The sequence below is a fragment of the uncultured Azonexus sp. genome, from assembly GCF_937982035.1.
Classification (GTDB): Bacteria; Pseudomonadota; Gammaproteobacteria; order Burkholderiales; family Rhodocyclaceae; genus Azonexus.
This window is the reverse complement of sequence record NZ_CALJNI010000019.1, coordinates 1-55,201: the sequence shown is the minus strand read 5'-3', so window position 1 is coordinate 55,201 and position 55,201 is coordinate 1. Positions and strand designations below refer to the sequence as shown.

56 protein-coding genes (1 of these 56 cut by a window edge) are annotated in these 55,201 nt (G+C 62.9%); 28 read left to right on the top strand and 28 right to left on the bottom strand.

What is annotated here, in order from left to right; genetic code table 11:
* Window positions 1-272, bottom strand: partial view of a DNA repair protein RadC gene (gene radC / locus Q0799_RS13220; RefSeq protein WP_298399128.1) — the start only. It extends 409 nt beyond the left edge of the window; 272 of the gene's 681 nt are visible here — the first part of the coding sequence; its start codon is at window positions 270-272; the stop codon falls past the left edge of the window.
* A 50-nt stretch (window positions 273-322) separates the two neighbouring features.
* On the opposite strand from radC, the gene coaBC reads away from it, so the two are divergent.
* From coaBC to Q0799_RS13205, 3 genes are all read left to right on the top strand, one after another.
* Complete coding sequence (gene coaBC, locus Q0799_RS13215; protein WP_298399125.1) at window positions 323-1,513, top strand: bifunctional phosphopantothenoylcysteine decarboxylase/phosphopantothenate--cysteine ligase CoaBC; 1,191 nt, start codon at window positions 323-325, stop codon at window positions 1,511-1,513.
* Window positions 1,513-1,962: a dUTP diphosphatase gene (dut, locus tag Q0799_RS13210; protein ID WP_298399123.1), complete on the top strand. Its 450-nt coding sequence runs from the start codon at window positions 1,513-1,515 to the stop codon at window positions 1,960-1,962. Before coaBC ends, dut begins: the two co-directional genes overlap by 1 nt.
* 72 nt (window positions 1,963-2,034) lie before the next feature.
* Window positions 2,035-2,631, top strand: coding sequence for a c-type cytochrome (locus Q0799_RS13205; RefSeq protein ID WP_298399121.1), 597 nt, complete (start codon window positions 2,035-2,037; stop codon window positions 2,629-2,631).
* Between the two features lie 65 nt (window positions 2,632-2,696).
* On the opposite strand, the gene Q0799_RS13200 is transcribed toward Q0799_RS13205, so the two are convergent.
* Together Q0799_RS13200 and Q0799_RS13195 are read right to left on the bottom strand one after the other, a co-directional pair.
* Window positions 2,697-3,974 (bottom strand): NAD(P)/FAD-dependent oxidoreductase, encoded by a 1,278-nt coding sequence (locus Q0799_RS13200; protein WP_298399119.1) that lies wholly within the window; start codon window positions 3,972-3,974, stop codon window positions 2,697-2,699.
* A 13-nt stretch (window positions 3,975-3,987) separates the two neighbouring features.
* Window positions 3,988-4,290: a c-type cytochrome gene (locus Q0799_RS13195; protein WP_298399116.1), complete on the bottom strand. Its 303-nt coding sequence runs from the start codon at window positions 4,288-4,290 to the stop codon at window positions 3,988-3,990.
* 192 nt (window positions 4,291-4,482) lie between these two features.
* On the opposite strand from Q0799_RS13195, the gene Q0799_RS13190 reads away from it, so the two are divergent.
* From Q0799_RS13190 to Q0799_RS13140, 11 genes are all read left to right on the top strand, one after another.
* On the top strand, window positions 4,483-4,818 hold the full coding sequence (locus tag Q0799_RS13190; RefSeq protein WP_298399114.1) for a metalloregulator ArsR/SmtB family transcription factor: 336 nt from the start codon (window positions 4,483-4,485) through the stop codon (window positions 4,816-4,818).
* A 29-nt stretch (window positions 4,819-4,847) separates the two neighbouring features.
* Window positions 4,848-6,194, top strand: coding sequence for a sulfite dehydrogenase (gene soxC, locus Q0799_RS13185; protein WP_298399112.1), 1,347 nt, complete (start codon window positions 4,848-4,850; stop codon window positions 6,192-6,194).
* On the top strand, window positions 6,178-6,969 hold the full coding sequence (locus Q0799_RS13180; protein ID WP_157272454.1) for a cytochrome c: 792 nt from the start codon (window positions 6,178-6,180) through the stop codon (window positions 6,967-6,969). Before soxC ends, Q0799_RS13180 begins: the two co-directional genes overlap by 17 nt.
* 26 nt (window positions 6,970-6,995) lie before the next feature.
* Complete coding sequence (gene soxY, locus Q0799_RS13175) at window positions 6,996-7,460, top strand: thiosulfate oxidation carrier protein SoxY (RefSeq protein ID WP_028994610.1); 465 nt, start codon at window positions 6,996-6,998, stop codon at window positions 7,458-7,460.
* Between the two features lie 30 nt (window positions 7,461-7,490).
* Window positions 7,491-7,805, top strand: coding sequence for a thiosulfate oxidation carrier complex protein SoxZ (gene soxZ, locus Q0799_RS13170; RefSeq protein ID WP_245580512.1), 315 nt, complete (start codon window positions 7,491-7,493; stop codon window positions 7,803-7,805).
* Between the two features lie 110 nt (window positions 7,806-7,915).
* Window positions 7,916-8,728 (top strand): sulfur oxidation c-type cytochrome SoxA, encoded by an 813-nt coding sequence (soxA, locus tag Q0799_RS13165; protein ID WP_298399108.1) that lies wholly within the window; start codon window positions 7,916-7,918, stop codon window positions 8,726-8,728.
* A gap of 10 nt (window positions 8,729-8,738) precedes the next feature.
* A complete protein-coding gene (gene soxX, locus Q0799_RS13160; protein ID WP_298399106.1) occupies window positions 8,739-9,344 on the top strand; it encodes a sulfur oxidation c-type cytochrome SoxX in 606 nt (201 codons plus the stop codon).
* A gap of 58 nt (window positions 9,345-9,402) precedes the next feature.
* Window positions 9,403-11,124 (top strand): thiosulfohydrolase SoxB, encoded by a 1,722-nt coding sequence (gene soxB, locus Q0799_RS13155; RefSeq protein ID WP_298399104.1) that lies wholly within the window; start codon window positions 9,403-9,405, stop codon window positions 11,122-11,124.
* The gene (locus Q0799_RS13150) at window positions 11,124-11,735 is read left to right on the top strand and encodes a rhodanese-like domain-containing protein (protein ID WP_298399101.1); all 612 of its coding nucleotides are present in this window, start codon (window positions 11,124-11,126) and stop codon (window positions 11,733-11,735) included. The genes soxB and Q0799_RS13150 overlap by 1 nt, the downstream gene beginning before the upstream one ends.
* Window positions 11,736-11,876: 141 nt before the next feature.
* Window positions 11,877-13,229 carry an FAD/NAD(P)-binding oxidoreductase gene (locus Q0799_RS13145; RefSeq protein WP_298399099.1) on the top strand — a complete coding sequence of 451 codons (1,353 nt, stop codon included), beginning with the start codon at window positions 11,877-11,879 and terminating at the stop codon, window positions 13,227-13,229.
* Between the two features lie 19 nt (window positions 13,230-13,248).
* On the top strand, window positions 13,249-13,596 hold the full coding sequence (locus Q0799_RS13140; protein ID WP_298399096.1) for a DUF5368 domain-containing protein: 348 nt from the start codon (window positions 13,249-13,251) through the stop codon (window positions 13,594-13,596).
* Between the two features lie 4 nt (window positions 13,597-13,600).
* Here Q0799_RS13140 and Q0799_RS13135 read toward each other — a convergent pair whose 3' ends face one another.
* The 6 genes from Q0799_RS13135 to aceK all read right to left on the bottom strand — a co-directional run bounded on the left by Q0799_RS13135 (window position 13,601) and on the right by aceK (window position 20,659).
* On the bottom strand, window positions 13,601-14,653 hold the full coding sequence (locus Q0799_RS13135; RefSeq protein WP_298399094.1) for a YeeE/YedE family protein: 1,053 nt from the start codon (window positions 14,651-14,653) through the stop codon (window positions 13,601-13,603).
* Window positions 14,654-14,661: 8 nt separating this feature from the next.
* Window positions 14,662-15,885 (bottom strand): methyl-accepting chemotaxis protein, encoded by a 1,224-nt coding sequence (locus Q0799_RS13130; protein WP_298399092.1) that lies wholly within the window; start codon window positions 15,883-15,885, stop codon window positions 14,662-14,664.
* 77 nt (window positions 15,886-15,962) lie between these two features.
* Complete coding sequence (locus tag Q0799_RS13125; protein WP_298399090.1) at window positions 15,963-17,333, bottom strand: NAD(P)(+) transhydrogenase (Re/Si-specific) subunit beta; 1,371 nt, start codon at window positions 17,331-17,333, stop codon at window positions 15,963-15,965.
* Window positions 17,330-17,617 (bottom strand): NAD(P) transhydrogenase subunit alpha, encoded by a 288-nt coding sequence (locus Q0799_RS13120; RefSeq protein WP_028994620.1) that lies wholly within the window; start codon window positions 17,615-17,617, stop codon window positions 17,330-17,332. Before Q0799_RS13120 ends, Q0799_RS13125 begins: the two co-directional genes overlap by 4 nt.
* Complete coding sequence (locus Q0799_RS13115; protein WP_298399087.1) at window positions 17,617-18,744, bottom strand: NAD(P) transhydrogenase subunit alpha; 1,128 nt, start codon at window positions 18,742-18,744, stop codon at window positions 17,617-17,619. The genes Q0799_RS13120 and Q0799_RS13115 overlap by 1 nt, the downstream gene beginning before the upstream one ends.
* 133 nt (window positions 18,745-18,877) lie before the next feature.
* On the bottom strand, window positions 18,878-20,659 hold the full coding sequence (aceK, locus tag Q0799_RS13110; RefSeq protein ID WP_298399085.1) for a bifunctional isocitrate dehydrogenase kinase/phosphatase: 1,782 nt from the start codon (window positions 20,657-20,659) through the stop codon (window positions 18,878-18,880).
* Window positions 20,660-20,856: 197 nt separating this feature from the next.
* On the opposite strand from aceK, the gene Q0799_RS13105 reads away from it, so the two are divergent.
* From Q0799_RS13105 to Q0799_RS13085, 5 genes are all read left to right on the top strand, one after another.
* The gene (locus Q0799_RS13105) at window positions 20,857-23,097 is read left to right on the top strand and encodes an NADP-dependent isocitrate dehydrogenase (protein ID WP_298399083.1); all 2,241 of its coding nucleotides are present in this window, start codon (window positions 20,857-20,859) and stop codon (window positions 23,095-23,097) included.
* A gap of 180 nt (window positions 23,098-23,277) precedes the next feature.
* A complete protein-coding gene (gene icd, locus Q0799_RS13100; protein WP_298399081.1) occupies window positions 23,278-24,519 on the top strand; it encodes an NADP-dependent isocitrate dehydrogenase in 1,242 nt (413 codons plus the stop codon).
* A gap of 26 nt (window positions 24,520-24,545) precedes the next feature.
* A complete protein-coding gene (locus Q0799_RS13095; RefSeq protein ID WP_298399080.1) occupies window positions 24,546-24,806 on the top strand; it encodes a hypothetical protein in 261 nt (86 codons plus the stop codon).
* Between the two features lie 19 nt (window positions 24,807-24,825).
* Complete coding sequence (murI, locus tag Q0799_RS13090; protein ID WP_298399078.1) at window positions 24,826-25,623, top strand: glutamate racemase; 798 nt, start codon at window positions 24,826-24,828, stop codon at window positions 25,621-25,623.
* A complete protein-coding gene (locus tag Q0799_RS13085; protein WP_298399076.1) occupies window positions 25,616-26,815 on the top strand; it encodes a CaiB/BaiF CoA-transferase family protein in 1,200 nt (399 codons plus the stop codon). Before murI ends, Q0799_RS13085 begins: the two co-directional genes overlap by 8 nt.
* On the opposite strand, the gene Q0799_RS13080 is transcribed toward Q0799_RS13085, so the two are convergent.
* Together Q0799_RS13080 and Q0799_RS13075 are read right to left on the bottom strand one after the other, a co-directional pair.
* Window positions 26,812-28,440, bottom strand: a complete 1,629-nt coding sequence (locus tag Q0799_RS13080) for a methyl-accepting chemotaxis protein (protein WP_298399073.1) — start codon at window positions 28,438-28,440, stop codon at window positions 26,812-26,814. The two genes, Q0799_RS13085 and Q0799_RS13080, sit on opposite strands and share 4 nt — an antisense overlap.
* Before the next feature lie 96 nt (window positions 28,441-28,536).
* Entirely contained in the window at window positions 28,537-29,073 is a 537-nt protein-coding gene (locus Q0799_RS13075) for an energy transducer TonB (RefSeq protein ID WP_298399070.1), read from the bottom strand.
* 83 nt (window positions 29,074-29,156) lie between these two features.
* On the opposite strand from Q0799_RS13075, the gene Q0799_RS13070 reads away from it, so the two are divergent.
* Complete coding sequence (locus Q0799_RS13070) at window positions 29,157-30,158, top strand: ankyrin repeat domain-containing protein (protein ID WP_298399068.1); 1,002 nt, start codon at window positions 29,157-29,159, stop codon at window positions 30,156-30,158.
* Between the two features lie 83 nt (window positions 30,159-30,241).
* Window positions 30,242-30,574: a hypothetical protein gene (locus Q0799_RS13065; RefSeq protein ID WP_298399066.1), complete on the top strand. Its 333-nt coding sequence runs from the start codon at window positions 30,242-30,244 to the stop codon at window positions 30,572-30,574.
* Here Q0799_RS13065 and Q0799_RS13060 read toward each other — a convergent pair.
* The 6 genes from Q0799_RS13060 to aceB form a co-directional block, all read right to left on the bottom strand.
* Window positions 30,561-31,181, bottom strand: coding sequence for a response regulator transcription factor (locus tag Q0799_RS13060; RefSeq protein ID WP_298399064.1), 621 nt, complete (start codon window positions 31,179-31,181; stop codon window positions 30,561-30,563). The two genes, Q0799_RS13065 and Q0799_RS13060, sit on opposite strands and share 14 nt — an antisense overlap.
* Window positions 31,171-33,567: a PAS domain S-box protein gene (locus Q0799_RS13055; RefSeq protein ID WP_298399062.1), complete on the bottom strand. Its 2,397-nt coding sequence runs from the start codon at window positions 33,565-33,567 to the stop codon at window positions 31,171-31,173. The genes Q0799_RS13060 and Q0799_RS13055 overlap by 11 nt, the downstream gene beginning before the upstream one ends.
* A gap of 12 nt (window positions 33,568-33,579) precedes the next feature.
* On the bottom strand, window positions 33,580-34,302 hold the full coding sequence (locus Q0799_RS13050) for an LrgB family protein (RefSeq protein ID WP_298399059.1): 723 nt from the start codon (window positions 34,300-34,302) through the stop codon (window positions 33,580-33,582).
* Entirely contained in the window at window positions 34,299-34,640 is a 342-nt protein-coding gene (locus Q0799_RS13045; RefSeq protein WP_298399057.1) for a CidA/LrgA family protein, read from the bottom strand. Before Q0799_RS13045 ends, Q0799_RS13050 begins: the two co-directional genes overlap by 4 nt.
* 94 nt (window positions 34,641-34,734) lie before the next feature.
* Window positions 34,735-36,597 carry a diguanylate cyclase gene (locus Q0799_RS13040; RefSeq protein ID WP_298399055.1) on the bottom strand — a complete coding sequence of 621 codons (1,863 nt, stop codon included), beginning with the start codon at window positions 36,595-36,597 and terminating at the stop codon, window positions 34,735-34,737.
* 199 nt (window positions 36,598-36,796) lie between these two features.
* A complete protein-coding gene (aceB, locus tag Q0799_RS13035) occupies window positions 36,797-38,395 on the bottom strand; it encodes a malate synthase A (RefSeq protein WP_298399053.1) in 1,599 nt (532 codons plus the stop codon).
* A gap of 114 nt (window positions 38,396-38,509) precedes the next feature.
* Between aceB and Q0799_RS13030 the strand changes: the two genes are divergently transcribed.
* Window positions 38,510-39,412, top strand: a complete 903-nt coding sequence (locus Q0799_RS13030; protein WP_298399051.1) for a LysR family transcriptional regulator — start codon at window positions 38,510-38,512, stop codon at window positions 39,410-39,412.
* Window positions 39,409-39,762 carry a YbaN family protein gene (locus tag Q0799_RS13025; RefSeq protein ID WP_298399048.1) on the top strand — a complete coding sequence of 118 codons (354 nt, stop codon included), beginning with the start codon at window positions 39,409-39,411 and terminating at the stop codon, window positions 39,760-39,762. Before Q0799_RS13030 ends, Q0799_RS13025 begins: the two co-directional genes overlap by 4 nt.
* Here the strand turns inward: Q0799_RS13025 and Q0799_RS13020 are convergent.
* The 3 genes from Q0799_RS13020 to aceA all read right to left on the bottom strand — a co-directional run bounded on the left by Q0799_RS13020 (window position 39,725) and on the right by aceA (window position 42,745).
* Window positions 39,725-40,930 carry a diguanylate cyclase gene (locus Q0799_RS13020; protein WP_298399046.1) on the bottom strand — a complete coding sequence of 402 codons (1,206 nt, stop codon included), beginning with the start codon at window positions 40,928-40,930 and terminating at the stop codon, window positions 39,725-39,727. The genes Q0799_RS13025 and Q0799_RS13020 overlap by 38 nt on opposite strands.
* Before the next feature lie 152 nt (window positions 40,931-41,082).
* Window positions 41,083-41,298 (bottom strand): YdcH family protein, encoded by a 216-nt coding sequence (locus tag Q0799_RS13015; RefSeq protein WP_298399044.1) that lies wholly within the window; start codon window positions 41,296-41,298, stop codon window positions 41,083-41,085.
* A gap of 136 nt (window positions 41,299-41,434) precedes the next feature.
* On the bottom strand, window positions 41,435-42,745 hold the full coding sequence (gene aceA / locus Q0799_RS13010) for an isocitrate lyase (RefSeq protein WP_298399041.1): 1,311 nt from the start codon (window positions 42,743-42,745) through the stop codon (window positions 41,435-41,437).
* Between the two features lie 301 nt (window positions 42,746-43,046).
* Here aceA and Q0799_RS13005 point away from each other — a divergent pair, with 301 nt between their 5' ends.
* Complete coding sequence (locus Q0799_RS13005) at window positions 43,047-44,843, top strand: methyl-accepting chemotaxis protein (protein ID WP_298399037.1); 1,797 nt, start codon at window positions 43,047-43,049, stop codon at window positions 44,841-44,843.
* 8 nt (window positions 44,844-44,851) lie between these two features.
* On the opposite strand, the gene Q0799_RS13000 is transcribed toward Q0799_RS13005, so the two are convergent.
* The 4 genes from Q0799_RS13000 to clpS form a co-directional block, all read right to left on the bottom strand.
* Complete coding sequence (locus Q0799_RS13000; protein ID WP_298399035.1) at window positions 44,852-45,475, bottom strand: DUF922 domain-containing protein; 624 nt, start codon at window positions 45,473-45,475, stop codon at window positions 44,852-44,854.
* Entirely contained in the window at window positions 45,421-45,912 is a 492-nt protein-coding gene (rraA, locus tag Q0799_RS12995) for a ribonuclease E activity regulator RraA (RefSeq protein ID WP_298399033.1), read from the bottom strand. Before rraA ends, Q0799_RS13000 begins: the two co-directional genes overlap by 55 nt.
* A gap of 63 nt (window positions 45,913-45,975) precedes the next feature.
* Window positions 45,976-48,234, bottom strand: a complete 2,259-nt coding sequence (gene clpA, locus Q0799_RS12990; protein WP_298399031.1) for an ATP-dependent Clp protease ATP-binding subunit ClpA — start codon at window positions 48,232-48,234, stop codon at window positions 45,976-45,978.
* On the bottom strand, window positions 48,234-48,542 hold the full coding sequence (gene clpS, locus Q0799_RS12985) for an ATP-dependent Clp protease adapter ClpS (protein ID WP_028994646.1): 309 nt from the start codon (window positions 48,540-48,542) through the stop codon (window positions 48,234-48,236). Before clpS ends, clpA begins: the two co-directional genes overlap by 1 nt.
* A 243-nt stretch (window positions 48,543-48,785) precedes the next feature.
* On the opposite strand from clpS, the gene Q0799_RS12980 reads away from it, so the two are divergent.
* Complete coding sequence (locus Q0799_RS12980) at window positions 48,786-48,989, top strand: cold-shock protein (protein ID WP_028994647.1); 204 nt, start codon at window positions 48,786-48,788, stop codon at window positions 48,987-48,989.
* A gap of 68 nt (window positions 48,990-49,057) precedes the next feature.
* Here Q0799_RS12980 and soxZ (Q0799_RS12975) read toward each other — a convergent pair whose 3' ends face one another.
* The 3 genes from soxZ (Q0799_RS12975) to moaC are packed head-to-tail and all read right to left on the bottom strand — an operon-like array spanning window position 49,058 to window position 50,335.
* Entirely contained in the window at window positions 49,058-49,369 is a 312-nt protein-coding gene (gene soxZ, locus Q0799_RS12975) for a thiosulfate oxidation carrier complex protein SoxZ (RefSeq protein ID WP_298399019.1), read from the bottom strand.
* A 1-nt stretch (window position 49,370) separates the two neighbouring features.
* Complete coding sequence (gene soxY / locus Q0799_RS12970) at window positions 49,371-49,841, bottom strand: thiosulfate oxidation carrier protein SoxY (RefSeq protein WP_298399016.1); 471 nt, start codon at window positions 49,839-49,841, stop codon at window positions 49,371-49,373.
* A gap of 11 nt (window positions 49,842-49,852) precedes the next feature.
* The gene (moaC, locus tag Q0799_RS12965) at window positions 49,853-50,335 is read right to left on the bottom strand and encodes a cyclic pyranopterin monophosphate synthase MoaC (RefSeq protein ID WP_028994650.1); all 483 of its coding nucleotides are present in this window, start codon (window positions 50,333-50,335) and stop codon (window positions 49,853-49,855) included.
* 64 nt (window positions 50,336-50,399) lie between these two features.
* On the opposite strand from moaC, the gene Q0799_RS12960 reads away from it, so the two are divergent.
* The 3 genes from Q0799_RS12960 (at window position 50,400) to pabB (ending at window position 53,849) form a co-directional block, all read left to right on the top strand.
* The gene (locus Q0799_RS12960; RefSeq protein WP_298399011.1) at window positions 50,400-51,848 is read left to right on the top strand and encodes a M48 family metalloprotease; all 1,449 of its coding nucleotides are present in this window, start codon (window positions 50,400-50,402) and stop codon (window positions 51,846-51,848) included.
* A 37-nt stretch (window positions 51,849-51,885) separates the two neighbouring features.
* The gene (locus Q0799_RS12955; protein WP_298399010.1) at window positions 51,886-52,113 is read left to right on the top strand and encodes a sulfurtransferase TusA family protein; all 228 of its coding nucleotides are present in this window, start codon (window positions 51,886-51,888) and stop codon (window positions 52,111-52,113) included.
* Between the two features lie 122 nt (window positions 52,114-52,235).
* The gene (pabB, locus tag Q0799_RS12950) at window positions 52,236-53,849 is read left to right on the top strand and encodes an aminodeoxychorismate synthase component I (protein WP_298399008.1); all 1,614 of its coding nucleotides are present in this window, start codon (window positions 52,236-52,238) and stop codon (window positions 53,847-53,849) included.
* 24 nt (window positions 53,850-53,873) lie between these two features.
* Here pabB and Q0799_RS12945 read toward each other — a convergent pair.
* Window positions 53,874-55,201: class I tRNA ligase family protein (locus Q0799_RS12945; RefSeq protein ID WP_298399005.1), on the bottom strand; the 1,328-nt coding region annotated here is incomplete at its 5' end.

Genomic DNA, 55,201 nt, shown 5'->3' with positions numbered 1-55,201 from the left:
CGCGCCAGTTCAAAACTGGCTTGCAACTGGGCGGCCTTGGCGATGCCGATGCCGGGAACGCAGGCGAGTTCCTTGATTGACGCGCTGACCAGGCGGCCGAGTTTGCCGTCGTGTCGGTGGAGCAGGTCGCGGGCCAGGTCGACCGCGCTTTTTCCGCGGACGCCGACGCGCAGGTAGATGGCCAGGAGTTCGGCGTCCGACAGCGCCTGTGGGCCGCCGGCCAGCAGCCGTTCGCGCGGGCGCTCCCGTTGTGGCCAGTCTGTGATCGCCATGAGCCCGACTCCAGTAGAATGTGGCAGCGATCATTTTAGCGAATATGACTATGGAATTGAATGGCAAGCGCATCGTGCTCGGTGTGACCGGCGGCATTGCTGCCTACAAGGCGGCCGAACTGCTCCGCCTGCTGGTCAAGCAGGGCGCCGAAGTTCAGGTGGCGATGACCGAAGGCGCGACCCGCTTCGTGACGCCGACGACTTTCCAGGCCTTGTCCGGCAAGCCGGTGTACGTTGATCAGTGGGACGCGCGGATGCCGAATGCGATGGCGCACATCGACCTGTCCCGGCAGGCCGACCTGATCGTGGTCGCACCGGCTTCGGCAGATTTCATGGCGCGCATCGCCAACGGCATGGCCGACGACTTGCTGGCGACCATGGTGCTGGCACGCGATTGTCCGCTGCTGCTGGCGCCGGCGATGAACCGCCAGATGTGGGAGAACCCGGCCACGCAGCGCAATGTCGCCCAGCTCGTCGCCGACGGCATCGGCATGGTCGGGCCGGCCAGTGGCGTCCAGGCCTGCGGCGAGACCGGGCCGGGTCGGATGCTCGAGCCCGAGGAACTGCTCGATGCCATCGTCGATTTCTTCGTGCCCAAGCGACTGGCCGGTCGTCGGGTGCTGATCACCGCCGGGCCGACTTTCGAAGCCATCGATCCGGTCCGCGGCATCACCAATCTGTCGTCCGGGCGCATGGGTTACGCCATCGCCCGCGCCGCGCGCCAGGCCGGTGCCGAGGTGACGCTGGTCTCCGGTCCGGTGGCCCTGGCGGCGCCGCAGGGGATTGAGCGTATCGATGTGCGCAGCGCTCTGGACATGCACGCCGCCGTGATGGCGCGGGCGGCCTCGGCCGATATTTTCATTGCCGTGGCGGCGGTTGCCGACTATCGCGTGGCCAATGCCGCCGAGCACAAACTGAAAAAAGATCACGGCGGAGTGCCGGCCATCGAGCTGGTCGAGAACCCGGATATCCTGGCCGAGGTTGCCGCGCTGGCCGACGGGCCGTTCTGCGTCGGTTTCGCCGCCGAGAGCCAGAATCTGGAAGCCTATGCGCAGGCCAAGCGGCGCAAAAAGAACGTTCCGTTGATCGTCGGTAACCTGATCCAGGACGGCTTCGGCGGTGACGATAATCGGCTGGTCCTGTTCGACGACCAGGGCAGCCACCCGCTGACGCCGGCCAGCAAATCGGCGCTGGCCGCGCAGCTTGTTGACCACATTGCCAAACTGACAGGACCCAACTGATGCACCGTATCGACGTCAAGATTCTCGACTCCCGCCTCAACGACAATCCGCCGCATTACGCGACGCCGGGTTCCGCCGGCCTCGATCTGCGCGCCTCCCTCGACGCGCCGCTCGAACTGTTGCCCGGGCAAACCGTTCTGGTGCCGACCGGCATGGCCATTCACCTGGCCGATCCCGGATTGGCGGCGATGATCCTGCCGCGTTCCGGCCTCGGTCACAAGCACGGGATCGTGCTCGGCAACCTGGTCGGCCTGATCGACAGCGATTACCAGGGGCAATTGATGGTTTCGGTCTGGAACCGTAGTTCGGCCGCCTTCACCATTTCCCCGTTGGAGCGGATTGCGCAACTGGTCATCGTGCCGGTGCTGCAGGTGGCTTTCAATGTCGTCGACGATTTCGCCAGCAGCGATCGCGGCGAGGGTGGCTTCGGCAGTACCGGGCACGCATGAGGGGCTTGAAAGGCGGATGTAAGCAAATTACGATTTAATGATCTACTTTTGAAGCGAGAAAACGGGGGGATCATGAACAAGTTTTTTGCTGGCTTTGCCCTGGCGGCGGCTGTTGTCGCACCGGTACAGGCTGACGACATGGCGCGCGCGGAGGAAATCGTGTCCGGCCGCTGCTTCCTGTGCCACGGCATGGAGGGCGAGGCTGCCAGCGCCGTCTTCCCGCGCCTGGCAGGGCAGCACTGGGAGTACACCGCCAAGCAGTTGGCCGAGTTCAAGTCGGGCAAGCGCAAGAGCGATACCATGCAGCCGCAGTCCGAGGACCTGACGCCCGCCGAAATGAAGGCGATCGGTCGTTACTTCGAGGCCAAGCAGGTCCCGGGGCGCGAGGTCAAGGATGCCGAACTGGTGGCGGTCGGCAAGTTCATCTTCCATCGCGGCAACCAATTCACCGGTCTGCCCAGCTGCGCCAGCTGTCATGGCGTCAAGGGGCACGGCACGCCGCAGCTGCCGCGTCTGGCCGGCCAGCATCCGCGCTACACCGAAGATCAGATCAAGCTGTTCAATACTCGCGAGCGGACCAACGACAATGCGGTCATGCACACCGTGGCCTCCAAGTTGTCGGAACTGGAAACGCACGCGGTCGCGGCCTACATCGCCACGCTCGACTGATTTTCACGAGCGGCAGAAAAAAAAGGCCACCCGTTCGGGTGGCCTTTTTCATTGTTGCGCAGCGATCAGGCCAGCATGTCGGCCCAGATGTTCTTCGCCCAGCCCATCGCGGCCTTGCCTTCCAGTTCGTTGCGGGCGGCGGAGACGCCACCGGCGCCCTTGACCGGCTGCACCAGCTTGGTGGCAGCGTCGTACTGGTGGATCGAGGCGACGTGGATGGCGTTCTTGGCATCGACGAAGCTGTAGCAGGTGTTCATCACCACCGGCGTCGGGTTCGGCGCCTGGCCGGCGAGCAGGTTGATGATTGCAGCGGCCGTCAGCTTGCCGTGCTGGTTGGCCATGTGACCGGACTTGGGCATGGTCGGCGCCGGGAAGATGGCGTCGCCGATGACATGCACGCCCGGCGTGCTGGTGGATTCCATCGACAGCCAGTCGACATCGACCCAGCGATTGTTGATCAGCTTGATGCCCGATTGTGCGGCGATGTTGCCGGCGCGGTGCGGCGGGATGATGTTGAGCACGTCGGCCTTGAACTTGTCGAATTCGAGGATGGCGGTGTTGCTGGCCACCTCGACGTCCTTGACTTCACTGTTCGGACGGTACTCGATCACGCCCTTGTACAAGTCGTTCCAGGCCTTGACGAACAGGCCCTTCTTGGATTGCACGTCCTCGTTGGCGTCGAGGATGACGACCTTGGACTTGGGCTTGCTCTTCTTGAAGTAGTCGGCGACCACGCAGGCGCGCTCGTACGGTCCCGGCGGGCAGCGGTACGGTGCCTTGGGAATGGCGATGGCGAAGGTGCCGCCGTCCTTCATGGCTTCGAGCTGCTGGCGCAGGGTGACGGTCTGCGGGCCGGCCTTCCAGGCGTGCATGATCTTTTCCTGGGCGGCGGCGTTGTTCAGGCCGGGGATCTGGTCGAACATGAAGTCGATGCCCGGCGACAGAACGACGCGGTCGTAGCTCAGGTCGCCGCCCTTGGCCAGCTTGACCGAACGCTTGGCGGTGTCGATGGCGAGCACGTCGTCCTGGAGCACACGGACGCCCCATTTGCTCTTCAGGTTGTCGTAGCTGACCGTGATGTCTTCCATCGACTTCGTGCCGGCGATCACCAGGTTGGAGATCGGGCAGGAGACGAAGGCCGGATTGCGTTCAATCAGGGTGACCTGGACGGAGCCTTCGCTCCACATGCGCAGGTACTTGGCCACGGTGGCGCCGCCAAAGCCGCCACCGACGACAACCACGTGTCCGCCGGCCTTGTTGCCGGCAGCGCAGCCATACAGGGATGCCATGGCGCCTGCGGCGGCACCGGCTTTGAGGAAGTCACGTCGTTTCATCAGCATCATTTTCATTTCCCCCTTATTTCTGCGCTGCGTAGTAGTCGGCGATCAGGCTAAGTTGCTCGTCGGTGTAGCCCTTGGTGATCTGATGCATGATCGAGGCGGGTTTGTCGCCGCTCTTGAAATCGGCCAGTTTCTGCAGCAGCTTGGCCTTGCTTTCGCCGGCCAGCGAATCCATGCCGGCGCCGGGGACGGCCTTGCCGTTGGTGCCGTGGCAATTGGCGCAGGTGGCGGCCAGGTTGCGGGCGAGATTGGGATCGGCGGCATGTGCACCGGCCGAAGCCAGCAGGCAGACGGCGGCGATTGCGGTGAGTCGTTTCATCGAGACTTCTCCTTCCTCTGGGTATTGTCGATTTGAGCGTGGACGCCCGGATTTTTGGATGTTTTGGCGTCCGCGTGACCGAGAGGGTATAGCAGTTTTCGAATAATTACATGCTGCGTTGCAACAATATTAGTTGTTGACTATATAAATACTCAGTTATACATTGCCGTTGACTTAGATCAATAAAACGACATGGACGAGACTAGCCAAGTATTCGAACAGGTGGCGCACTACTTCAGTCTTCTGGCTGATCCGACGCGTCTGCGCATCCTCTCCAGCCTTTGCGGCGAGGAGCGTCCCGTTCATGAGGTGGTCGACCAGGTCGGCCTGACGCAGGCCAATATCTCGCGGCACCTGAACATCCTTTATCGCGCCGGTGTGGTGGCGCGTCGGCGTGACGGGAATTCCGTGTTCTACCGCGTCATCGATCCGAATTTTGTCGATATCTGCAGGACCGTCAGCATCACGGTAGCCAGCCGTGACATTGGCGAACACCTGGGGATAAAGACCGAGCGTTGCAGTACTTGAAGTCAATCGAGCGGAGGGGAGAAATCTCTATGGGTGATTTAGCAAAACAACCGGGGCGCCTGCAACGCGCACCGGAAAATTTCCTGACGGAAGATCAGGTCAAGGCCGTTGCCGCGGGACGTCGCAATTTCCTGCGCAAAAGTTTCATGGCGGCGGGGGCCGCGATGGCCGCGCCGCTGGCAGCGCGTGCCGCCGAGGGCGATCCGGCAATTCTGAATCTACCGGACTGGAGCAAGCAACTGGGCATGCCGGTGGCAATGAATCCCTACGGGCAGCCGTCGAAGTACGAGAGCCAGCTGTTGCGTCGCGAGTCGCCGGGCCTGACCCGCGTGCCGCAGGCCTCGGTGTCGTTTACGCCGCTGCAGGGCTTGTTCGGCATCATCACGCCGTCCGGCCTGCATTTCGAGCGCCATCACCAGGGCTGGGTCGATGTCGATCCGTCCGTGCATCGTCTGATGATCAACGGTTCCGATCCGGCTTTCCTGAAAAAGCCCAAGGTCTACACCATGGACGACCTGATGCGCCTGCCGTCGGTGTCGCGCATCCACTTCATCGAGTGCGGCGCCAATACCGGTCTCGAATGGGGTAACGTCGCCGTGCCGACGGTGCAATACACGCACGGCATGCTGTCCTGCTCGGAATTCACCGGCGTGCCGCTCAAGCTGCTGCTGGAAGATTGCGGCGTCGATTACAAGAAGGCCCGTTATGTGCTGGCCGAGGGCGCCGACGGTTCGTCGATGACCCGTACCATCCCGATGGAAATGGTCGAGAACGGCGAAGTGTTCGTCGCCTACGGCATGAACGGCGAAATGCTGCGGCCGGAAAACGGCTACCCGCTGCGCCTGGTGGTGCCGGGCGTGCAGGGCGTGTCCTGGGTCAAGTGGCTGCGCCGCATCGAAGTCGGTGACAAGCCGTACGCGACCAAGGACGAGGCAGTGCATTACATCGACCTGATGCCGGACGGGATGCACCGTCAGTACACGTCGATCCAGGAGTGCAAGTCGGTCATCACCACGCCGTCCGGCGGTCAGCGTCTGCTGGAGAAGGGCTTCTACAACGTCAGCGGCATCGCCTGGTCGGGTCGCGGCAAGATCACCCGCGTCGATGTTTCCTTCGACGGCGGCATCAACTGGCAGCAGGCGCGCATCGAAGGTCCGGTCCAGAACAAGGCCTTGACCCGTTTCAACATCAACTGGGTGTGGGACGGCAAGGAAGCCATGCTGCAGTCGCGCGCCATCGACGAAACCGGTTACGTTCAGCCGACCTACGGCCAGTTGCGCGCGGTGCGCGGCTCGAAGTCGATCTATCACAACAATGCCATCCAGACCTGGAAGGTCGAGCAAAGCGGGGAGATCAGCAATGTCCAGGTTCTCTAAGTCCATTCTCGTTCTGGCCACGGCGGCCATCGCCAGCAGCGCTTTTGCCTTTGACAGCTACAAGGGTATCGGTCGTCAGGCCACGCCGGCCGAGGTCAAGGCCTGGGATATCGACGTCCGCCCCGATTTCAAGGGGCTGCCCAAGGGATCGGGTAACGTCCAGGTCGGCAACGATCTGTTCGAGGAAAAGTGCGCCTCCTGTCACGGCAGCTTCGGCGAGTCGAACGAGGTGTTCACCCCGCTGATCGGCGGTACCACCAAGGACGACATCAAGAACGGCCGGGTCGGTGGTTTCCTGACCGACAGCATTCCGCAGCGCACCACCTTCACCAAGGTGTCGACCATTTCCACGCTGTGGGACTACATCTACCGCGCCATGCCCTGGACCGAGCCCAAGTCGCTGAAGCCGGACGAGGTGTACGCCATCCTCGCCTACTTCCTGAACCTGGCGGAAATCGTTCCGGACAACTTCGTGCTGTCCGACCAGAACATCGCCGAGGTCCAGAAGTTGATGCCCAACCGCTACGGCATGACTACCGACCACGGCATGTGGCCGGGCGCGCCGGCAGCCAAGGGCGGTATCGGCAATGGCGGCAAGCCGGATGTGACCAACGTGGCGTGCATGAAGAACTGCAAGAAGGAAGTCAAGGTAGGGTCGGTGCTGCCGGGTTACGCCCGTACGGCACACGGCAATCTGGAAGAGCAGAACCGTACGTTCGGTCCTGTCCGCGGTGTTCGCACCGTGGATGGTCCGGCGCACAAGTCCGGGCATTGATCCCCAATTCAACGAGAGGAGAAGTCATGAACAATCAACGTCGTAATGTACTCAAGACCGGTACCGGTGCCGCCGTTCTCGGCGCGCTGGCCGCTGCCGGCATGATCCCGAATGTCGCCCTGGCCGCCTGGAACAAGGCTGCCTTCGAAGCCAAGAGCATGGCCGATACGCTGAAGGCGCTCGGCGCCGTGCAGCCGGCCGACAGCAGCGATGTTCAGGTCACCGGCCCGGATATCGCCGAAAACGGTGCCGTGGTGCCGGTCGGTGTCGATTCCAAGATCGCCGGCACGACCATGGTCGCGATCCTGATCGACAAGAACCCGAATGCCCTGGCGGCCAGCTTCATGCTCCCGGCAGGGACCGAAGCCAACGTGCAGACCCGGGTCAAGATGGGCCAGACCTCGAACGTCTACGCGCTGGTCAAGGCCGGCGACAAGTTCTACATGGCGACCAAGGAAATCAAGGTCACCCTCGGCGGCTGCGGCGGCTGATCGGATCAACAGGCATTCAAGGAGATAAACATGTCTACGAAACCCATGCGTATTCGCGCCTCCGTCAAGGACGGCGTCACTGAAGTCAAGGCGCTGATCGCGCACGAAATGGAAACCGGCCAGCGCAAGGACGCGAACGGCGCCGTGATTCCGGCCTGGTTCATCACCGAACTGACCGCCACGCACAACGGCAAGCCGGTCCTGGTTTCCGAGTTCGGTACCGCGGTCTCGAAGAACCCCTATCTGGCCTTCCGTTTCAAGGGCGGCGCGGCCGGCGACAAGATTGCCATCAGCTGGAAGGACAACAAGGGCGAGTCGCGCACCGACGAGGCTGCCATCGCCTGATGTCGCAATGCCTGGCGGACGGTCGGGGGTGGCCGGCTGTCCGTCTGCATCCCGGTCAAACGGCGACAGACCAGTGACCGGCAAAACACACATAGTGAACGGAGGAGTTCATGGTAATCCGACAGAAATATCTTGTCGCTGCGCTGGCCGTCGGGCTGGCGGGCGCACCGTTGCTCGCCGCAGCCAGCGACGATCTGCTCGAAGGCATCAATGCCTATCGTGAGGCACTGGCCGACGGCAATCCGTCCGAACTGGTCGCCGCCGAAGGCGAAGAGCTCTGGAAAACCCCGCGCGGTCCAAAAAGCGCCTCACTGGAAAAATGCGACCTCGGCCTCGGGCCGGGCGTGGTGAAGGGCGCATCCGCCCAGTTGCCGCGCTACTTCAAGGATACCGGCAAGGTCCAGGATCTCGAGACGCGCCTGATGACCTGCATGGAAACCTTGCAGGGGCTGGACTCCAAGGCTGTGGTCAATGCCGGCTGGCTGAAGGGCGAAAAGGAGAAGATGGCGGCGCTGGTTGCTTACATCGTGACCGAATCGAACGGCCAGAAGATCAAGATCGACATGCGCCCGCCGCAGATGAAGAAGATGTACGAACTCGGCAAGCTGGCTTTCTACCACCGTGCCGGTCCCATGGACTTCTCCTGTGCGACCTGCCACGGCGACCAGGGTAAACGCATCCGCATGCAGGAACTGCCTGATCTGCGTACCCAGGAAGGTGCCGCCGCCGGCTGGGGAAGCTGGCCGGCCTACCGGGTATCGAACGGTCAGTTCTGGACCATGCAGCATCGTCTCAACGACTGCTACCGGCAGCAGCGCACGGCCGAGCCGATCTACGGTTCCGACGTGACCATCGCCCTGTCCGTCTATCTGGCTGCGACGGCCAATGGCGGCAAGGTCATGACCCCCGGTATCAAGCGCTAAGGAGGCGAACATGAAGAAGATCAGCACACTGGCAGTATTGCTGCTCGCCCTGCCGGGCGCCTGGGCCGACCAGGGGGAAACCTATGCCGAGTTCAAGGCGATGATGGATCGCTCCTTCAAGACGACCGGCATTGCCGCCAAGCATCGCATGTACCAGCTGGATTTCCAGAAGGAATGCTCGCAGGAAAAGCAGCCGCCGAAGGCGGTGATGGACCGGATCGAAGCCGAGCAGATGAAGACCATCCGCTACCCGGCCGACGGCAAGTATTTCGGCGACTGGAAGGAGGGCGAGAAGATCGCCGTCAGCGGTCGTGGCTTGACCTGGACCGACAAGACTCCGGACAACAACGGCGGCGGTTGCTACAACTGTCACCAGATGAGTCATCACGAAGTGTCCTACGGCACCATCGGTCCCAGCCTGCTGGAGTACGGCAAGGTGCGCGGCAGTTCCGAGGACATCGTCAAGTACACCTGGGGCAAGATCTACAACGCCAAGGCTTACAACGCCTGCAGCAACATGCCGCGCAACGGCGATGCGGAAATCCTCACCGAGCAGCAAATCAAGCATTTGATGGCCTTCCTGTTCGATCCGAACTCGCCGGTCAACAAAAAATAACCTTGCGTGACTTTCCCGGCCGGGTTTGCCCCGCGCCGGGTTTTTTTGGGAAACACACATGAGCATGAATCGTCGTGAATTTCTTCAGGTGCTGGCGGTTGCGGCTGCCGGTGGCATGTCGCTGCACAGCGAGTTTGCAATGGCCGAGAAGGGGGCTGCCAAGTTGTACGACCTGCCGAAGTTCGGCAACGTCAGCCTGCTGCACATCACCGACTGCCATGCCCAGTTGAACCCCATCTATTTCCGCGAACCGAGCGTCAACCTCGGCTTCGGCGAGCAGTTCGGCAAGGTCCCGCACCTGGTCGGCGACCGTCTGCTCAAGCACTTCGGCTTCAAGCCGAACACCATCGAGGCGCATGCCTACACCTATCTGAATTTCGAGAAAGCCGCCGAGACCTACGGCAAGGTCGGCGGCTTCGCGCACCTGGCGACCCTGGTCAAGCGCATGAAGGCGCGCAACCCGGGGGCGCTGCTGCTCGACGGCGGCGACACCTGGCAGGGTTCCGGCACCGCGCTGTGGACCAATGCCCAGGACATGGTCGATGCCTGCAAGGCGCTCGGCGTCAATGTCATGACCCTGCACTGGGAAGCCACTTACGGCGAGGCGCGGGTCAAGGAAATCGAGGAAAAGGACTTTGCAGGCGTCGTCGACATCGTCGCCCAGAACGTCAAGACAGCCGATTTCGGCGATCCGGTGTTCAAGCCCTACGTGATCAAGAACATGAACGGTGTGCCGGTCGCCATCGTCGGCCAGGCCTTCCCCTACACGCCGATCGCCAACCCGCGCTGGCAGGTGCCGAACTGGAGCTACGGCATCCAGGAAGAGAACATGCAGGCAGTCGTCGACGAAGCCCGCGCCAAGGGCGCCCAGGTCGTCGTCGTGCTGTCGCACAACGGCATGGACGTCGACCTCAAGATGGCCTCGCGCGTGCGCGGCATCGACGCCATCATGGGCGGTCACACCCACGACGGCATGCCCGCGCCGGTGGTGGTCAAGAATGCCGGCGGCCAGACGCTGGTCACCAACGCCGGTTCCAACGGCAAGTACCTCGGCGTGCTCGACTTCGACGTGAAGAACGGCAAGATCGCCGGTTACCGTTACAAGCTGCTGCCGGTCTTCGCCAACCTGCTGCCCGCCGACAAGGCGATGCAGGCCTTGATCGACAAGGTCCGCGCCCCTTACCTGGGCAAGCTCAACGAGCAACTGGCGGTGACCGAAGGCACGCTGTACCGCCGCGGCAACTTCAACGGCACTTTCGACCAGGTCATCGTCGATGCGCTGATCAAGGAAAAGGATGCCGAAATCGCCTTTTCGCCCGGTTTCCGCTGGGGCACCTCGCTGCTGCCGGGGCAGCCGATCCTGATGGAGCACGTGCTCGACCAGACGGCGATCACCTACCCGTGGACGACAGTGACCAACATGAGCGGCGAGATGATCAAGACCGTGCTCGAGGACGTCTGCGACAACCTGTTCAATCCCGATCCCTACTATCAGCAGGGCGGCGACATGGTCCGCGTCGGTGGCCTGCAGTACACCTGCAACCCGACCGCCAAGGCCGGCCAGCGCATCAGCAACATGATGCTGCGCGGCCAGTTGATCGATCCGGCCAAGACCTACAAGGTCGCCGGCTGGGCGCCGGTCTCGGAAGAGGCCAAGAATGCCGGCGAACCGATCTGGGAACTGGTCGCCCGTTACCTGCGCGACGTCAAGACGCTGAAGCCGGTCGAACTGAACATGCCGAAGCTGGTCGGCGCCGAAAACAATCCGGGGATTGCCTGATGAAATCGATGAAATTCGCCCTGGCCGGCCTGGCGCTGGCTTTTTCCGTCAATGCATCCGCCGCCGATTGGGCGCCGGGCAGCACGAACTGGTCGACCCTGCCGGAAATCAAGGTGACCAAGCTTGCCCTTTACCTGACGCCGAAGCAGGCGCACGACATGAAGTCGGCCAATCCCAAGGGCGTTGCCCTGTTCGATGTGCGTACCCGCGCCGAAGCGATGTATGTCGGCATGGCGAGCACGGTCGACGCGCTGGTGCCGTTTGTCGAACATCAGGAAATCATGAGCGACTGGGACGAGAAGCGGACGATGTACAGGCTTGAACCGAACCAGGACTTCGTTCCTGAAATCGAGCGCCGCATGGCCGAACTCGGTTTGGGCAAGGATGCACCGGTGATCCTGCTGTGCCGCTCCGGCGACCGCAGTTCCAGAGCAGCCGATCGCCTGCAGGCGGCGGGTTTCACCAAGGTGTACAGCGTTCCCGAGGGATTCGAGGGCGATCGCGCCGGCGATGGTCCGAAGAAGGGGCAGCGTGTGGTCAATGGCTGGAAGAATGCCGACCTGCCGTGGAGCTATCGTCTGGAGAAGGCCCGGATGTATTTCCCCCGCTGATCTGCGGGCGTAAGACAAAGCGGCAGGCGGCCGAAACTGGATTTGTCGCCATGCCGCTTTTCTTGGAGAATAAAATAAGAACATTCTAATCTTGTGATTTGCTAACGGGCGGTGCTTCGCCCAATCAGGGAAGGAGAAGATATGTACAAGGACGCACTCGCGAAAGCGATTGAGGATGTCGGCCAGAAACCCCTGGATCGACGTTCGTTCCTGATGCTCGGTGCTGCCGGCGCCGGCTCGTTGTTGCTGGCGCCCGGCAACGCCGGCGCGGCCCCGAGGATCAAGTCTTCGGCGCGCATCGTCATTGCCGGCGCCGGTGCAGCCGGCCTGGCGGCGGCTTCGCAACTCGCGGCGAAGCTCGATGGTGCGAAGATCACCCTGATCGATGCCCGCAAGGAACATTTCTACCAGCCGGGATTCACGCTGGTTGCCGCCGGCATCAAGGCGTCGCCGTATGTGGTGTCGACCACCCGGGAGTACGTGCCGGGCGGTGTCGAACTGGTCGAGGAGCGGGTGGCCGAGTTCGATCCGGAAGGGAACAAGGTGGTGACCGAAAGCGGTGCCGTCCATGCCTACGATTTCCTGATCGTCGCTACTGGCTTGAAGCTCGATTACGCAGCCATTCCCGGTATGGAGGTCGAGCAGATCGGTAACAACGGCCTGGGCAGCATCTACCACAGCCCGGCCAAGGCCGAGGCGACCTGGCGGGCCATGTCGAACTTCGCCGATACCGGTGGCGTTGGTGTCTTCCTGCGTCCGGGAACCGAAATGAAGTGCGCCGGCGCACCGTTGAAATACACCTTCATTACCGACGATCATTTGCGCCGTCGTGGCAATCGCGGCAAGGCCGAGCTGATCTACAACGCCAACAACAAGGCCTTGTTCAGCGTGCCCATCGTGCACGAGAAGGTCCGCATGCTGTTCGGCGAGCGTGGGGTCAAGGTCAATTACGAGCGCGTGCTGGAGTCGATCGATATCGGCAAGAAACTGGCCGTGTTCAAGACGCCGGTCGGGCCGGTCGAGCAGCAATACGACTTCATCAACGTCATTCCGCCGATGCGGGCGCCGGATTCGGTGCGCAACAGTCCGTTGCCGTGGCAGGAAGGCGGCTGGGCCAAGGATGGCTGGATCGAGGTGGACAAGCACAATCTGCGGCATGCCCGTTACGACAACGTGTTCGCTGTCGGCGACGTGGCCGGGGTGCCCAAGGGCAAGACGGCGGCCAGCGTCAAGTGGCAGGTGCCGGTGGCGGTCGATCATCTGGTGGCGAGCATCGCCGGCAAGGAATCGGAAGCCCATTACAACGGCTACACCTCGTGCCCGCTGATCACCCGCCTGGGTCAGGCGATGCTGATCGAGTTCGACTACAAGGACAACCTGACGCCGTCCTTCCCCGGCGTGATCGCGCCGCTGGAGGAGTTGTGGATCAGCTGGGTGATGAAGACCATGGCGCTGAAGCCGACCTATATCAGCATGTTGCGCGGCCGCGCCTGATTTCTGGAGGAATGCAAAGATGAAAGAACTCGATCCGCTGGTCTTCCTGGCCGTTTTCCAGGAAATGCTCGGTCCCTTGCTGTGGGTGATGCTGCTGGTCATCGTCGTCGGTACGGCCGCCTTCATCGCCTTGTTGCTCAAGGAGAGGACCATCAACTCGCGGCGCCTGGTGCGGGCCGAACTGGCCGGCCTGGTCGGCGGCGTGCTCGCGCTGGTGCTGATGGCCAAGGTCTCGTCGTCGGGCTTTACCGATGCCGGCGGTCCGGCCGACTGGTTCCTGATTGCGCTGGTTTTCGGCCTGGGTCTGGCCGGTACGGCGATCCTGGTTTATACCGTTCTGGGTTGGCGCAAGCCGGCCGCGCAGTAAGCGCTCAGCGCGCCGGCCGGTCGACCATAGCGTCGGCCAGGCCGGCGCCCGCCCACATTCCGATCAGCGAAATCCAGGCGGTCAGCGCGAACACCGCCGCGCCGGACACCCCGGCGCCGACGGCGCAGCCGCCGGCCAGCATGCCGCCGAAACCCATGCACAGCGCCCCGGCGATGTAGCGGCGCATGCTGTGCCCATCCTTGAAGCCTTCGAGCTTCAGTTCGCGCCCCCACAGTGCCGCCAGGAAGGAGCCCAGGACCACGCCGGGCACCAGGCCGATGTCGAAATCCCAGGGCTGCCCCGGCGCCGACAGCACCAGCATCAGCACGTCGGCCGACGGGCCGGTGAAACTCAGGCTTTGCACCGGCATGATCTCGTCGAAGGATTGGCTGGCGACCTGGTAAGTCAGCAGCCAGGCAATGGCCACCATCACGCCAACGCCGATGCCGCCGCCCCATTCACGCAGGCTCAGGCGCGTTTTGCGGGCGAAATGGATGGCTGCGGCCAGCCACAACAGCCCGAACAGGATGCCGCCGATGTGACCCAGATGGGCAAAAGCCAGCAGGTCGCGGGCGCTGCCGTCGATGGTCAGCCAGCCGGAAATCCACAGGCGCAGTGGCGACAGCATGCCGCTCAGTGAAGCCTGGGCAGTGACGGCGAAAATCAGCCCGGTGAGCAGGGCGCGCAGGTTGCCGTTGGCGGCCAGCACCAGCATGCGCGACGAGCAGCCGCGCGCGAGGATCATGCCGATGCCGAACAGCAGCCCGCCGACCAGGGCGCCGGAGATGCTGCCGCGGGCCGAGAGCTGGCGGGCTTGCGAGACGTCGAGCCAGCCGCCGACGATGAACCCCTGGGTGACGATGACGGCGGCGGAGAAGGCGAGCAGCCAGATGACCAGTTTGCCGCCGGGTTCGCGTCGCCAGAATTCGACCACGGCCGAACGCAGGCAGAAACGCGAACGCTGGGCAAAGATGCCGAAGAGGATGCCGATCAGCAGTCCGGCCAGCGTGATGACGGTTTTTTCACCCAGGCTCTCGAGCAGATCGGTCAGGTTCATCGGGAAAGTCAGAACAGTTCGATATCCCCGTCGCCCTGCTTGTTGCCGGCGCTGAGGGTGCGACTGCGCAAGGCGTCGCTCTTCACATGCGAATCGACCAGCAGTTCGACCAGTCGCTGGCTGCGCTTGCGGAAGCGCTGGATGCCGTCGCTCTCGTCCTGGTCGTTGTGCAGGCTGAGGAAGGCGTGCATGTATTCGCCGACGTTGTCGGTGCGCTGGCCGATGCGGTTGATCATCTGGGTGACGATGTCCTCGAACTGCATGGCCATGACGCCTTCCTGCGTCAGGTCGCGCATCTGTTCGGTGACGCTGGCGATGTTGCTCGAATGCTGGCGCGCCTTTTCGGTCAGTTCCATCAGTTCGGCGCCGAGTTCGCTGAGCGTGGCCCGCGAGCGGTCGGCAATGCTCAGGTCGATGTGGCTGGCGGCCTCGACCCGCTGGCCGACGTCGCGCAGCGATTCGAGAATGTCGTTCAGGGCGTTGCGGATATCGACGTTGAATTCGCCGGTACGTGCGGCCAGGGTGCGTACCTCGTCGGCGACCACGGCGAAGCCGCGGCCCGCTTCGCCGGCCCGGGCAGCTTCGATGGCGGCGTTGAGCGCGAGCAGGTCGGTCTGCTTGGTGATGCCGGTAATGTCGTTGAGCGTATTGGTGATGCGTCCGACCTTGTCCTGCATCTGGTTGAAGCTTTCGGCGACGCCCTGGCTGGTGCTGCGCAACTGATCCATCTTGCCGACGAATTCGGCGATCAGCGTATTGGTTTCGTCGAAGAACCGCTTGAGCCCGGCCTGTTCGGCGGCGTGGCTGTCATCCGAACCGGTCATGCTGAGCATTTCGTTGATCAGCGAACCGAGGATTTCGCGCTGGTTGTTCGATTGCGATTCGAGACCGGTCAGGCTGCCCGACAGGCGGTCGACCGAACTGCGGATCAGTGCCTGAGCTTCGTGCATTTCCTTTTCCAGCGAAGAAAACTGCAACTCGGCATGGGCCATGGCTTCGTTGGAGAGTACGTGATATTCCGACATGACCGCGGTCAGTTCGTTGACGTAACCCTTCTGTCTTTCCTTCCAGCGTTCGCGCTCGCGGATCGACAGCAGTCCGCCGGCGAGCAGCATGACGGCAATCAGCAGGAACCAGTAACCGGGCAGCGGTCCGGCAGTCAGTGACCATGCCCAGAGGATCAGCGCCACCAGTGCGCTGCCCCGGATCAGGAGATCGTCTATTCTTTTCATTGTTGTAAACCCCGGATGAAGCGGCAATCCCGGCATTGTACGGGGATGCCGCTTGTCCGGATATGGCCTGGATCAAATCAGGCCAGGGTTTTCAGGTGCTGGATGATTTCGCCGGCCACCGGCTGTGCGTCGCCGTAAAGCATGCGGCAATTGTCGGTGTAGAACAGCGCGTTTTCGATGCCGGAATAACCGGTGCCCTTGCCGCGTTTGACGACGATCACATTCTGCGCCTGGTCGGCGTTGAGAATGGGCATGCCGTAGATCGGGCTGGCCTTGTCGCTGCGCGCACTCGGGTTGACCACGTCGTTGGCGCCAATGACCAGCGCCACGTCGGCCTGGCCGAACTCGCCGTTGATTTCCTCAAGGTCGAAAATCTTGTCGTAGGGCACGCCGGCCTCGGCCAGCAGCACGTTCATGTGGCCCGGCATGCGCCCGGCGACCGGGTGGATGGCGAACTTCACCTCGACGCCCGCTTCTTCGAGAATCTCGGTCATTTCCCAGATCTTGTGCTGGGCATGCGCGACCGCCATGCCGTAGCCGGGAACGATGATCACCTTGCCGGCGTAACGCATCATCGCCGCCGCATCGAGCGCCGACAATTCCTTCATCGTGCCGTCGATGGCCTCGCCGCCACCGCTGGCCGCCAGCGGGGTGAACAGGATGTTCGACAGCGGCCGGTTCATCGCCTTGGCCATCAGTTGCGTGAGCAGCGTGCCGGCGGCGCCGACGACGATGCCGGCGATGATCAGCGCCGGGTTGCCCAGGACGTAGCCTTCGAAACCGACGGCCAGGCCGGTGAAGGCATTGAACAGCGAGATCACCACCGGCATGTCGGCGCCGCCGATCGGCAGGGTGACGATCAGCCCGAGCACCAGTGCGACAAAGAAGAACGCGATCACCAGTTCCGGCTGTTGCGGGGCCAGGGCGATGACGGCCAGGCCGAGACCGACGGCGACCAGTGCCAGCACCACGTTGACCGCATTCTGCGCCGGCAGGCGGTAGGCCTTCTTCAGGATGCCCTGCAGCTTGGCCCAGGCGACGCACGAGCCGGTAAACGACACCGCGCCGATCAGTGCGCCGAGCACCGCCAACGTCGTCGCCACCAGGCCGTGCATTTCGCCCTTGGCGAATTCGACGGCGGCGATGGCCGCGGCCGCACCGCCGCCCATCCCGTTGTAGATGGCGACCATCTGCGGCATGTCGGTCATCTTGACCTTTTGCGCTGAAATCCAGGCGGCACCGCCGCCGACGACCAGCGCCAGGGCCATCAGACCGAGGTTCTGCAGACCGGGGATGAGGAAGGTGGCGGCGATCGCCAGCAGCATGCCGTAACCGGCGATGACGATGCCGCGCCGGGCCGAGGTCGGCGAACTCATGCCCTTGAGGCCGAAGATGAACAGCAGGGCGCCGGCGAACCAGGCGCCCTGGACGTAGAGCGGGGCGGTCATTGGCCGTTCTCCTTCTTCTTGAACATGGCCAGCATGCGTTCGGTGACGACGTAGCCGCCGGCCGCGTTGGCGGCGCCCAGGGCGACGGCGAAGAAACCGATGGCCTGCTGCAGCGGTGTCTCGGCCATGCCGAGGACGAGCATGGCACCGACGACGACCACGCCGTGGATGAAGTTGGAGCCGGACATCAGCGGCGTGTGCAGGATCACCGGGACCTTGGCGATGATCTCGTAGCCGGTGAAGGCGGCGAGCATGAAAATGTAGAGTGCGAGCAATCCGTCCATCAGGCGTCTCCCAGGATTTGTCTGACTGCGGCGTGGACGGTGGCGCCGTCGCGGCACAGCACGGTGCCGGCGACCACTTCGTCGTCCCAGTCGATGCGCAGTTCGCCGTCCTTGATCCACGGCGAGAGGAAGTTGTAGAGATTCTTGGCGTACAGCTCGGAGGCGTGCGTCGGCATGCGCGACGGCAGGTTGAGCGGGCCGTGGATGTTCACGTCGTTGGCGACGACGTGTTCGCCCGGCTGCGTCAGTTCGCAGTTGCCGCCCGATTCGGCGGCCATGTCGACGATGATAGCGCCGTACTTCATGCGCCCGACCATGTCGCGGGTGATGATCACCGGCGCCCGCTTGCCCGGAATGGCGGCGGTGCTGATGACCACGTCGGCGGCGGCGATGGCCTTGGTCAGCCGTTCGGCCTGGGCGGCCTTTTCCTCGGCCGTCAGTTCGCGCGCATAGCCGCCGCTGCCGTCGGCGGAAACGCCGGTATCGACGAACTTGGCGCCGAGCGATTCGATCTGCTCCTTGGCGGCGGCACGGACGTCGTAGGCTTCGACCATGGCACCGAGGCGCTTGCAGGTGGCGATCGCCTGCAGGCCGGCGACGCCGGCGCCGATGACGAGCACGCGCGCCGGGCGGATGGTGCCGGCGGCGGTGGTCAGCATCGGGAAGAACTTGGTGCACCGGGCGGCGGCGATCAGCCCGCACTGGTAGCCCGAGCAGGCGCCCTGGCTGGACAGCGCGTCCATGCTCTGGGCGCGCGAGATGCGCGGCAGCAGTTCGAGGGCGAAGGCGGTGATCTTGCGGGCGTTCAACGCGGCCAGCCGCTCGCGGCTCTCGAAGGGTTTGAGCAGGCCGATCAGCATTGCGCCGTCCGGCATGGCGGCGATTTCGTCCAGGCTCGGCGGCGTCACCCGCAGGATCAGGTCGGCGTTGGCGTAGGCTTCGGGCAGGCCGGGGGCGAAATCGACCTCGGCATAGTCGGTGTCGAGGAAATGGCTTTGCGCACCGGCGCTCTGCTCCATCCGCAATCGCGCGCCGAGCGCGGAAAACTTCTTGGCCGTTTCAGGAACCAGTGCCGTCCGGCATTCGCCTTCAGCACGTTCCCGAGCCAGCGCCAGGGTCAGCGGCATGCTCGCTCTCCTTATCATGAGTCATTGCTGGGTTAATTTTTCCCGACAAAGATAAGGGCTTTGTTACTCCTGAAATAGTCAGGATTGCTGAAGCCACGGATCAGCGATTGCTTATGAATGAATGCAGCCCGGTTCAGGCCTCGTTGTTGACGGTCGGCCGGCTGTGGATGAAGCGCAGTTCCTCCGGGTAGGGGAAGAAATCCTCGACCTGCCCGGCCCGGATGTTTTCCTGGGTTTTCTGCCAGAAGGCCGGGGTGAGCAGATCCTTGTGGTGTTTCATGAACAGCTTGCGCACCTGTGGCGAGCCGAGCAGGAAGGTGGCGAATTCCTCGGGGAAAACGTCGTTGCGCGCCACCGGGTACCAGACCTCGCCCGACATTTCCGTCTCGAAATCCGGGGCCGGCGGAATCTTGCGGAAGTTGATGTCGGTCATGTACTCGATTTCGTCGTAATCGTAGAAGACGACGCGGCCGTAGCGGGTGACGCCGAAATTCTTCCACAGCATGTCGCCGGGGAAGATGTTGGCCTGCGCCAGTTCGCGGATGGCGCTGCCGTATTCCTTGATCGCGTGCTCCAGGCCGTCGAGGTCGTTGGCCTTGTCCATGCGGTCGAGGTGGATGTTCAAGGGCTCCATCCGGCGCTCGATGTACAGGTGCTTGATGATCAGCTGTTCGCCGTCGATCTCGTAGCAACTGGGGGCAAGGCGTTCGAGTTCGTCGAGGATTTCGTCGTTGAAGCGGGCCAGCGGGAAGAGCACGTTGGAGAACTCCAGCGTGTCGGCCATCCGCCCGACGCGGTCGACCTGCTTGACCATCATGAACTTCCGCTTGACCGTGGCGCGGTCCATTTCTTTGGAACTGCCGAACACGTCCTTGATGATCTTGAACACGTAGGGGTAGGAGGGCAGCGTGAACACCAGCATGACCAGGCCGCGGATGCCGGGCGCCATGACGAACTTGTCCTGCGAATGGTGCAGGTGATAGATGAAGTCGCGGAAGAACATCGTCTTCCCCTGCTTGCCCAGGCCGAGCATGATGTAGATCTCGGAGCGCGGCTTGTTCGGCATGATGGCGCGCAGGAACTGGACGTAGCCAGACGGGACTTCCATGTCCACCATGAAATAGGCGCGCGACAGCGAGAACAGCAGGCCGATGCGCCAGCCGTCGAGCAGGATGGTGTCGAGGTAGAGCTTGCCGTCGTTGTCGTGCAGGACGGGAATGGCAAAGGGGTACTCGACGGCGCCGTTGATCGCCTTGCCGATGATGTAGGCGGCCTTGTTGCGGTAGAAGGCCGAACCGAGCACCTGGATCTGGAAATTGACCTCGCGCCCCGGCATGTGTTTCAGGGCGCGGCGGATGGCGTGGTAGACATAATTGACGTCGCGCTCCAGGTCGGCGAACGGGCGCTGCCAGTGGAAGTCGCGGACGATCTGGCGGATGGCGCCGCGCAGGCCGTCGGCTTCGGCGTAATAGCTGCGGTAGGTCGGCGCCTCGTCGGCTTCCAGGTTCTCGGTCGAGATGCTCGGGCGGACGAACAGGAAATCGTTGTGGAAATAGGTCCGGTGCAGGATCTTGGTCGTCACCGAGTTGAAGAAGGTTTCGGCCAGCTCCGGCTGCTTGTGGTTGAGCAGCAGGCCGATGTAGAGCAGCTTGACCTGCTGCCAGGTGGCATCGTCCAGGTGCTCGGCGTCGAATTCGGTGCGCAGGCGTTCGACGCATTCGTCCACCCGGTCGTCGTAGAAGCGGATGCGCTCCCGGACTGCCCGATGCACGCCTTGCCAGTCGCCCTTTTCGAAGCGGGTCTTGGCCTCGCGGCAGGTCTGGCGGAACAGCGTGTAATGGCGGTTGAAGCCCTGGATCAGCGCCAGTGCGATATGGTGGGCATTGGTGCCGTACAGTCCGACCGAAATCTTCATTGTTCTGTCTCCCGCTGCTGGCGGGGATTCTAGCATCGCGCCCGGGGTCTTTCGGGAGGCTCCGCACTGTGAAACAGCGTTTCATCGGTTGACCTGAACGGCGCCGTTGCGGATACTCCTGAGGCTTTGTAAGCACCGCGCAAGGGTGTCGGCGTATTGTCGACTTACATATCAAAACCATCCACCAAGGGGTTAGCATGTCCGCAGGCAAGTCCAAGATCATCTACACGCTCACCGACGAGGCGCCGCTGCTGGCGACTTGTGCCTTTTTGCCGATCATCCGCACTTTCACCGGGCCGGCTGGCATCGAGATCGAGAAGGCCGATATTTCGGTTTCCGCCCGCGTGATCGCCGAATTCTCCGAATTCCTCAGTGAAGAACAGCGGCTGCCCAACACCCTGGCCGAACTCGGCAAGAAGTGCCTGGAACCCGATACCAACATCATCAAGCTGCCGAACATCTCCGCTTCGGTGGCCCAGCTCAAGGCTTGCGTCAAGGAACTGCAGGACAAGGGCTACGCCATCCCCGACTATCCGGAAAATCCGACCACCGACGAAGAAAAGGCGCTCAAGGCCCGCTTCGGCAAGTGCCTCGGTTCGGCCGTCAATCCGGTGCTGCGCGAAGGCAACTCGGATCGCCGCGCCCCCGGTGCCGTCAAGAATTACGCCAAGAAGCATCCGCATTCGATGGGCGAGTGGAAGCAGTGGTCGCAGACCCACGTCTCGCACATGCATGCCGGTGACTTCTACCACGGCGAAAAGTCGATGACCCTGGACAAGGCCCGCGAAGTCCGCATGGAACTGATCGGCAAGGGCGGCAAGGTCACCGTGCTCAAGCCCAAGGTTGCCCTGCAGGCCGGTGAGATCATCGATTCGATGTTCATGAGCAAGAAGGCGTTGTGCGACTTCTACGAGAAGGAACTGGAGGACTGCCGCCAGGCCGGCATCCTGTTCTCGCTGCACGTCAAGGCGACGATGATGAAGGTCTCGCACCCCATCGTTTTCGGCCACTGCGTCAAGATCTACTACAAGGAAGCCTTCGAGAAGCACGCCAAGACCTTCGAGGAACTGGGCATCAACGTCAATAACGGCATGGTCGATCTGTACGAGAAGATCAAGACCCTGCCGGAGTCGAAGCGCGACGAGATCATCCGCGACCTGCATGCCTGCCAGGAACACCGTCCGCGTCTGGCCATGGTCGATTCGGCCAAGGGCATCACCAACTTCCATTCGCCGAACGACATCATCGTCGACGCCTCGATGCCGGCCATGATCCGTGCCGGTGGCAAGATGTGGGGCGCCGACGGCAAGCAGTACGACGCCAAGGCAGTCATGCCGGAATCGACCTTTGCCCGCATCTACCAGGAGATGATCAACTTCTGCAAATGGCACGGCAACTTCGATCCCAAGACCATGGGCACGGTCCCGAACGTCGGCCTGATGGCCCAGCAGGCCGAGGAATACGGCTCGCATGACAAGACCTTCGAAATCGCCGAAGACGGCATCGCCAACATCGTCGATAACGCCACCGGCGAAGTCCTGCTGACGCAGAACGTCGAGCAGGGCGACATCTGGCGCATGTGCCAGGTCAAGGATGCGCCGATCCGCGACTGGGTCAAGCTGGCCGTCACCCGCGCCCGCAATTCCGGCATGCCGGCCGTGTTCTGGCTGGACCCGTACCGTCCGCACGAGAACGAACTGATCAAGAAGGTCGAGACTTACCTCAAGGATCACGACACCACCGGTCTCGAAATCAAGATCATGAGCCAGGTCCGCGCCATGCGCTTCACGCTTGAGCGTGTTGCCCGCGGTCTCGACACCATCTCGGTGACCGGCAACATCCTGCGCGACTACCTGACCGACCTGTTCCCGATCATGGAACTGGGCACCTCGGCCAAGATGCTGTCCATCGTCCCGCTGATGAACGGCGGCGGCATGTACGAAACCGGTGCCGGCGGCTCTGCCCCGAAGCACGTCCAGCAGCTGACGCAGGAAAACCACCTGCGCTGGGATTCGCTGGGCGAATTCCTGGCCCTGGCCGTCTCGCTGGAAGAACTCGGCATCAAGGAAGGCAACGCCCGCGCCAAGCTGCTGGCCAAGACGCTCGATGCCGCCACCGGCAAGCTGCTTGACAACAACAAGTCGCCGTCGCCGAAGACCGGCGAGCTCGACAACCGTGGTTCGCAGTTCTACCTGGCCATGTATTGGGCGCAGGAACTGGCAGCGCAGAAGGACGACGCCGAACTGGCCGCCCACTTCGCCAAGCTGGCCAAGACCCTGGCCGACAACGAGGCGATCATCGTTGCCGAACTGAAGACGGTGCAGGGTAAGCCGGTCGATATCGGCGGCTACTACAAGGCCGATTCGGAAAAGTGCAAGGCAGTCATGCGTCCGAGCCCGACGCTGAATGCCGCGCTGAAGAGCATGCGCGCTGCCTGAACACCGGCAGGCGATTGAAGCGGAAAGCGAAGGCTGCGGCCTTCGCTTTTTTTTGCCCGTCGTGCGGGCTGACACCTTTCCTGCTTTGTTCCATAATGGCCCGCACTGCCGGTTCGCGGAGACCTCCGGACCGGCAAGCGGCCACCACGGCCGTTTTCATAACAACGCAAGGAGATGCCCATGACTTCTCACCTCAAGGTTCCGCAAGGGGGGGCGAAAATCGTTCCCGGGCAACCGACGCCGGACAATCCGATCATCCCGTTCATCGAAGGCGACGGTATCGGCATCGACATTACGCCGGTGATGATCAAGGTCATCGATGCGGCGGTCGACAAGGCCTACGGCGGCAAGAAGAAAATCCACTGGATGGAAGTGTATGCCGGCGAGAAATCGACGCGGCTGTACGGGCCGGACGAATGGCTGCCCAAGGAAACCTTCGACGCCCTGAAGGAATACTCGGTGTCGATCAAGGGGCCGATGACGACCCCGGTCGGTGGCGGCATCCGCTCGCTGAACGTGGCCCTGCGCCAGGAACTGGACCTCTACCAGTGTGTGCGCCCGGTGCGCTACTTCAAGGGCGTGCCCAGCCCGTTGAAACATCCCGAGCTGACCGACATGGTCATCTTCCGCGAGAACACCGAGGACATCTACGCTGGTGTCGAATGGGCCGCCGGCTCTGAGGGCGTGAAGAAGGTGGTCGATTTCCTGGTCAAGGAAATGGGCGTCCGCAAAATCCGTTTCCCGGAAAGCTCGGGTATCGGCATCAAGCCGGTGTCGGTCGACGGCACCCAGCGCCTGGTGCGCGCCGCCATCCAGTACGCGATTGCCAACGACCGCAAGTCGGTGACCATCGTGCACAAGGGCAACATCATGAAGTTCACCGAAGGCCTGTTCCGCGATGTCGCCTACAAGCTGGCGCAAGAGGAATTCGGGGCCGAGCCGATCGACGGCGGTCCGTGGTGCAAGGTGAAGAACCCGAATACCGGTCGCGAGATCGTGATCAAGGACTCGATCGCCGACGCTTTCCTGCAGCAGATCCTGCTGCGTCCGGCCGAGTACGACGTGATCGCCACCACCAACCTCAACGGCGATTACATCTCCGACGCGCTGGCTGCCCAGGTTGGCGGCATCGGCATTGCGCCGGGGGCCAACATCTCGGACAAGTACGCCTGTTTCGAGGCGACCCACGGCACGGCACCCAAGTATGCCGGTCTCGACAAGGTCAATCCGGGCTCGCTGATCCTGTCGGCCGAGATGATGTTGCGTCACCTCGGCTGGAAGGAAGCCGCAGACCTGGTCATCAAGGCCATGGAGGCCGCCATCGGCGACAAGAAGGTCACCTACGATTTCGCCCGCCTGATGGATGGGGCCGACGAACTGTCGTGCTCGGAGTTCGGCGATGCGATGATCGCCCGGATGTAAATTCAACAATCTTTCGAGGAATAGCCATGAACAAAATCATCACCCTGGGTTTGTCCTGCCTTTTTGCCAGCACGCTGGCGGTTGCCGCGCCGGTGGATTGCGAAGCGCAGGCCGTGAGCAAGGACGGCAAGCCGCTGGCCGGCGCCGCCAAGACCGCGTCGATCAAGAAGTGCGAGCGCGAGAACAAGGGCGCCGCGTGCGAGGCCCGTGCCATCGACAAGAACGGCAAGCCGCTGGCCGGTGCCGCCAAGGCCGCCTTCATCAAGAAGTGCGAAGCCGGGAACTGAGTCTGCCGCCCTCGTTTTTGTGTCGCAGTCTCAACCTATTGCCGTATTTGATTCCGGCCTCGGCGGTTTGACCGTGTTGCGCGCCTTGCGCGCACGGTTGCCGCACGAGGATTTTTTCTACTTTGCCGATACCCGCTTCCTGCCTTACGGGGACCGGCCCGAGGCCTTCCTGCGCGAACGCGGGGTGAGTATTGCCGAAGCCTTGCGCCGCCGTGGCGCCAAAGCCCTGGTGGTTGCCTGCAATACGGCCACGGCCGCTGCCGCGGAAGCGATCCGGGCGGCAGTCACGGGGCCGGTCGTGGCACTCGAGCCGGGGGTCAAGCCGGCGGTGGCGCTCAGCGGCAACAAGTGCATCGGCGTCCTGGCGACCACACGGACGCTGGCCAGCGAACGTTTCCAGCGTCTGGTCGGGACGCATGCCGCCGGTGCCCGGGTGATCGCCCAGCCCTGCCCGGGGCTGGCCGAGGCCATCGAAACCGAGGGGCCCGAAGGGGCGGGCGTGACGGCCTTGCTCGATACCTTTGTCGCGCCGCTGGCAGCGGCTTCGGTGGATGTGGTGGTGCTCGGCTGCACGCATTATCCCTGGGTCGCCGAAGCCATCCGCCAACGTCTGCCGGCGGGCACGCAACTGCTCGATACCGGCGAAGCGGTTGCCCGCCAACTCGAACGCCTGCTGCTGGCCGGCGGCTTGCAAGGCGGCGGCCAGGGGCAACTGACGGTGACCACCAGCGGTTCGCCGGCCAGTGTCCATGCCACCGTCGACCGTTTGTGGGGCGAACATCTGTCGGTCACGCACTGGGAGCCGGAACATGCCTGAGAGCCAGAAGCCGCTGGCCGGACTCAAGGTGGTCGAACTCGGCACCCTGATCGCCGGGCCGTTCTGCACGCGGATCATGGCCGAATTCGGCGCCGAGGTGATCAAGGTCGAAGCGCCTGGCGGTGGCGATCCGCTGCGCAAATGGCGCAAGCTGTACGAAGGTACGTCCTTGTGGTGGTACGTCCAGGCGCGCAACAAGAAATCGGTGACGGCCAATCTCAAGCATCCGGACGGGCGCGAGTTCGTCCGCCGGTTGATCGCCGGGGCCGACATTGTGGTCGAGAATTTCCGTCCCGGCGTGCTGGAAAAGCTCGGCCTGGGCTGGGAACAGCTCAAGGCCGATAACCCCGGCCTGGTCATGGTCCGCCTGTCCGGCTTCGGCCAGACCGGGCCGTACAAGGATCAGCCGGGTTTCGGCGCGGTTGGCGAATCGATGGGCGGTTTGCGCTACATCACCGGTTTTCCCGACCGGCCGCCGGTGCGTACCGGAATTTCCATCGGCGATTCGATTGCCGCCCTATGGGGGGCGATCGGTGCCTTGATGGCGCTACGTCACCGGGAAGTCAATGGCGGTGCCGGCCAGGTCGTCGATGTGGCGCTGTACGAGGCGGTTTTCGCGATGATGGAGTCGCTGGTGCCGGAATACGATGTGTTCGGTTTCGTGCGCGAACGGACCGGCAACATCATGCCCGGCATCACGCCGTCGAACACGCATACGACGCGTGACGGCAAGCATGTCACCATCGGTGCCAATGGCGATGCGATCTTCCGTCGCTTCATGCAGGCCATCGGTCGTCACGATCTGGCCGACGATCCCGGGCTCGCCGACAACGCCGGTCGCGATGCCCGGCGCGACGAAATCTACGCGCTGATCGACGCCTGGTGTGCCGGCCACGATGAAGCCGAGGTGCTGGCCCTGCTCGAACAGGCCGGCGTGCCCGCGTCGCGTGTCTATTCGGCGGTCGACATGTTTGCCGACCCGCAATTCATCGCCCGGCAGATGTTCCAGACGGCGACCTTGCCCGATGGCAAGCCCTTCCGCATGCCGGGCATCGTTCCCGCCCTGTCGGATACGCCGGGCAGCACCGAGTGGATCGGGCCGGCGCTCGGCGAGCACACCGATGCGGTACTCGCCGGGTTAGGCTACGACGCGGCGCACATCGCCAGGATGCGCGCCGAGGGGGCGGTCTAGACCTTGAAACGGCTGATCAGCTGCTTGAGATTGACGGCGATTTCCTGCAGTTGATGCGCGGTGCTGGCGGTGCCGCGTATGGTCTGGGTGGTTTCCTCGACCATGTTGGCAATCTGCTCGACCCGCTGGGCGATCGAGGTGCTGGCGCTACTTTGTTCCTTGGTCGCATCGGCCACTTCGCCGATGCGTTCGAGGGTGCGCCGGGCGCCGTCTTCGATGGCGCGCAGGGATTCCGACGCCGACGACGCCAGGGCAACCCCCTGCTGGACTTCCGGCAGGGCCGCGTTCATTGCTTCGACGGCGCCAACCGTATCGCCCTGGATGCCGACGATCATCTGCTCGATTTCGGTGGTTGCCAGCGATGTCCGTTCGGCCAGCTTGCGCACCTCGTCGGCGACGACGGCGAAGCCGCGTCCCTGCTCGCCGGCACGGGCTGCTTCGATGGCGGCATTGAGCGCCAGCAGGTTGGTCTGGCCGGCAATGTCCTTGATCACATTGGCGATGCTGGAAATCTGCTTGGCCCGTTCTTCGAGTGCGTGAATCCGGTTGGATGCATCGGAGACCGTTTCCGAAATCTGCTGGATCGCCTGCGAGGCCTGATCGACGCGGGCCGAGCCCTGACCCGAGAGTTCGACGGCGGCGACCGAATCCTGGGAGGTGTCGCGGGCGCTGTCGGAAATGTGGTTGGAGCTGACGGTCAGCTCCTCGATGGCCGCCGCCATCGCCGACGTGGCGTCCGATTGGTGCTCGGCCGCGCGCGCGACTTCCTCGGAGGCGGTGGCGATATGCTCGGCGTTGTCGACCAGGCGGTTGGCGTCGCTGTTGATTTCGCTGACCATCTTGCGTAGCGCCTGGGTCATGCCGCCGAGCGTATTCAGCATGCTGCCCGGCGGCGCCTGGTCGATGCTGGCGGTCAGGTCGCCGTTGGCGATGCGCTCCATGATCTCGCTGGCGGCCTTGGGCTCGCCGCCGAGCTGATTCAGGATGCTGCGGCTGACCAGGAAGCCGAACAGTACCAGGGTGGCGAGCAGTACCGTGGAAATGCTGCCGAGCAACCAGGCCACCTGGCGAAACTCCTTGTCCACATCGTCGATGTAGATGCCGGTGCCGACTACCCAGTTCCAGGGCGTAAACAGCGTCGTGTAGCCGAGTTTCGGTTCGGGCTTATTCTGTCCGGCACGCGGGAACCAGTAATCGACGAAGCCGCCGCCGGCCTTGGCCGCTGCGATCAGTTCCCGGATGATGTATTTGCCATGCGTGTCCTGCATGTCCAGCTTGTTCTGGCCTTCCAGCTTCGGGTTGCCGCCGTGCAGGAAATAGACGCCCTCGGTATCGAAACCGAAGTAATAGTCGTCTTCGCCGTAGCGCAGGTCGCGCAGGCTGTCGCGTGCTGCGTTCTTGGCGTCTTCCTCGGAAATCTTGCCGGCACTTGCCAGTTGGTGGTGATGCTTGACGATGCCGAGGGCGACCTCGACGATGTCCCGGGTTTTCTGCTTGCGGTCTTCCAGCATGCTGTCCTTGAGCTGGAACAGCGAAACCAGACAGAGAACGATCAGGCCGACCAGTGTCAGACCGATCAGGAGTTGCATGCGAGTGGCGACCCGAAGGTTGGCTAATGCGCTCATGTTGAATCTCCCTGACACAGATGTTTGTTTATTCCAGGAGAATATCAGTAAATCGTTCTCTGGCGAAATCTGCCAGATTTTACATCTTTATTTTTTTTACTGTTTGTATTTTAGTCGGAATCGTACGGGTAGCAAGGACTCAATTGGTGCGTCGGCCGGTAGCGAACGCAAGCGCCGTACCGCCCGCAGCGCGGCTTCGTCGAGCAGCGGGTGGCCGCTGCTTTCCTCGATCCGGGCGGCAACGACCTGACCGTTTTCATCCAGCATCAGCAGGACCAGGGCTTCGCCCTCCAGGCCGCGCCGGATGGCTTCTTCGGGGTAGAACAACCCCTCCCGCTGCTGGGCGGAAAACTGTTCGGAGATGGCCTGGGTCCAGGTTTTCCGGATCGGCTCGACGGCTTTCCTTGGAGGCGGCAGTTGTTTGCTTGCAGCCGTTGCCACCGGGGGGATTTCCGGTTCCGGTAGCAGGATTTCGGGTGCGGCCGGCAGCGCAGGCGCAAGGCGGGCTTGCAAGGGCGGCGGCTCGGGGGGCTTGACGACGGTGGGCTCCGTCCGGAGGTCGACGAACGGCAGCAGGTGCAACAGCAGGGATGCACCTAAGGCACCGAGGAGCGGGCGAAGCGTTCGTGACATGAGAGAATGGCGGCTGTCTGATTGAGGCAGGACCTTCGGTGAGCAAGATGCACAGGAAAATCGTTGCGGCAATGATAATCGGGATGGCGCTCGTTTGCCCCGCTCAAGCCCAGTGGTGGGGGAGCGGAGAGGTCAAGCTGCCCGACCCAGTGACTTTTGCCAACCAGATGGAGTTGGGCGATGTCAGAACCGCGACCGCCTGGCTGGATGCCGGCCTGCCCCCGGACTTCATGGGCAGCCGGATTGGTTCCGGCCTGATGATCGGCGCCTGGGAAGGCAATATCGAATTGATGCGCCTGTTCATCTCCCGCGGTGCCGACATCAATCTGCGCAACGCCAACGGCGAGTCGGCGCTGGCGCTGGCGGCCTGGCGTGGTCAAAAGACGGCGGCGCAGTGGCTGATCGAGCGCGGCGCGCGCATCAATGCCCCGGACAAGCACTGGTCTCCCCTGCATTACGCGGTTTTTGGCGGACACGAGTCGATGGCCGATTACCTGATGGAGCAGGGGGCCGATATCGAAGCGCGCACGACCAACGGTTCCAGCGTGTTGATGATGGCAGTGTACGAGGGGCATCAGGCGCTGGTGCGCAAGCTGATCGAAAAGGGGGCTCGCCGCGATATCCGTAACGACTGGGGCGACGGCGCCCTAGAGTGGGCGATGCGCAACAACAATCTCGGGGTTGCGCGCATGATTGCCAGTCCGGAGGAATTCAACATCGCCGTCAGCAAACCGCGTGAGACCTGGGGCACGCCCCAGGGGTCGCTGACCATGAGCAAGGAATTGACGGGGTTGCTCGACATGCGCAAGACGCTGGCTGAGCGCAACATGTCCACCGAGGCGATCGACCGGCGCATTGCTGCCGAGCGGGTTCGCCTGGTGCGCGAGCGCTTCGACCGTCCCGGGCCGCAACGGGCGGCGACGCTGGAGGTGACGGCAAGTCGCGATGCGCCGGAGCAACAGTCGGTGCGCGTGATCCGGAAGAATGTTGCCGATGCGCCGCAGGAGAAACAGTTCAAGGCACCCCCGGCGACCTATTTCGGGACGCCGAAAATGCCGCCCAAGGCACCGCTGCGCAATTACTGAGGCAGGTCTGCCCGCCGGTCGGATTGCCAAGCGCGGCCGCCTGATGCAGACTCGCCGAAAATCATCGATCCAGGAGTGACAGCATGTTGTACGTGGCAAGGGACGCGCAGGGAAAAATCAGCGAAATGCACCCGACACCGGTGGCCGGTGCGGCGGAGGCCTTGCCGGCCGACAATCCGGAAGTGCTGCAGTTCATTCACGAGCGGTGGCGCAGTAACGAACTGAGTGAGCTTGACCGCGATTTCGTGCGGGTCATCGAGGATACGATCGAACTGCTGATTTCCAAGCGACTGATCCTGTTCACCGATCTGCCGCCCAAGGTCCAGGAAAAACTCCTGCGCCGCAAGGAAATCCGTCAACGCACGGGTTTCGACAGCCGCCTGGGGGCCGGCGGCGACGACATCATTCCGCTTTAGTCGTTTCCATCACCGCCCGGACCAGTTCGGCCAGGGTCCGCGCGCCCATCTTGTCCATGACCCGGGCGCGGTGGGCCTCGACGGTCTTCATGCTGATGTCCAGGGTATCGGCAATCTGTTTGTTCAGCTTGCCGGCGACGACCAGGTCCATGACTTCGCGTTCGCGCTGAGTCAGGGTCTCCAGGCGCTGGGCGATGGCATCGCTACGCTTGCGCCGCGTCGCATTCTCGCATTCCAGGGTCAGCGCCCGCCGGATGCGGGCGAGCAGATCCTCGTTGTGGAAGGGCTTTTCGATGAAATCGCAGGCCCCACGTTGCAGGGCGGCGACCGCCATCGGCACGTCGCCGTGACCGGTGACGAAGATCACCGGCAGCGCCGAGCCGCGGTCGGCCAGGTGTTCGTGCAGTTCGAGCCCGCTCATTTCCGGCATGCGCACGTCGAGCACCAGGCAGCCGCGCATGTCGTCGCGGTAGGCGGCGAGGAAGTGTTCGCCGGATTCGAAACAGGCCACGGCGTAGCCTTCGCCTTCGAGCAGCCAGTTCATCGAGTCGCGCATGGCTTCGTCGTCGTCGACGACGTAGATCACTTGTTCGGCGTCACGCATCATGTTCGTCCTTGTCTTCTTGGGGAACGGTGAAGTGGAAGGCGGTGCCGCCTTCGTGGCGACGTTCCACCCACAGGCGCCCCTGATGGAATTCTATGATGGAACGGCAGATCGGCAGGCCGATTCCCATGCCGTCCGGCTTGGTGGTGTAGAACGGGGTGAAGATTTTTTCGATATCCGCTTCGCTCAGGCCATGTCCGCGGTCGGCGACGATGACTTCGACCGTGCGCGTGTCGCGGCTGCGGGCCCGGATCTGCAGTTGCCTTTCCTCGGGCGGCAGGCCGCTCATGGCCTCGATGCCGTTCTTGATCAGGTTGAGCAGCACCTGTTCGATCATGATGCGGTCGACCACCACCCGGGGCAGGGTTTCGGGAATGTCCACCAGTAACAGGGTGCTGCTGCGCTGGGCCTCGATGTCGGCAAAGGCCCGGGTGTCGTCGATCAGTTCGGACAGAGCTACCGGTTGGCGATGCGGCTCGCCCTTCTTCACCATGTCGCGCATGCGGCGGATGATCTTGCCGGCCCGCTCGGCCTGATCGGAAGCCTTCTGCATCGCCGCCAGCAGATCGTCGATCTGGTAATTGCCGGCCTGCATGCGCTTGACGCAGCCGGCGCAGTAATTGGCGATCGCCGACAGCGGCTGGTTCAGTTCGTGGGCCAGCGACGAGGCCATTTCACCCATGGTGATCAGTCGCGACGTCTGGTCCAGCCGCTTCTGTTGCTGCAGGTTGACCTCGTCGATGCGCTTGCGGTCGGTGATGTCGGCGGCAATCTGGACCTTGACGATGCGCCCGTCGACCCAGCGGATGGCACGTTCGTGCAGGTGGTACCAGTGGCCGGACAGGCGATGGCGGATTTCTCCGTCGAACAGTTCGCAGGGCAGGTCGTCGAGGGTCAGCGTCTGCGGGTCGCGTGCCAGCTCGTCGGCCTCGGGACGGCAGGCTTCGGTGAGCTGGTAGCTGTTGCGTCCGACCGCGTCGAAACCGAAGATATGCTGGAAGGATCGATTGGCGAACAGGATTTCACCGCTGCCGAGATCGGCCACGTGCACCGCCGAGTCGAGTCCGTCGATCACCGTTTCGAAGCGTTCGTGCGCCCGTTCGAGTTCGAGGCGGGCGCGGCGCGGCTCGGTGATGTCGTTCATCGACGCCATCCAGCCGATCTGGCGGCCCTGGGTATCGATCAGCGGCGAGAAATAGAGGCGGACGTAAAAGCGTTCCCCGCTCTTGCGCATGATGCGCATCTCGTAGCCGCCAGCCGGCGCCCGGCCGGCCAGCGCCGAGTCGATGGTGTCCTGCAGCGCCGGGAATTCCTCCGGCGGCCAGTAAGGATAGGGGGGCTTGATGCCGACCAGTTCGCTTTCGTCGAAGCCGGTCATCCGGCAGAAAGCGGCATTGACAAAGGTGATCCGGCCTTCCAGGTCGATGGCCCGCAGGCCGGTGATCAGCGATTGCGACATGGCCTGGCGGAAGGCATAGGCGGCGCGCAATTGTTCCTCGGTTTCGGCCCGATGCTTGGCATGCCGACGCAATTGCAGCATGGTGATCGAGGTGATCGCGGTCAGCAGGACGATCAGCAGCGTGGGCAGCAGCGTCAGCCAGACGCCGCCGGCGCGGTAGGCGACGATCTCCAGCCCGAGGCGGTTGTTCGGCAGGTTCAGGTTGATGCGGCCGGAGATCTGGCGGTCGCTCGGTTTGACCGACGTGTTGCTGAACACCTCGCGCTCTTCGGCGTCCATGACGCTCAGGCTGTAGCGCGTCGTGAAGGCGGTGGGCATCGAGGCGCGCAATAGGGTTTCCAGCGACTGCAGGGCGATGAAGGCGCCGAGATCGGCGCTGCCGCGCTGCACTGGCAGGATGAGGTCGTGCAGGGGGCGGCGGTCGATGTCGGGATAGTCAGGCGAAACCACTTCCCGACGGATGCGCAGCGCTTCCTGTAGGGCCGTCAGCCGGATGCCGCCGAGCCGTTCGCCGACGAAGGTGGCGTTCGATTCGTTGGGGGCCACCCATTCGACGTAGCCGTCGGTATCGACCCAGGCGATGGCCAGGATTTCCGGATTTTCCCGGACGTAGCGGCTGGCCTTGACCTGGAAGGATTCGTAATTGAGCTGCATGAATTCCTGTTCGCGGCCCAGTTCGCGCAGGAATTCAAGGTGGTTGAACAGGCGGTTTTCCAGGGTCCGCTCGGCCCAGTGCATGTCGGCTTCAAGCGCCGAACGGGCGGTGTCGTGCTCGCGCCACTGCAACAGGCCGGTGATGATCAGCATGGCCAGGGCGAAGATGCCCACCGCCAGGTAAGGGGCGTTCCATAACCAGGTCTGGTGCGGCGAGGGGGCAGGCGGTTTGGGGAACATGACGGGATTCTTGGCCCCGGATGGCGGTTCGGCCATTGGTACTTACCCTTACTGGAAAAGCCAGTTTGCGATGACCGGCAGCAGCAGGGCCGTCAGCAGTCCGTTCAGACCCATGGCCAGTGCCGCGAAGGCGCCGGTTTGCTCATCGATCTGGAAGGCGCGGGCGGTGCCGATACCGTGCGAGGCGACGCCCAGGGAGAAGCCGCGGATTGCCGGGTCGCCGATGCGAGCGATGGCGAATACCTTGCCGGCGATGATGGCGCCGAGCACACCGGTGAAGATCACCAGGACGGCGGTCAGCGACGGCAGGCCGCCGATTTTTTCGGCGATGCCCATGGCGATCGGGGTGGTCACCGATTTGGGCGCAAGCGACGCCTGGGTCGCCAGGTCGGCGTCGAACAGGCGGGCGATCAGCACGGCGGAGACGATGGCCGTGGCGCTGCCGGCCAGCAGCCCGGCCGAAATCGGCAGCAGCATGCTGCGCACGCGGCGGAATTGCGAGTACAGCGGCACGGCCAGGGCAACGGTGGCCGGACCGAGCAGGAAGTGCACGAACTGGGCGCCGGCGAAATAGGTTTCGTAACCGGTGCCGGTCAGCCACAGCAGGCCGGCCAGGATGGCGACGGCGATCAATACCGGATTGGCCAGCGGATGCTGGCCGCTGCGCAGGTAGAGACTGTGGGCAAGCTGGTAAGCAAGCAGGGTGACGGTCAGCCCGAGCAGCGGCGAGGCCGACAGGTAGACCCAGAGTTCTCCGATGGGCTGGGTCATGGCTTACTCCGCGTGCACAGGTGCATCACCCAGGCGGTGACCAGCAGGGTCAGGACGGTGCTGACCAGCAGCGACAGCAGCAGCGCCAGCCACTGCTCGCCGACCCGGTCGAGATGCAGGACGATGCCGGTACCGGCCGGCACGAACAGCAGCGACAGGTGCTTGAGCAGATTCTGGCTGGTCGAGCGCAGTTCTTCGTCAGGGCCGCGGCGCAGCACCAGCAACAGGAACAACAGCAACATGCCGGCAACCGGGCCGGGAACGGGCAACGCCAGCCAGCGAACGAGGACTTCGCCGCATAACTGGCAGACGAGCAGCAGGGAAAGGGCGGCAAGCATGGCTGGCTCCGGCAGGGACATGCCGCCCAGTGTATTTCTGTCTTTTTGTTTTGTTAATGCCCGAAAAAGGCGAATGATATTTTACTTCTGGTAATCAATACTCTTCGTCGCTCGACCACATTTCGGGAGTGAACCGGATGACCCGGTTGCGGCCGGTTTCCTTGGCCTGATACAGCGCGATGTCGGCAAACTTGACCGCCTGCCAGAAAGTCGCGCTGTCGCCGGGGAAGTCGGCAATGCCGATGGAGATGGTCTTCTTCAGCACGATGCTGCCGATCTGTATCTTCAGCGCTTCGACTTCCAGGCGAATCTTCTCGGCGATCGAGAATGCCTGTTCCGCGCTGCTGTCGAGCAGGATGATCAGGAACTCCTCGCCGCCGTAGCGGATGACCAGGTCGGAAGCGCGTACGGCCTGCTTGAGCACGTTGGCCATGGCCTTGATCACGGCGTCGCCGGCGTCGTGGCCGTGGGTGTCGTTGACCATCTTGAAATAGTCGAGGTCGAGCATCATCACCGCCGCGTGGCCGCGTTTGCGCTGGACGCCGGCGACCAGGGTTTCGACGTACTCCTCGAGGAAGCGGCGGTTGTTCAGCCCGGTCATCGGGTCGCGCAGGGTCGAGTCGCGCAAGCTTTCCATGAGGCGCTTGGTTTCCAGCACCGGCGCGGTTTCGCGCAGGTAGACCTGAAGCAGCGGGGCACATTCCTGCAGCTTGCTTTCCTCTTCGGGCTTGCAGATGATCTGGACGATGCTGCCGACCGAGCCGGACTGGATGATCGGGAAGCAGACGTGACGCCGGTCACCGGCTTCGGCCGGCGGCTGGAAGGCATAGCAGATGCCGGGATTGTCGATGCTGTCGACGACATGGCCGGTTCGGCGGACACGGCAGGCCTCGGGGCGAACCAGGATTTCCGGGTCGCACCAGCGGCAGCCGTCGGCAACCTCGCCGTCGACGATGATGCTCTTCATCTGCTTCTTGTTGCTGGTGATCTCGTAGAGCGAGAATTCCTGGCGGCCGAATTCCTGTTGCAGCGTCGTCGATAGACGCTGGTAGATTTCCGACTTGGTTTCGTCCTCTTCGATCGCCTGCTTGAAATGCGAGGCCTTGGACAGCCCATCGACCATGTCGATGGTTGCCGTCAGCAGGTTCTCGCCCGGGGTCGCCGTGCGCTCGGTCAGCTTGGCGACGCTGGTGCCGATCCGGTTCAGGCCGGTTTCCAGGAAGCGCAGCAGGCGGTTCATGTCGTTGGCGATCTGCCCGATCTCGTCGTTGGTCCGTTGCTCGACATGGGCCTTGAAATCACCGTCAAGGGCGCGCTGAACGGCGTGCTCGACGGCGGTCGCGGTTTCCGAGATCGGCCGCAGCAGGCGGCGCAGCAGCAAAATCAGCAGCAGGGCAAACAGCGCCACCGCACCGGTGATTCCGGCCACCGTCCACAAGGCCTTGTGCCGCAAACCATCGATCGACATGGTCATGGTCACCGCGCCGAGTACCGTTCCTTCGGTGACCTCGTGGCACTGCAGGCAGTTCGGCGTGCCGTTCGAGGTGGCGATGTAGGGAATGGTGCCGCGGAACATCGTTTCGCCCTCTTCCTTGAAGATTTCGAAGGTGGCGCGACCGCCGGCCATCACCTGGCGTTCGATGGCATCCGGGCGACTTTCCATGTTCAGGCCCATGCCGAATTGCCGCTCAAGCTCGGGCGAGCGGACGACCCGTGCCGAGCGCAGCCCCTGAACTTCGAGCATGCGCTTGAGGAAGCTCTCGCGGCGGTCGATGACGCCGTTGATCATCGCCTCGGTCAGGTGCACGCGCACGACCTCGCCGGCGGTGCGGATATGGTCGGTGGCCGAAGCGATGGAGAAGCTGCGGAAGGCGTAGAGACTGATGGCGACCAGGACTGCCATCAGCGTCACGGCGATGGCGATGAAGAACAGGGTGACCTTGGTGTTGAGATTCACAGGTAATGTTCCGGCAACAAGGTGTCAGGGAACAGGCATTATGGCTGAGTGCGGGGCGCCGACCAAGTGCTAGACCCCTTGTTCACGGGGGGTTTTCCGCCTTTTTTTGATCAAGGTCAATGATTCCCGGAAAAGCCCGGGTGAACAAAAAAACGCCGGGTTGCCCCGGCGTTCAAATTCCTCTGCGTTGGTTGTGTTATCAGGCCATCGCTTCGTACAGCGGCAGGGTCAGGAACTCCGGATAGTCCGGGGTCAGCGACATGCGGTCGAAGATCTCGGCGGCCTGGTCGTAGGTCGCGGTGTCCTCGCCCTGGGCGGTAACGGTGGCCTTCACCTTGGCCAGTTCCTCGGCGATCATCGGGCGGACCATTTCCACGGTGACCTTGCGGCCGTCGTCGAGGATGCCCTTGGGCGAAACCACCCACTGCCAGACTTGCGAGCGGGAGATTTCGGCGGTGGCGGCGTCTTCCATCAGGTTGTGGATGGGCACGCAGCCGTTGCCGGCCAGCCATGCGCCGAGGTAGTGGATGCCGACGTTGATGTTGTTGCGCAGGCCGGCTTCGGTGATCGGGGTGGTTGGACGGAAGTCGAGCCACTGCTCGGGACCGAACTTGCCTTCAACCTGCTTCTCGAACTGGTTCGGGCGGTCGCCGAGGACCTTGACGAACTCTTCCATGGCGATCGGCACCAGGCCCGGGTGGGCCACCCAGCCGCCGTCGAAGCCATCGTTGGCGTCGCGGGTCTTGTCGTGACGGATGCCGGCCAGGGCCTTTTCGTTGGCGACCGGATCGTTCTTGATCGGGATCAGCGCCGACATGCCGCCCATGGCCGGCGCGCCGCGCTTGTGACAGGCCTGCACCAGCGCCAGGGCATAGCCGCGCATGAACGGCACTTCCATGGTGATGGCGCTGCGCTGGGCCAGGCAGAAGTCCTTGTTCTTCTTGAACTTCTTGATGCACGAGAAGATGTAATCCCAGCGACCGGCGTTGAGACCGGCGGAGTGGTTGCGCAGTTCGTAGAGGATTTCTTCCATCTCGAAAGTGGCGAGGATGGTCTCGACCAGCACGGTGGCCTTGATCGTGCCCTGCGGCAGGCCGACATGATCCTGGGCCATGACGAAGATGTCGTTCCACAGGCGGGCTTCAAGATGGCTTTCCATCTTCGGCAGGTAGTAGAACGGGCCGGCGCCGCGGGCGATCTGTTCCTTGGCGTTGTGGAAGAAGACCAGGCCGAAGTCGAAGATGCCGCCGGAGACGCGCTGGCCGTCAACGAGGACGTGCTTCTCGTCGAGGTGCCAGCCGCGCGGACGGATCTGCAGGGTGGCGATCTTGTCGTTGAGCTTGTATTCCTTGCCGTTTTCGTTCTTGAACGAGAGTTCGCGGCGGATCGCCTTGTACAGGTTCACCTGACCCTGGATCTGGTTATCCCAGTTCGGGCTGTTGGAATCCTCGAAATCGGTCATGTAGGAATCGGCGCCCGAGTTGAAGGCGTTGATGATCATCTTGGCTTCGACCGGGCCGGTGATTTCAACGCGGCGGCACTGCAGGGCGGCCGGCACCGGGGCGACCTTCCAGTCGCCTTCGCGGATGTGTTTGGTTTCCGGCAGGAAGTCCGGCATTTCGCCGGCGTCGATGCGCGCCTGGCGCTCGATGCGGGCCTTGAGCAGTTCCTGGCGACGGGCTTCGAAGGCACGGTGCAGCTTGGCGACGAACTCGAGCGCTTCGGTGGTCAGGATGGATTCCCATTCGGGCTTGATCGGGGCGTTGATTTGCACGCCAGCGGGCAGGTTGATGGCCATGAGAGGACCTCCGGTAGAGAGTGATTGGAATGCTGCAATGCGATGCATTGTATGAGTCTTCTATAAGACTTGAAATACCGCTAGAATCACTTCATCTTTTACTGTGGGTATCAAATGAGCCGCTTAAAGCAGATCGAAGCCTTCGTCAGTGTCGCAACCCGGGGCAGTTTGTCGGCGGCGGCCCGGCTGGAGGGCGTGACGCCGGCCATTATCGGGCGTCGTATCGATGCGCTCGAAGCGCGGCTGGGCGTGCGTCTGCTGTTGCGTACCACGCGCCGGCTGACCTTGACCTTCGAAGGCCAGGCTTTCCTCGAGGATTGCCAGAAGCTGCTCAACGACCTGGCCAATGCCGAAGCCGCGGTTTCCCTGGGCGGGGTGCAGGCCAGTGGTTATCTCAAGATATCGGCGCCGGCCGGTTTCGGTCGCCAGCATGTGGCACCGCTGGTCGGCGACTTCATGCGGGCCAATCCGGAGGTCCGGGTCAATCTCAACCTTAGCGACCGCCTGGTCGACCTGATCAACGAGAACATCGACTGCGCCATCCGGATCGGTGAAATGACCGATTCCAGCCTGGTCAGCGTGCGTCTCGGCGAAATGCGGCGCATGGTGGTGGCCAGTCCGGCCTATCTGGTCGCGCACGGTGTGCCACGGACGCCGGATGATCTGGCTGGGCACAATTGCCTCTCGCTCGGGCAGCAGCGTGGCTGGCTGTTCCGGCATCCGGACAGCGGCGAAACCCGGACGCTCAAGGTGGGGGGCAGTTTCGAGTGCAACGACGGCGCAGTGCTGCACGAGTGGGCACTGGCCGGGCGCGGGCTGGCGTGGCGCTCGCTGTGGGAGGTCGGCCGCGACCTCAAGGAGGGCCGGCTGACCTCGGTGCTCGACGCCTGGCAGGCACCGCCCATGGGTATTTACGCGGTGTTTCCCCAGCGCCGGCATCTGCCTTTGCGGGTGCGCCTGTTCATCGATCTGCTCAAGGAAAACTACAGCCGGCCCAGTTATTGGGAATTGCGGTGAAAAAACCGGCTTTCCGGGTAATGGGGGTGTGTGCGCTGGCGCTGGGCGGGCTCGGTGTCGTCCTGCCGTTGCTGCCGACCACGCCTTTCCTGATTCTTGCCGCTTACTGCTTTGCCCGCTCGCATCCGGAATGGGAGGCGCGGCTGCTGAATCATCCGCGAAGCGGGCCGGCGATCATTGCCTGGCGCGAGCGCGGCGCCATCCCCTTGATCGCCAAGCGCCTGGCGACGCTGATGCTGGCGATCAGTGCCGTGGCCGGCTGGTTCACCCTGCCCGGCGACTGGCGTTACCTGCCGCTGAGCATCGGTGTGGTCATCCTGCTGTGGATGTGGTCGCGTCCGTCTGACTGAGCGGGGTCAGTGGCTGCCAGTGACCGTCCGGCCAGACGACACCGTCGCGGCCGCGCTGCTTGGCTTCGTACATGCGCTGGTCGGCGCGCTGCACCATGCTTTCCCAGTTCGCGGTGTTGGCTTCCTTGCTCGACGCAATACCGATCGAAGCAGTCATCGGCTGGCCGTCCGGGCGCAGGCCGAGGCCCAAGTCGCGCATGCGTTGCAACAGCGGCCCGACGCTCTCCGGCGGGGTGTCGGGCAGGACGGCGACGAATTCCTCGCCGCCCCAGCGGATCAGCAGGTCGCTTCGGCGCAGTGCGTTCCGGATGTTGTCGGACAGGGTGCGCAGGCAGCGATCCCCTGCTTCATGGCCGTAACTGTCGTTGACGCTCTTGAAGCGGTCGAGGTCGATGAACGCCAGCGTCAGCGGCTTGCCGGACATGTTGTTGAGGCGGAACAGCAGCGCCAGCGCGTCTTCACCCGAGCGTCGCGTGTAGGCACCGGTCAGTGGGTCGTGCATGGCCTTGACCACCAGCGTTGCCATGTAGTGACACTGGCTCATGCCCGAGAACATGGCGACGCCCAGCATCATCAGCATGAACCACAGCATGCCGCCGTATTGGGCCAGTTCCGTCATCTGCCCGGACAGGATCACACCGTAAAGACTCAGGGTAATGACCGGCAAAGCCAGCAAGGCAGCTTCAATTGCGGTGAGCGGGAAAATGGCCAGTCCGCCGAGGACGATGGTCGGCAGGTAGGCGTACAACTGGGCGACCAGCTGCTGGGTCTTGGTCTGGCTGGCGGCAGCGAGCATGTCCGCCGAGAACAGATGGAACAGCGACGGCACCAGCAACAGGACCAGCAAGGCGGCCAGCGCCTGCACGTACGGGCGCGTCAGCGAGACTTCGCGGGGCCAGGCCAGGGCGCCGAAGACCAGGGCCGAGAGGATGCGCAGGCCGACCAGGTTGGCCGCGGTGTGCAGGTCGAACACCAGGAGGTCGACGATGGCCCCGAGGGGGACCAGAACGGCAAAGAGGCCGGCAATCAACTGGACGCGGGCCATGATCACGGAAGCCGCATGACGGCGAAGTTCGGAACTCCGGCCGGCCGGGGTCAGCATATCGAGAATCTGGCTGCCGTTCAGTTGCGAAGGCGCCAGAATGTTCTTGCTGATTTTTTGCCACAAGGTGGTCACGTTGGGGTGTTTGGTCGATTGAGCCTATTGATATTATGACCTTTTGGATAGTTTTCTGGCGGGTTTTTCCAGAATAAAAAAAGACCGCACTCGCATGAGGCGGTCTTTTGCTACGCTTTTAGGGCAATTACGGCGCTTGTCGGTCAGGCTTCCGCTTTGCGCAGGACTTCGTAAAGCTCGTCCTTGAGCGCCAGTTTTTCCTTCTTCAGCACTTCAATTTCCAGGGGCGTACCCGGTTCGACGTGGTTTTCCATGTTCTTGATTTTCTGATCAAGCTCGTTGTGCTTGTCGAACAGGTTCTGGAAATGGCGATCCGTGGTTTTCAGCCGGGAGATCAGGTCTCGGTATTCGGGAAACATCGCATGCTCCTTTGTGGTTGTATGTTCAGCTCGATTCTACGCCTCTCCGGCGCCTACGACGAAAAAGGCCGATCCCTTTTGAGGATCGGCCTTCCGGATGCCGCAGGATGTTGCGGCAATCGCAAACGCTTGCTGATTAGTGGAACTGTTCTTCTTCGGTCGAGCCGGTGAGAGCCTTGACCGAGGAGGAGCCACCCTGGATGACGGTGGTGACTTCGTCGAAGTAACCGGTACCGACTTCCTGCTGGTGCGAAACGAAGGTGTAGCCTTGTTCGCGAGCGGCGAATTCCGGTTCCTGAACCATTTCAACGTAGTGCTTCATGCCTTCGCCGCGAGCATAGGCGTGGGCGAACTTGAAGGTGTTGTACCAATTGACGTGGATACCGGCCAGGGTGATGAACTGGTACTTGTAGCCCAGCGCCGACAGTTCTTCCTGGAAGGAGGCGATCTGCGAGTCGTTGAGGTTCTTCTTCCAGTTGAAGGATGGCGAGCAGTTGTACGACAGCAGCTTGCCCGGGCAGGCGGCCTGAACGGCCTGGGCGAATTCGCGGGCGAAGCCGATATCGGGCACGCCGGTTTCGCACCAGACGAGGTCGGCGTACGGGGCGTAGGCAACGCCGCGGGAGATCGACTGCTCCAGACCGTTCTTGACGCGGTAGAAACCTTCCTGGGTGCGCTCGCCGGTGAGGAACGGCTTGTCGTTCTCGTCGTAGTCGGAGGTGATCAGGTTGGCGGCTTCGGCATCGGTGCGGGCCAGGATCAGCGTCGGAACGCCCATGACGTCAGCAGCGAAACGAGCGGAGATCAGCTTCTCGACGGCTTCGCGGGTCGGGACGAGCACCTTGCCACCCATGTGGCCGCACTTCTTGGCGGCAGCCAGCTGGTCTTCGAAGTGCACACCGGCGGCGCCGGCGGCGATCATGTTCTTCATCAGTTCGAAGGCGTTCAGCACGCCGCCGAAACCGGCTTCTGCGTCGGCAACGATCGGCAGGAAGTAGTCGATGAAGCCTTCGTCGCCCGGATTGATGCCACGCGACCACTGGATTTCGTCAGCGCGCTTGAAGGTGTTGTTGATGCGGCGAACCATGGTCGGGACGGAGTCGTAGGCGTACAGCGACTGGTCCGGGTACATGGTTTCCGAGGTGTTGCCGTCGGCAGCAACCTGCCAGCCGGAGAGATACACGGCTTCCAGGCCAGCCTTGGCCTGTTGCATGGCTTGACCAGCGGTGATGGCGCCGAAGGCGTTCACATAACCCTTCTTGGCACCGCCGTTGACCTTTTCCCAGAGGACCTTGGCGCCGCGCTGGGCCAGGGTGTATTCCGGCTGCAGGGAGCCACGCAGGCGAACCACGTCGGCAGCGGAGTAGCCGCGCTTGACGAGCTTCCAACGGGGGTTTTCGGCCCAGTCTTTTTCCAGGGCGGCGATTTGCTGTTCGCGAGTGCTCATGTGTATTCCTCAGAAGTTGGGTTGGGAAATCGGTATTGCGCAGAAACATTCTTGCTGCCTGCGATGTCCGAGAGTATAGATAAAATCGTGCACGGCAGCAATAGTCTTATATAAGACATAAGACAAAAAATAATTCATTAAAAACATGGTTTTATCGGCGATTTTTCGCGATGTGAAACGATATTTGTGCCAGTGAAACGCGGTGCAGCATTTTTTGTATCGCGCCTACCCCGTTTTTGCGCTTGACCGCGCCGGGCTGGCGAGGTTGAATTCAATAAATTTAGATATATTTGGTGATTCCATGGAATTCTTCAGAGGTCTCTACGACTGGATCGAGCGCACTTTCTGGAACTCGTTGACCAAAAAGTTGATGAGTTTCCTGCTGCTCTTCTTCATCGATCTCTTTTACCTCGGCATCTATGTCCATCAGAAGGGCGTGGTGGCCGAGGAAATGGCGAAATCGGGGGCGCCGGTGGAGGTCCTGCAGCGGGTATCCGAAAGCCTGGACCAGGGCTTGATGCTGATGATAGTGCTGACTGTCATTGCCCTGTGCTGGAATCTCCTGCAGATTCTCTATATCCGCTACCTGATCCTGCGCCCGGTACGCATGATCGCCACCATTTTTGACGAGATCGGGCGCGGCGAGGGCGATTTCTCTCGCAATCTGCCGACCATCACCCACGACGAGTTGCGCACCCTGGCCGAGGCCTACAACCGCTTCGCCGACAAGATGCGCGAGATCATCAGCGAGGTCCGCAAGATGAGCGTGAACATCGCGCGCGAGGCGGTAGTGGTCAAGCGCACGGTTTCTTCGACGGCGACGCGCGCCGACCAGCAGGGGCAGATTGCCAACTCGGTGTTCGGCGCCAGTTCCGAGGCCGTGCAGGCGATCCAGGAGGTCTCCAGTTCGGCCGAGCTGATTTCGCATTCGACCGATACCAACCTTGCCACGGCGCGCAATTCGCTCGACGAGATGCAGGACATCGTCGGCAAGGTCCAGGGCGTCAGCAACAAGCTGCACCAGTTCAACGAAACCGTCGGCCATCTGGCCGAGCGTTCCGACAGCATTCGCCTGATTGCCGGCCTGATCAAGGATATTGCCGACCAGACCAACCTGCTGGCGCTCAACGCGGCGATCGAGGCGGCGCGGGCCGGTGAGATGGGGCGCGGTTTCGCCGTGGTTGCCGACGAGGTGCGCAAACTGGCCGAACGGGTCAACGTGGCAACCCAGGAAATCACCGTGAACATCGGCGGCATGATCGATCTGGTCCGAGAGACCCAGCGGGAGAACGAAGTCATCAACGGCGACATCCGCCTGACGCGCGAGGTGGTCGAGCGGTCCTCCGGCGAGTTCCAGCAGATGGTCGGCAACTTCGAACGTACCGGCGATCAGTTGAATCAGATTGCCGCCGCGATGGAACAGCTGACGGCGACCAATTCCCAGGTGCACGATTCGGTGCGGCAGGTGCACGATCTTTCGGTCGAAGTTGCCGGCAGCATGAAGTCTTCCGAGCAGACGACGCAGGCGCTCAGCCAGGCGACCGAGAGCGTCCAGGAACTGGTCTCGCGGTTCAAGATCGGGCGCGGTGCATTCGACTTCAACGTCGACAAGGCACGCCAGTTCCGCGACGCCATCCAGGACAAACTGGCCGAGCTGGCATCGCGCGGTGTCGATATCTGGGATCAGAACTACCGCCCGATGCCCAACACCAACCCCCAGAAGTACGAGGTCAGCTATTGCAGCAGCTTCGAACAGCAGGTCCAGCCGCTGTTCGAGCAGGCACTGTCCAGCCTGCGCGGTGGGGTTTATGCGCTGATCATCGATAACCGGGGTTACGGTGCCATCCACAACCAGAAATTCTCCCGGCCGCTGACCGGCAACTACCAGAACGATCTGGTCGGCAACCGCACCCGGCGCATCTGGGACGACGTCACCGGACAGCGCGGGGCGAAGAATACCCAGCCGCTGCTGGTTCAGACCTACGCCCGCGATACCGGGGAAATCCTGTCCGAGATCAACATGCCGATCATGGTCGGCGGCCGTCATTGGGGTACGGTGCGGGTCGGCTGCGAAAGCGCCGTGCTGCTGGAGGGCTGAGCCCCGTCTCAGTCGCCCAGCAAGGTGGCGCCCTGGCGGGCGCCATGCTCGGTCTGCCGGTCCATCTCGCGTTCGGCCACGGCGGCTTCCCGCATCAGGCTTTCGCCCAGACCGTTGGCGGCGCGGGTGAGCGCGGCGCAGGAGGGCATTTGCGGCAGGCGCAGGATGCCTTCATCGATGCGCCGCCCGTAGTCCCGGGCAATCTTCACGTGTTCCATTTCGTGCGCGCGCAGTGCCAGCAGGTAGAGATCGAAGCGACGGCGAACCGCCGGATCGCCCGTGTTGAGTTGCGGTAGCGTGATTTCGGCCTGCAGGCTGGTGCGGTTGCTGGTAATCCGGCAACGACCGTCGCCCTCTTCCCACCAACGGAAATTCCACTGAATGTTCCACGCCGTGTAGGCATGAAACACCTGGCCATCCTGCCGGATCGGCGAGTGCCGGTTCAGACTGGCCAGCAGCGTCGTCCCGGGACGGTGGTCAGCGGTGTAATGGCGGGTGCGGATGCTTTCCTGAAGTTCGGCCCAGGCCGGCAGGGCGGCCTGGTTCAGCAGCCAGAATACCGCGACGAGAGAGGGCTTCAGAGCAGTGGTTTGGCCGACACGAGCACACCGTCCTCGTCGGCGTAGAGCCATTCGCCGGGATGGAAGGTGACACCGCCGAAAGTCAGCGGGAGATTGCGGTCGCCGATGCCTTTCTTGACGGTTTTCTGCGGATGCGTGTTGAGTGCGCGCACGCCGATGTCGATGCCGTTGATGTCGCCGGAGTCGCGGATGCAGCCATAGACGACCACGCCTTCCCAGCCGTTCTTGTTGGCCAGGATGGCCAGCTGGTCGCCGACCAGGGCGCAGCGCAGCGAGCCGCCGCCGTCGATGACCAGTACCTTGCCGTGACCGGGCTCGTTGAAGATTTCCCGGACCAGCGTGTTGTCCTCGAAAATCTTCAGTGTGGCGATTTCGCCGGAAAAAGCCGTGCGGCCGCCATAACGCTGGAACATCGGGGCAACGACGCGCACCGTCTTGCCGAGCTCGGCTTCGTACTGGTCGCACAGGTCGGGGGTCTTGAAGCTCATTCGGGTCTCCGGAAATGAAAAAGCCGTGCAATCTTGCACGGCTTTGGGGGGAGAAGGCAATTGTCAGACGGTGGCTTCGAGGTTTTCCTCCTCGAAATCGAGCCTGATCTTGCCGTCCGCGTCGAGATCGACGGTGACCTTGCCGCCGCTGGCCAGCTTGCCGAACAGCAGTTCGTCGGCCAGCGCCGAGCGGATCGTGTCCTGGATCAACCGGGCCATCGGCCGCGCGCCCATGAGCGGGTCGAAACCCTTCTCGGCGAGCATTTCCTTGACCGCGTCGGTGAAGTGCGCCTCGACCTTCTTCTCGTGCAGCTGTTCTTCCAGCTGCATCAGGAACTTGTCGACGACGCGCAGGATGATGTCGTGGTCGAGCGGACGGAAGGAGATCGTGGCGTCCAGGCGGTTGCGGAACTCGGGCGTGAACAGCCGCTTGATCTCGGCCATCTCGTCCCCGGTTTCCTTGCTTGAGGTGAAGCCCATCGAAGCCTTCTGCAGGTCGGCGGCGCCGGCATTGGTGGTCATGATGATGACCACGTTGCGGAAGTCGGCCTTGCGTCCGTTGTTGTCGGTCAGCGTGCCGTGGTCCATGACCTGGAGCAGGATGTTGAAGATGTCCGGGTGGGCCTTCTCGATTTCGTCGAGCAGCAGCACGCAGTAAGGCTTTTTGGTGATCGCCTCGGTCAGCAGGCCGCCCTGGTCGAAGCCGACGTAGCCCGGCGGCGCGCCGATCAGGCGGGAGACGGCGTGACGCTCCATGTACTCGGACATGTCGAAACGCTGCAGCTCGATGCCGAGGAAGTAGGCCAGTTGCTTGGCGACTTCGGTCTTGCCGACACCGGTCGGGCCGGAGAACAGGAAGGCGCCGATCGGCTTGCCCGGGTTGCCGAGGCCGGAACGGGCCATCTTGATCGCCTTGGTCAGCGCGTCGATGGCCTTGTCCTGCCCGAAGACGGTTGCCTTGAGATCGCGGTCGAGATTCTTCAATGCGCTACGGTCGTCCATCGATACGTGCTGCGACGGAATGCGGGCAATCTTGGCGACGATTTCCTCGATGTCGGTCTTGTTGATCGTCTTCTTCTGCTTGGACTTCGGCAGGATGCGCTGGGCTGCGCCGGCCTCGTCGATGACGTCGATGGCCTTGTCCGGCAGGTGGCGGTCGGTGATGTAGCGCGAGGCCAGCTCGACTGCCGACGAGATCGCCGTGGTCGAGTACTTGATCCCGTGATGTGCCTCGAAGCGTGCCTTCAGGCCCTTGAGGATTTCGATGGTCTCGGCGACCGACGGTTCATTGACGTCGATCTTCTGGAAGCGCCGCGACAGCGCGCTGTCCTTCTCGAAGATGCCGCGGAACTCGGTGTAGGTGGTGGCGCCGATGCACTTCAGCTGGCCCGACGACAGCGCCGGCTTCAACAGGTTGGAGGCGTCGAGCGTGCCGCCCGAGGCCGAGCCGGCGCCGATCAGCGTGTGGATCTCGTCGATGAACAGGATTGCGTTCGGGTTGTCCTGCAGCGCCTTGAGGACGCCCTTCAGGCGCTGTTCGAAATCGCCGCGATACTTGGTGCCGGCCAGCAGAGAACCCATGTCCAGCGAATAGACGTTGGCCTGCGCCAGGATTTCCGGGACGTCGCCCTCGACCACCTTGCGCGCCAGGCCTTCGGCGATCGCCGTCTTGCCGACGCCGGCTTCGCCGACCAGCAGCGGGTTGTTCTTGCGCCGCCGGCACAGCGTCTGGATGACGCGTTCGAGTTCCTTGTCGCGGCCGATCAGCGGGTCGATCTTGCCCTGCAGCGCGAGTGCGTTGAGGTTGATCGTGTATTGCTCGAGCGGGCCGGCTTCGGCCTTTTCGCCCTCGGTTTCGACCTCGCCTTCCGGCGTGGCCTTCTGCTGCGGTACCTTGCTGATGCCGTGCGAGATGTAATTGACCACGTCGAGCCGGGTGACGCCCTGCTTCTGCAGGAAATAGACGGCGTGCGAATCCTTCTCGCCGTAAATGGCGACCAAGACGTTGGCGCCGTTCACTTCCTTCTTGCCGGAAGACTGGACATGCAGGATGGCGCGCTGGATGACGCGCTGGAAACCCAGGGTCGGCTGGGTGTCGATGTCGTCCTCGCCGGAGACGGTCGGCGTGTGCTCGTCGATGAAATTGCTCAGATCCTTGCGCAGCGTGTCGGGTTTCGCACCACAGGCACGCAGGGCGTCGGCGGCCGACGGATTGTCGATCAGGGCCAGCAGGAGGTGCTCGACGGTGATGAATTCGTGGCGCTTCTGGCGCGCCTCGACGAAGGCCATGTGCAGGCTGACTTCGAGTTCCTGGGCAATCATCAGTTTTCCTCCATGATGCAGGCTAGCGGGTGCTGGTGCTGGCGGGCGTACGCCGTGACTTGTTCGACTTTGGTCGCCGCGATGTCCCGGGGGAAAATCCCGCAGGTACCGCGACCCTCGTTGTGAACTTTGAGCATGATTCGTGTCGCTTGTTCAGTATCCAACGAAAAAAAACGTTGCAAAACGTTGATGACGAAATCCATGGGTGTGAAATCGTCGTTCAGCAACATCACCTTGTACATGCGTGGCGGCCGCAGCTTGCTGCGCAATGCCTCAAGTTGTCCGCCTTCCTGAATCTTGGTAGCCATGCGTTCGATTCTATACAGTCCGTCCCAATCTGCAACAGTAACGAACAAGCAATTCCCTTGCCTGAAACCATGCTGCGCTGCGGCATTGAAAATTGTTGACGGAAAAATTCAACTGGCGTAAAAAATGGCTGTGTTTGGATTCAGGCTGTATCGCGGGTACTACGTGTTCCGGGTCGTTGAGCTCAAACAGGGAGTCGGGGAGACCCGGAAATTCGTACGCTTTTTTGTAGGAAAGTAGCAGATATGGCAATCGGTACTGTCAAGTGGTTCAATGATTCCAAGGGCTTCGGTTTCATTACGCCCGACGATGGCAGCGAAGACCTCTTCGCACATTTCTCCGCCATCAACATGAATGGCTTCAAGACCCTGAAGGAAGGCGAGAAGGTTTCCTTCGAAGTGGTTCAGGGGCCGAAAGGCAAGCAAGCTTCCAATATCCAGCGCGCCTGATACTCGCGGATAAGCGGAATGCAAAAAGCCCGTCGTTTCGACGGGCTTTTTTTCGTCTGGCAGTCGCCTCAGCCGACGGTGATTTCGTCCTGGCGCTGGGCGCCGGTATTGTCGGTCCACTGTACCGACAGCTTGTCGCCGGCCTTGATGCCGCCGGCCTTGAAGGCGAACAGCGGGTTGCGCGAAATCGAGGTGTTCAGTTGCCCGTCGATCAATGCCTGACCGTTCAGTTTCACGGAAAAGGTCTGGATGAAATGCACGGGGACGGGTTTCCCGGACTCGTCGCGGCGCTGGCCGGTTTCCATCGGATGGTGCATGAGTACGCGAATGTCGGCAATTTCGCCCTGAAGTTGTGTGCGGATACGGATCGGTTCGCTCATTTCAGCCTCCACAGCCGCCAAGGGTGACCTTGATTTCGCGGAAGGCCACATGATTGCGGCCGTCCGCCGTGCGGGCAACGGCCCGGACGCGCATGGTCTCGGCGAGTTTCAATTGCACCCTGGCGTAGGGCAGGGCCTTGCCGCTGAAGTTGAGTTCGGCGCACAGGGGCATCGGATTCTTCTCGGCAATGATCAGCAGGCTGCGCGTGTTGGGCAGCTTGCACAGGACTTCGATCTCGACCTTGCCGCCGTTCTCGGCGATTTCCGGTGCCTTGAATTCGATTTCCCGCGATTCGGCCGAGGCGGCGACGCCCAGCCTGGTCAGCGCGTCGGCGGCGTTCTGTGCGGTGAAGGCGCTGCGTTTCCATTCGCTGGCCAGGACGCGTCCCGGCGTCAGCAGGCCCGCGCCCAGTAACGGTGCGAGCAGCGTCGCCGAGACGCCGCCCTTGAGTAGTTTTCTGCGTAGTTCCATGAGTCGTGTTTTCAGTCAGCTTGCCAGTGTCCGGATTTGCCGCCCTTTTTTTCGAGCAGGCGGATGTTGTCGATGCGCATGCCGCGATCGACGGCCTTGCACATGTCGTAGATGGTGAGCAGGCCGACCGACGCCGCAGTCAGGGCTTCCATTTCGACACCGGTGCGGCCGAAACATTCCGCCGTGACTTCGCAATGCACGGCGTGCTGCGTCTCGTCGATGACAAAGTCGGCGGCAACGCGGGTCAGGGCAATCGGGTGGCACAGCGGGATCAGATCGCCGGTGCGCTTGCTGGCCTGGATCGCGGCAAGGCGGGCGATGCCGAGGACATCGCCTTTCTTGGCCGAGCCTTCGCGGATCAGCGCCAGGGTTTCCGGCTGCATGGTGATGGTGCCGGCGGCACGGGCGACGCGCGCAGTTTCCTGCTTGGCGCCGACATCGACCATGTGCGCCTGGCCGGCGCTGTCGAAATGCGTCAGGGGGGAGTCGGTCACGGTAGCTTACTTTTGGTTACGAAGTGCCCGGCGGTGGCCGGAATGACTGCGCTATCATAGCACCATGCCTCGAATCAGACGCCTCCTTGCGCTTGTCCTGGCCGCCGTCATGGCGGTTTCGCCCGTTGCCGCGCAGAACCTGCCCGAACTCGGCGAAGTGTCGAGCGAGGCCCTGTCGATCGCCACCGAGAAGCGTATCGGGCAGCAGATCATGCAACAGATCCGGCAGCGCGAGGCCGCCTATCTCGACGATTACGATGTCGAGGCCTACCTGAATCATCTGGGCGGACGGTTGGCCGGTTTCAGCCACGATCCGGGCTTCGGTTTCGAATTCTTCGCCATCAACGATCCGAGCATCAACGCCTTTGCCATGCCCGGCGGCTACATCGGCGTGCATACCGGGCTCATCCTGTCGGCGCAGAGCGAATCGGAACTGGCCGGTGTGCTGGCGCACGAGGTTTCGCACGTCACCCAGCGCCATATCGCCCGCCAGTTGTTCCAGTCCAAACGCATCAGCATCGCGTCGATGGTGGCGATGGGCCTGGGCCTGCTCGCCGCCAGTTCCAATCCGCAGGCGGCCAGTGCTGCCATCGCGGCATCGCAGGCCGGTGCGATCTCGGCGCAGTTGGCGTATTCGCGCGATTTCGAGCGCGAGTCGGACCGCCTCGGCTTCGAGATGCTCGGCAAGGCCGGTTTCGACGAACGGGGCATGGCAGCATTCTTCGAACGCCTGCAGCAATCGGTTCGTCTGTACGAAAACAATGCCATTGCCTATCTGCGTACCCACCCGCTGACCGGCGAGCGTCTGGCCGACATGCAGAATCGGGAACAGGGGCTGGCTTATCGCCAGGTGCCGGACAGCCTGGAATTCCATCTGGTGCGGGCCCGCTTGCGGGCCATGCAGGGACGCCCGGTCGACGTGATCCGGGATTTGTCGGCGCAACTGGCCGAGCGCAAGTTCACTTCCGAAGTGGCCACCCGCTACGGTCTGGCGACGGCCCATGCCCGGGCGCGCGACTGGCCGGCGGCGCAGCGCGAGATCGATGCGGCGCGGGCGCTCAAGCAATCGTCGGCGATGCTCGAACGGCTGGCGGCCGATGTGCGGGTTGCCCAGGGCAAGACGGACGAGGGGCTGCGCATCTATCGCGATGCGATGGTGCGTTATCCGCTGAACCGGGCCATGCTCTATGGCTATGGCGCTGCCTTGCTCGAGTCGCGACGCTTCAACGACGCCCTGCGCTTTGCCGAAGGGCAGTTGCGGGTCGCTGCCGACGATGTCCGGCTGCATCGCCTGCGTGCTGCCGCGCATGCCGGCCTCGGCCAGAATGCCATGCAGCATCGGGCGCTGGCCGAAGTTTTCGCCCTCCAGGGGCAGACGGCGGGGGCCATCGAGCAGCTGGAACTGGCGACCAAGGCCGGCGACGGCAATTTTTACGAAATGTCGGCTATCGATGCGCGTCTGCGGGAACTGAAACTGCGGCGACTTGAAGAAATCAAGCAAAGCCGCAATTAAGGGTAAAATCCCGGCATTGTTCCCAGATAAAACGACCATGGAATTTGATCGCGACCTCGACGTAAAGGGCCTGAATTGCCCGCTGCCTATCCTGCGCACCAAGAAGACCCTGGCCGAAATGGATTCCGGTCAGGTGCTGCGCGTGCAGGCGACCGATCCCGGTTCCCTGAAGGACTTTCCCGCATTTGCCAAGCAGACCGGCAACGAGCTGGTACTGCAGCGGGAAGAGGACCGGGTTTTCGAGTACTACCTGAAGCGCAAATAAGCTCCGGATTCACCGCGTTTTTCGAAGACAGGCGGGCGCCGGCGGGCGAACCCGCCGCTTGTCGTTTCGCCGGCTTCATCTCGCTGATCGAGGCCACCGACCGGCAGACGCTGGCCGACGCATTGCGGCAGATCGAGGAAGCGCCTGCGTGGACGGTCGTGGCGCTCGACTACGAACTGGGTTACCTGCTCGAGCCGCGTTCGGCGCCGCCGGGGTGGCAGCCGGACGGTCGCCCCTTGGCGCGTTTCTGGCGCTTCCGCGAGCGCATCGAAATGGACGCGGCGCAGGCCGCCGGCTGGCTGGCCGATAACGCGCCGGGAAGGCCGGCCGGTATTGGCGGCTGGCATGAAACCCTCGATGAGCCTGCCTATGTTGACGCGATTGACCGCATCAAGGCGTGGATTGCCGCCGGTGATTGCTATCAGGTCAATTTCACCTTTCCGCTCGAATTCGACTGGTTCGGGTCACCGCTCGATCTCTACGCCCGGCTGCGCCCGCGTCAGCCGGTCCGCTACGGCGGTTTTGTCGGCGATGCGAGCCAGGGGATCGTTTCGCTGTCGCCGGAACTGTTCGTCGAACGGCATGGTGAGCGCTTGCTGACCCGGCCGATGAAGGGGACGGCGCCGCTGGATGTGCCGCCGGAAGCGCTGCGCGATTCGCTCAAGGATCGTGCCGAAAACCTGATGATCGTCGATCTGTTGCGCAACGACCTCGGCCGTGTCGCCGACAACGGCAGCGTGCGCGTCGACCGTCTGTTCGAGATCGAGGACTACCCGACGGTGCGCCAGATGGTCTCGGAAATTTCCGCGTCGGTCGGCGACCGGCGCTTTGCCGAAATCCTGCCGGCACTGTTTCCCTGCGGTTCGATCACCGGCGCGCCGAAGATCCGTGCCATGCAGATCATCGGCGAACTGGAGGCGGCACCGCGCGGCATCTACACCGGCGCTTTCGGCTGGCTGGCGCCGGATGGCGACTTCCGGCTCAACGTCGCCATCCGTACGCTGGACCTAGCCGCCGATGGACGGGGGCGGATGGGCGTTGGCAGCGGCATCGTCGCCGATTCCGAGGGGGCGGCCGAATGGGCCGAGTGCCGGTTGAAGGCTGCCTTCCTGCGCGATTGCGACCCTGGCGTGCAATTGATCGAAACCCTGCGTCGCGACGGCGGTGTCTATCCCATGTGGGCCGGGCACCTGGCGCGCTTGAAACGTTCTGCCGCCTGGCTGGGTTTCCCGCTCGACGAGCAGTTGCTATGCCGGGAACTCGCCGCGCAGCCGACCGCCGGGACCTGGCGGGTGCGGCTGACCCTCGACAAGGCGGGCACGATCACCGTGCAGTCCTTTCCGCTGGCGGCGACGCCGCCAGAAGCCCAGGATGCCGTCCTGGCCGCGACGCCGATCGATGCCGACGATCCGCTGCGCCGCCACAAGACGACGGCGCGGGCGGTTTACGACCGGGAGCTCGAGGAGTTGCCGGCCGGCTGTTTCGACGCGATTTTTCTCAATCAACGGGGCGAAGTGGCCGAAGGCGCACGCAGCAACGTCTTCGTCGAGCGCGACGGTGTGCTGCTGACGCCGCCCCTGAGCAGCGGTGCCTTGCCCGGCGTGTTGCGGGCCAGCTTGCTGGCCAGCGGGCGCGCCCGCGAGGCGGTGCTGTATCCGGACGATCTGGCCGAAGGTTTCTGGCTGGGCAATGCCCTGCGCGGCCTGATGCCGGCGCGCTGGCGTCAGGCCGGCTGAAAACGCGTTTCAGCCGGCCCGGTTTCAGCCGAGCTTGGCCAGTTGCGGCTTGAGTTTTTCCAGCGTGGCGCTGAAATCGGCGACCCGCTGCTTTTCCTGCTCGATCACGGCAGCCGGCGCGCGGGCGACGAAGCCCTCGTTGGCGAGCTTGCCCTGGGCAATCGCGATCTGCTTTTCCAGCTTCTCGATTTCTTTACCCAGACGGATCTTCTCGGCGGCAACGTCGATTTCGACCTTGAGCATCAGCCGGGTTTCGCCGACGACCGCGACCGGCGCCATGGCGTCCTGCGGGATGTCGGCGACGATCTGGACTTCGGACAGCTTGGCCAGCGATTGCAGGATGGGTGCGAACTCGGCGATCTCGTCACCGCCGCCGGCAACCAGCAGCGGCATGCGCTGCGCCGGCGAAAGATTCATTTCGCCACGCAGGTTGCGGCAGGCGTGGGTCAGCGCTTTCAGTCGCTCGACCTTGGCTTCGCTGGCTTCGTCGAGGCGCGACAGGTCGGCACGCGGGTAGGCGGCGAGCATGATCGAGTCGTGCGTCTTGCGCCCGGCAATCGGGGCGACGGTCTGCCACAGTTCCTCGGTGACGAAGGGAATCAGCGGGTGGGCCAGGCGCAGGATGGCTTCCAGCGTGCGGATCAGGGTCCGGCGGGCGCCGCGCTGCTGGGCTTCGTCGCCGGTCTGGATTTCGACCTTGGCGATCTCCAGGTACCAGTCGCAGAACTCGTCCCAGACGAACTTGTAGATGGCCTGAGCGAGCAGGTCGAAGCGGTAGTCGATGAAGTGCTGCTCGACCTCGGCTTCGAGGCGCTGCAGCTGGCTGACGATCCAGCGGTCGGCGAAGCTGAACTTCAGGCGGCCGGGTTGTCCACCATCGCCTTCCGGCACGGCACAGGCGCCGCCCTGCAACTGCTGGTGGTCGAGCGCCAGGTCGTGGCCTTCGACGTTCATCAGCACGAAGCGGGTGGCGTTCCACAGCTTGTTGCAGAAGTTGCGGTAACCCTCGCAGCGCTTGGTGTCGAAGTTCACGTTGCGGCCGAGTGTGGCGTACGACGCCATCGTGAAGCGCAGCGCGTCGGCGCCGTAGGCGGCGATGCCGTGCGGGAAGTGCTCGCGCACGCGCCGCTCGATCTTCGGCGCGTCCTGCGGGCGGCGCAGCCCGGTCGTCGATTTCTTCACGAGGGTCTCGAGATCGACGCCCTGGATCAGATCGACCGGATCGAGCACGTTGCCTTCGCTCTTGCTCATCTTCCGGCCTTCGGCGTCGCGCACCATGCCGTGGATGTAGACGACCTCGAACGGCACCTTGCCGGTGAAGTGCATGGTCATCATGATCATGCGCGCCACCC

Coding starts and splice junctions, on each gene's coding strand:
- coaBC (WP_298399125.1), top strand. CDS start 323: ATGGAATTGAATGGCAAGCGCATCGTGCTCGGTGTGACCGGCGGCATT.
- dut (WP_298399123.1), top strand. CDS start 1,513: ATGCACCGTATCGACGTCAAGATTCTCGACTCCCGCCTCAACGACAAT.
- Q0799_RS13205 (WP_298399121.1), top strand. CDS start 2,035: ATGAACAAGTTTTTTGCTGGCTTTGCCCTGGCGGCGGCTGTTGTCGCA.
- Q0799_RS13200 (WP_298399119.1), bottom strand. CDS start 3,974: ATGATGCTGATGAAACGACGTGACTTCCTCAAAGCCGGTGCCGCCGCA.
- Q0799_RS13195 (WP_298399116.1), bottom strand. CDS start 4,290: ATGAAACGACTCACCGCAATCGCCGCCGTCTGCCTGCTGGCTTCGGCC.
- Q0799_RS13190 (WP_298399114.1), top strand. CDS start 4,483: ATGGACGAGACTAGCCAAGTATTCGAACAGGTGGCGCACTACTTCAGT.
- soxC (WP_298399112.1), top strand. CDS start 4,848: ATGGGTGATTTAGCAAAACAACCGGGGCGCCTGCAACGCGCACCGGAA.
- Q0799_RS13180 (WP_157272454.1), top strand. CDS start 6,178: ATGTCCAGGTTCTCTAAGTCCATTCTCGTTCTGGCCACGGCGGCCATC.
- soxY (WP_028994610.1), top strand. CDS start 6,996: ATGAACAATCAACGTCGTAATGTACTCAAGACCGGTACCGGTGCCGCC.
- soxZ (WP_245580512.1), top strand. CDS start 7,491: ATGTCTACGAAACCCATGCGTATTCGCGCCTCCGTCAAGGACGGCGTC.
- soxA (WP_298399108.1), top strand. CDS start 7,916: ATGGTAATCCGACAGAAATATCTTGTCGCTGCGCTGGCCGTCGGGCTG.
- soxX (WP_298399106.1), top strand. CDS start 8,739: ATGAAGAAGATCAGCACACTGGCAGTATTGCTGCTCGCCCTGCCGGGC.
- soxB (WP_298399104.1), top strand. CDS start 9,403: ATGAGCATGAATCGTCGTGAATTTCTTCAGGTGCTGGCGGTTGCGGCT.
- Q0799_RS13150 (WP_298399101.1), top strand. CDS start 11,124: ATGAAATCGATGAAATTCGCCCTGGCCGGCCTGGCGCTGGCTTTTTCC.
- Q0799_RS13145 (WP_298399099.1), top strand. CDS start 11,877: ATGTACAAGGACGCACTCGCGAAAGCGATTGAGGATGTCGGCCAGAAA.
- Q0799_RS13140 (WP_298399096.1), top strand. CDS start 13,249: ATGAAAGAACTCGATCCGCTGGTCTTCCTGGCCGTTTTCCAGGAAATG.
- Q0799_RS13135 (WP_298399094.1), bottom strand. CDS start 14,653: ATGAACCTGACCGATCTGCTCGAGAGCCTGGGTGAAAAAACCGTCATC.
- Q0799_RS13130 (WP_298399092.1), bottom strand. CDS start 15,885: ATGAAAAGAATAGACGATCTCCTGATCCGGGGCAGCGCACTGGTGGCG.
- Q0799_RS13125 (WP_298399090.1), bottom strand. CDS start 17,333: ATGACCGCCCCGCTCTACGTCCAGGGCGCCTGGTTCGCCGGCGCCCTG.
- Q0799_RS13120 (WP_028994620.1), bottom strand. CDS start 17,617: ATGGACGGATTGCTCGCACTCTACATTTTCATGCTCGCCGCCTTCACC.
- Q0799_RS13115 (WP_298399087.1), bottom strand. CDS start 18,744: ATGCCGCTGACCCTGGCGCTGGCTCGGGAACGTGCTGAAGGCGAATGC.
- aceK (WP_298399085.1), bottom strand. CDS start 20,659: ATGAAGATTTCGGTCGGACTGTACGGCACCAATGCCCACCATATCGCA.
- Q0799_RS13105 (WP_298399083.1), top strand. CDS start 20,857: ATGTCCGCAGGCAAGTCCAAGATCATCTACACGCTCACCGACGAGGCG.
- icd (WP_298399081.1), top strand. CDS start 23,278: ATGACTTCTCACCTCAAGGTTCCGCAAGGGGGGGCGAAAATCGTTCCC.
- Q0799_RS13095 (WP_298399080.1), top strand. CDS start 24,546: ATGAACAAAATCATCACCCTGGGTTTGTCCTGCCTTTTTGCCAGCACG.
- Q0799_RS13085 (WP_298399076.1), top strand. CDS start 25,616: ATGCCTGAGAGCCAGAAGCCGCTGGCCGGACTCAAGGTGGTCGAACTC.
- Q0799_RS13080 (WP_298399073.1), bottom strand. CDS start 28,440: ATGAGCGCATTAGCCAACCTTCGGGTCGCCACTCGCATGCAACTCCTG.
- Q0799_RS13075 (WP_298399070.1), bottom strand. CDS start 29,073: ATGTCACGAACGCTTCGCCCGCTCCTCGGTGCCTTAGGTGCATCCCTG.
- Q0799_RS13070 (WP_298399068.1), top strand. CDS start 29,157: ATGGCGCTCGTTTGCCCCGCTCAAGCCCAGTGGTGGGGGAGCGGAGAG.
- Q0799_RS13065 (WP_298399066.1), top strand. CDS start 30,242: ATGTTGTACGTGGCAAGGGACGCGCAGGGAAAAATCAGCGAAATGCAC.
- Q0799_RS13060 (WP_298399064.1), bottom strand. CDS start 31,181: ATGATGCGTGACGCCGAACAAGTGATCTACGTCGTCGACGACGACGAA.
- Q0799_RS13055 (WP_298399062.1), bottom strand. CDS start 33,567: ATGGCCGAACCGCCATCCGGGGCCAAGAATCCCGTCATGTTCCCCAAA.
- Q0799_RS13050 (WP_298399059.1), bottom strand. CDS start 34,302: ATGACCCAGCCCATCGGAGAACTCTGGGTCTACCTGTCGGCCTCGCCG.
- Q0799_RS13045 (WP_298399057.1), bottom strand. CDS start 34,640: ATGCTTGCCGCCCTTTCCCTGCTGCTCGTCTGCCAGTTATGCGGCGAA.
- aceB (WP_298399053.1), bottom strand. CDS start 38,395: ATGGCCATCAACCTGCCCGCTGGCGTGCAAATCAACGCCCCGATCAAG.
- Q0799_RS13030 (WP_298399051.1), top strand. CDS start 38,510: ATGAGCCGCTTAAAGCAGATCGAAGCCTTCGTCAGTGTCGCAACCCGG.
- Q0799_RS13015 (WP_298399044.1), bottom strand. CDS start 41,298: ATGTTTCCCGAATACCGAGACCTGATCTCCCGGCTGAAAACCACGGAT.
- aceA (WP_298399041.1), bottom strand. CDS start 42,745: ATGAGCACTCGCGAACAGCAAATCGCCGCCCTGGAAAAAGACTGGGCC.
- Q0799_RS13005 (WP_298399037.1), top strand. CDS start 43,047: ATGGAATTCTTCAGAGGTCTCTACGACTGGATCGAGCGCACTTTCTGG.
- Q0799_RS13000 (WP_298399035.1), bottom strand. CDS start 45,475: ATGGCTCTACGCCGACGAGGACGGTGTGCTCGTGTCGGCCAAACCACT.
- rraA (WP_298399033.1), bottom strand. CDS start 45,912: ATGAGCTTCAAGACCCCCGACCTGTGCGACCAGTACGAAGCCGAGCTC.
- clpA (WP_298399031.1), bottom strand. CDS start 48,234: ATGATTGCCCAGGAACTCGAAGTCAGCCTGCACATGGCCTTCGTCGAG.
- clpS (WP_028994646.1), bottom strand. CDS start 48,542: ATGGCTACCAAGATTCAGGAAGGCGGACAACTTGAGGCATTGCGCAGC.
- Q0799_RS12980 (WP_028994647.1), top strand. CDS start 48,786: ATGGCAATCGGTACTGTCAAGTGGTTCAATGATTCCAAGGGCTTCGGT.
- soxZ (WP_298399019.1), bottom strand. CDS start 49,369: ATGAGCGAACCGATCCGTATCCGCACACAACTTCAGGGCGAAATTGCC.
- soxY (WP_298399016.1), bottom strand. CDS start 49,841: ATGGAACTACGCAGAAAACTACTCAAGGGCGGCGTCTCGGCGACGCTG.
- Q0799_RS12960 (WP_298399011.1), top strand. CDS start 50,400: ATGCCTCGAATCAGACGCCTCCTTGCGCTTGTCCTGGCCGCCGTCATG.
- Q0799_RS12955 (WP_298399010.1), top strand. CDS start 51,886: ATGGAATTTGATCGCGACCTCGACGTAAAGGGCCTGAATTGCCCGCTG.